This is a genomic window from Bifidobacterium bifidum ATCC 29521 = JCM 1255 = DSM 20456, assembly GCF_001025135.1.
Classification (GTDB): domain Bacteria; phylum Actinomycetota; class Actinomycetes; order Actinomycetales; family Bifidobacteriaceae; genus Bifidobacterium; species Bifidobacterium bifidum.
Window position 1 is genome coordinate 1 of the sequence record NZ_AP012323.1, and the last position, 57,671, is coordinate 57,671.

The window sequence follows — 57,671 nt, forward strand, 5'->3', positions numbered from 1 at the left end:
ATGTCGGATGACCTTCTCGGTCCAGCCGGGCAAGCCACGCGGATATGGTCGGACACGCTGCGTCTGCTCAAGCAGAATCCCACGCTGTCGCCGCGCGACAAGAGCTGGCTTGAAGGAGTCGTACCGGAAGCGGTATATGGCACGACCATCGTATTGTGCGTAAGCAACATGGCCACGCAGCAAGCGTTGCAGAATGAACTCAATGCGCCGCTGCTCAACGCTTTGAAAATCATATCCGGAAACGACATGTTCCCGGCGTTCAAAATCGTGGCTCCTCAGGTGTCCCAACCGGAACCGCAGCCGCCGGAATACCGGCATCCCGATACTGCGGCGAAACCGAGCGAACCATTCCCTGCGAATCCGTCGCCGACCGTCGCCGATCTGGCTCAGGAATCCTACATGCCCAACAGCATGCAGTCAATCTCCTCCATCGATTCGATTTCCGCGGAAATGACGGAGGCGAATCAGCAACCAGGCGCCACGGCTCCTCGAATACCCGGCGAGCCGAGTTTTCCGGTACGGCAGCAGAAGGTGATGCGCGATCCGGAAACCCATCTGAACAAAAACTCGACGTTCGACACGTTCGTTCCCGGTGATTCCAACCGTTTCGCACGCACTGTCGCGCTTGCGGTCGCCGAGGGAACCGGGCAGGAATTCAACCCGTTGTGTATCTACGGCGGATCGGGACTGGGCAAGACCCACCTGCTCAACGCCATCGGCAACTATGCATTGGTCAAGGATCCCACGCTCAAGGTCCGATACGTCAACAGCGAGGAATTCACCAACGAATTCATCGAGGCACTGCAGACCCCGGCCCAGAGCCAGAACCGTATCGCCGAATTCAACCGCCGATACCGCGAGGTCGACGTGTTGCTCATCGACGACATCCAGTTCCTCGGCGGCAAGGAAGCGACCCTCGAACAGTTCTTCCACACGTTCAACGCGCTGCATCAGGCCAACAAGCGTATCGTCATCGCGTCCGATGTCGCGCCCAAGAACCTCAAGGGCTTCGAGGCACGACTCATCTCGCGTTTCGACTCCGGACTCACCGTCGATGTCAAGCCGCCTGATCTTGAGACCCGCATCGCTATTTTGCGCATGATGGCTTCGATGAACGGCACTTCGACACCGAATGACGTGCTGAATCTGATCGCGGAGCGCTTCACCGAGAACATCCGCGAGCTGGAAGGCGCCCTGATTCGCGTGAGCGCGGTGGCATCGTTGAGCAGTCAGCCGGTGACCCGTGCGCTTGCCGAGCAGACGCTGCAGGACTTCTTCACCACCGACGTGGAAATCAAGCCGACCGACATCATCGGGCAGACGGCGAAGTACTTCCATCTGACATTCGACGACATCGTCGGGCGCGCGCGAACGAAAAACATCGCGCTGGCCCGTCAGGTCGCCATGTATCTTGCCCGTGAGATGACCAGCATGAGCCTGGTCGATATCGGCGAAGTGTTCGGCGGCCGCGATCACACCACGGTCATGCACGCGTATACCCGCGTCAGCGATGATATGCAGGAAAAGCCTGAAATTTACAACTACGTGACCGAGCTGACCGCGCGCCTCAAGCAGCGCGGCAATGAGTGACGACAGTCGTTTTCTCTCGGCTGTGCAATGGTCCCGTCTGGCACGATCGCGCTGAGACACCAAAAAACGCCTTTTTTTCGTCGCTGTGCGTGATTCTGCTGGATGAAGGCCTGATTCGTCACCGTCGACAGGGCCTATCAGACTCAGATAATATAGACATACATATTTAATCTGTACAATAAAACAGGCGCAACACGCCGAACGATCTGCTGATTGAAGGAAAAGTTATCCACATGCTTATTCACAAATGTGGGTAGAGCCTGCGGATAACTTGTGGACTACTGCACATTTTTTGTGGATGAACAGTGGATTAATCCACAGGAAATGTGGACAATCAAAATAGTTCGCCGAAAATGTGGATAACTCGGTACTTATGCACATTTTGTCCGGAAAGTTATCCACATAATCTGTGGGTTACTCAGCCCATATAAACACAAGGATTCGCGCAGTTATCCACACTATCCACAGGGCTTATTACTACGACTATCTTATTTCTCTCTCGATAACCGTCGTGATGATAACTCACTTCGCGCATGAGAAAAAACAATCCGAACATGACCCGCTAGAATGTTGCCAAGCACATCGTGAAATGAGGGAACCCATGAAAGTAGAAATCGATTCCGCGGCTCTCGCCGACGCCGTAGCCTGGACGACCCGCGTCATCGACGCCCGACCGGCAAGCCCCATCCTTGCAGGTATCCAGCTCGAAGCCATCGACGGCACCCTTCAACTGTCCGCGTTCAATTACGAGATTTCCGCACGTCACCACATCGAAGCCGGTATCGACGAACCCGGAACCGCACTGGTACTCGGCAAACTCCTCGCCGACATCACCAAGTCACTGCCTGCCGAAAAGACCTACCTGTCGACCGACGGCTCCACCATGACCATCAACTCGGGCAAGTCCACGTTCACCATGCAGCTCATGCCCGATGCCGAATACCCGGATCTGCCGGTCGTGCCGGCAAAGCTCGGCCAGGTCGACGCACCCACGTTCATCCAGGCCGTAACCCAGGCCAGCGTCGCGGTCTCCCGCGAGGAGAACCGCCCGGTGCTGACCGGCGTGCGCATGCAGTTCGACGGCGACAAAGTCACCATGACCTCGACCGACCGTTTCCGCCTGTCCCGCGCCACGTTCACCTGGACGCCGCAGAACATCGACACCTCTACGACCACACTGGTGCGCGGATCCCTGCTGCGCGACGTCGCCCGCGCACTTGACGATCACCAGAACGTCGTCATCGATTTCGACGCCGACAACCCCACGCTGCTCGGTTTCGAGAACGCCGGACGCGTCTCGACATCCCAGCTGATCGACGGCGAATTCCCTGCGGTCGACCGCCTGTTCGCCGACGAATACCCGATTCAGGCCGTCATCGACAAGCAGCTGCTGATCGCCGCCATCAAGCGCGTCGCGCTGGTCGCCGAACGCAACGCCCCGATCCGCATGGTGTTCTCCGGCCAGGAAGTCACCCTGTCCGCCGGCGCCGTGGACGAAGCCCAGGCGCAGGAAATGCTGGACATCGACATGGACGGCGAGGACATCACCGTCGCGTTCAACCCGTCCTACCTGATCGAAGGCCTGAGCGCCATCACTGAGCCGTTCGTGCGCATGAAGATGACCACGGCCGTCAAGCCCGTCGAATTCAACGGCCAGCAGGAGGCGGACAGCGACGAATCGATGGATTACCGCTATCTGCTCGTCCCGATGCGTTTCAACAGCTGAGCCCGACGGCTGAACACTGGAATCCGAATCGAATCGCCGGCACCGACGAAACACACGGTGCCGGCGATGACATGACAGGAGCCCATCTTGTACATTTCGCGTCTTGCGCTTGACCATTACCGGTCATGGAACCATTGCGTGCTCGACCTCACGCCGGGCATCAACATCCTGCAGGGGGCGAACGGGCTTGGGAAAACCAACATCGTCGAAGCGATAGAAGTGCTGTCCACGGGCCTGAGCCATCGCACATCCAGCTCGGTTCCGCTGGTGCAGCGCGGCGAACATGCAGCGACGATCCGGGCCAATATCGAATCCGTGACGGATCCGGAGCCCGCTGATGATGGCGTCAATACCAGCGCTGATGCCGTGGATATCTCGGACATGAAACCGGTCCGGCAGACACAGACCACCACCCTTGAGGCCACGATTGCGGCACGCGGCGCCAACCGCGCCCGCATCAACGGCGGGCAGTCGCGGTATCTGCGGGAGATTCTCGGCACGCTGCCGACCGTGAGCTTCACTCCGGAGGATCAGCAGCTTGTGGCGGGCGACCCCGCCGTGCGCCGCTCGTTCATCAATCAGGTCGCCTCGCTGCTGATTCCCGGATATGCGAACCGGTTGCAATCATTCACGCACGTCGCCAAGCAACGGGCGGCACTGCTCAAACAGCTCGGTCAATGGCAGCGTGCAGGATCCCCGATTGACGCCGCGCTCAGCGGGCTGGAGATCTGGACCGGACAGTTCATCGAGGCGGGAGTCGCGCTCAGCCGCGACAGGCAGCGCATCATCGCGGAACTGAACAAGTCGTTCGGCCCGCTGTATGCCAGATTGGCCGGTGTGGCGGGCGACTTGCCTTCCAATGCGGAAATTCAGGATACCGCGCAGAATGGTGGTGAGCAGGCAGCGGTCGAATACGTGCCGTCATTCGACGAGATCCTTGGAACACAGGCGCCCGAACCGTTGATAAGCCAGCATTTCCAGCGCATCTATCCCGGCGAGGTGTCTCGCGGCGTCAATCTGATCGGCCCGCAACGAGATGACCTGTTGGTGACGCTCAATGGCATGCCGGCCAGGGAATTCGCCTCCAACGGCGAGATGTGGACGTTGGCCCTGGCATTGAAGATGGCACAATACCGGGCCCTCTGCGAGTATTTCGACACCAGGCCGGTGGTGATTCTCGACGATGTGTTCGCTCAGCTCGACGAATCGCGCCGCACCGAGATCCTGCATTTTGCCGCGGCTCAGGATCAGGTACTGATCACCGCGGCCGCGGAAAGCGATATTCCGATACTGCCGGCGAACGAGTCGGCAGAATCCGGCGAGATACCGGTGAACCGCATCGCAGTGGCCGATCTCAAACGGCGCGACGAAGCGGATGCCGAGAGGGCCGGCGAACAATGACCGAACCCCGCAAGCCGAATACGCCGAGTGGGCCGGGGGCACCGAGCAGGCCCGACAAGCCGGGCAGCGCGGTCAAGCCGGGCAATGTACACGATTCGCACGAGCCGATTTGCGCGACCCTGCATCTCGACCAGCGCAAACTGCCCGCCACGGTGTTCGAGCACATCGCCAAGATGGCGGGAAGAAGGCGTCAGCGGATGATTGACGCCGAGGCCGCATGGGAGAACTTCGGCAAGCCGGGCCGTGACCCGAGCACCTTGGGCAGCGTAACGGCGCTGATTGCGAATAACGGTCATTGGATACCGTATCTGAAAATCGCGCAGCTGCGCAATCACTGGGATCAGGTGGTCGGACCGGTCATCGCCCAGCATTCGCAGGTCATCGGGCTGCGCGACGGAGTCATGACCATCCGTGCCGATTCCGCGGCTTGGGCCACCCAGCTCACCTACCTGATTCCGCAGCTGGAACGTACCATCAAGGAGCGCCTGCAGGGGTTGGACGTCCACAAGATCCAGGTAACAGGCCCCCGTGCCGCGACATTTCGCGGCTCAAGGATGAAGAGGCGCTAAATTCGCTCAGAGAGCCAAAGTCCCCGTAGACGGGTAGGATTGGCGGATAATAGGTTCAGCGCTTAGAAACCCCCGTTATTCGCGTTTTAGAGCGTATCGCCCGCAGAACAACCTTTCATGACGAAAGAATATGCAGGAAGGAAACCGTTAGTGGCAGTTCTTGAATCGGATTCCGAACATGAATCCCGTGACGAGTCCGGCATGCCTGAGCAGGCTCCGGGCAGCGGTCTGACGGCGAGCAGCGCCGAGCAGCATGACCGCGAGGTCGATGAAGCCATCGCCCAGGACGAGCTCGATGATGCCCAGCTTGACGACACCTTATCGCCCGACCATTATGACGCCAGCGACCTGAAGGTGCTGGAAGGCCTTGAGGCGGTGCGCATCCGCCCGGGCATGTACATCGGCTCCACCGGCCCGCGCGGTCTGCACCACCTGGTCTACGAGATCGTCGACAACTCCGTCGACGAGGCACTGGCCGGCTACGCCACGCATATCGAAGTGACGATCCTGCCGGACAACGGCATCCGCGTCGTTGACGACGGTCGAGGCATCCCGGTCGACGAAGTTCCCGGCGAAGGCGTCTCCGGCGTCGAGACCGTGATGACCAAGCTGCACGCCGGCGGTAAATTCGGCGGCGGCGGATACGCGGTGTCCGGTGGCCTTCACGGTGTCGGCATCTCCGTGGTCAACGCGCTGTCGACGCGAGTCGATATCGAAGTGCGGCGCCAGGGATTCCACTGGACCCAGACATACGTCAACCAGCATCCGACGGCCCGCCTCGCCAAGGGCGCCCCGATGGCCGAGGATGAGTCGACCGGCACTTCCGTGACGTTCTGGCCCGATGCGGCGATCTTCGAAAGCACGGTATACGACTTCGAGACGCTGCGCTCCCGCTTCCAGCAGATGGCGTTCCTGAACAAGGGACTGAAGATTTCACTCACCGACCTGCGCGAGCCGGATCTGGCCGGCGACGAAGTGGCCGGCGATGACGATTCCACCGAGCCGAAGCACCAGAGCGTGACTTACCAGTACATGAACGGCATCAAGGATTATGTCTCGTACCTGGTCAAGTCCCGCAAGGCCACTCCCGTCGAGGAGGATGTCATCGATTTCGAGGCCGAAGACCTCAAGATCGGCATCTCGGCCGAGGTCGCGATGCAGTGGACCACCGCGTATTCCGAGGCTGTGCACACGTTCGCGAACACGATCTCCACCACAGAAGGCGGCACGCACGAAGAAGGCTTCCGTGCAGCGCTGACCTCGCTGGTGAACCGGTATGCGCGAGACAAGAACATCCTCAAGGAGAAGGATGACAACCTCTCCGGCGACGATGTGCGCGAAGGCCTGACCGCCGTCGTGTCCGTCAAGCTGACCACTCCTCAGTTCGAAGGGCAGACGAAGACCAAGCTCGGCAACTCCGAGGCGAAGACCTTCGTGCAACGCGTGATGACCGACAAGCTCGGCGACTGGTTCGACGCGCACCCCGCAGAGGCCAAGAACATCATCCAGAAGGCCATCGAAGCCTCCCGCGCCCGCATCGCGGCGAAGAAAGCCCGCGAGAACACCCGGCGCAAGTCGATTTTCGAGTCGGCCGGCATGCCCGACAAGCTCAAGGACTGCCAGTCCAGCAACCCCGAAGAGTGCGAGCTGTTCATCGTCGAGGGTGATTCGGCAGGCGGCTCCGCCATTCAAGGGCGAAACCCGGAAACGCAGGCCATCCTGCCGCTTCGAGGCAAGATTCTCAACACCGAACGCGCCTCCATCGACCGCATGATGAAGTCCGACACCATCGAGTCGCTGATCACCGCGGTCGGCGGCGGCTATGGCGAGGAATTCGACGTGAGCAAGGTGCGCTACCACAAGGTCATCATCATGGCCGATGCAGATGTGGACGGTGCCCATATCGCCACGCTGAACCTGACGCTGTTCTTCCGTTACATGCGACCGATGATCACCGCAGGATACGTGTATGTGGCCATGCCTCCGCTGTACCGTCTCAAGTGGACGCGCGGCGATCATGATTACGTGTACACCGACCGCGAACGCGACGAGAAACTCGCCCAAGGCAAGGCCGCAGGCCGGCAGCTGCCCAAGGGCGAAGGCATCCAGCGCTACAAGGGTCTGGGCGAGATGACCTACCAGGAGCTGTGGGAGACCACCATGGATCCTGAGCACCGCATCCTGAAGCAGATTCACATCGAGGATGCCGCGGCAGCGGACGAGACCTTCTCGATGCTGATGGGCGACGACGTGGAACCGCGCCGTCTTTTCATCCAACGCAATGCCAAGGATGTGCGCTTCATCGACGCTTAAGGTTCTAATCCAAGCCCGCCGGCGGGGGGGGGCTGTCAGCGCAGCTGGCTGGGGGTGGTTCCGATCCCCCCCCGATGACAGCGACAGAAACGACATCCAACATACGGTCGAACAGAATTTAACCAAAGGACAACCAAGTGGCAGACGAAAACAGCAACGGCACCGACCTGCCGGAGCAGAACGACGAGCGTGCCGAACACTCGATGGAGCCCATCAGCCCTCAGGCCAACGAACAGTTGGTCCTCGACGACAATCGCGTGGCCCACACCGACATCCAGAAGGAGATGCGTCAGTCGTACCTCGACTATGCCATCTCCGTCATCGTCGAACGAGCCCTTCCGGATGTGCGCGACGGCATGAAGCCGGTGCACCGCCGCATCGTGTACGCGATGTATGACGGCGGCTACCGTCCTGATCGCGGCTATTCCAAGTGCGCCCGACCCGTCGCCGACGTGATGGGCAACTACCACCCACACGGCGACGCCGCGATCTACGATTCGCTGGTGCGCATGGCCCAGCCGTGGTCGATGCGATACACGCTGGTCGACGGGCAGGGCAACTTCGGCTCGGCCGGTGACGACCCGCCCGCAGCCATGCGTTACACCGAGTGCCGCATGATGCCGCTTGCGATGGAAATGGTGCGAGACATCGACAAGGACACCGTCGACTTCGTGCCCAACTACGATGGCCGTACGCAGGAACCCACCGTGTTGCCCGCGCGCTTCCCGAACCTGCTGGCCAACGGCTCGTCCGGCATCGCCGTCGGCATGGCGACCAACATTCCGCCGCACAACATGCGCGAGCTGGCGGAAGGCGTGCATTGGACGCTCGATCATCCCGAAGCGAGCCGTGAAGAGCTGCTGAACGCACTCATCGGCATCATCAAGGGACCGGACTTCCCGACCGGTGCCACGATCCTCGGCCACAAGGGCATCGAGCAGGCGTACCGCACCGGCCGCGGCCTGATTACGATGCGCGCGGTGGTCAACACCGAGGAGATCAAGGGCCGTATGTGCCTGGTGGTCACCGAGCTGCCGTATCAGGTGAATCCCGACCGTCTGGCCGCTTCCATCCGAGAAGGCGTGCGCGACGGCAAGATCCAGGGCATCGCCGACATGCGCGACGAGACGTCGGGCCGTACCGGCCAGCGACTCGTGCTCGTGCTCAAGCGCGACGCCGTGCCGAAGGTCGTGCTCAACAACCTGTACAAGCACTCCCAGCTGCAGCAGACGTTCGGCGCGAACATGCTCGCGCTGGTCGACGGCGTGCCGCGCACGCTGAGCCTCGACGCCTTCATCCGCCATTGGGTGAACCACCAGCTCGAAGTCATCGAACGCCGTACCCGTTACCTCAAGCGCGAGGCCGAGGAACGCGACCACATCCTGCAGGGCCTGCTCAAGGCCATGGACGCCATCGACGAGGTCATCCGCCTCATCCGCTCCAGCCAGGGCCGCGAGGACGCCCGGCCGAAGCTGATGGAGTTCCTTGACATCGATCAGGTGCAGGCCGACGCCATCCTTTCCATGCAGCTGGTTCGACTGGCCAACATGGAACGCCAGAAGATCATCGACGAGCATGAGGAACTCATGCGCAAGATTGCCGACTACAACGACATCCTCGCCAAGCCGGAACGCCAGCGTACGATCGTCGGCGACGAGCTCGACGAGATCGTCGCGAAATACGGTGACGAACGTCGCACGAAGATCCTCCCCTACTCGGGCGAGATGAACGTCGAAGACCTGATCGCCGAGGAGAACGTGGTGGTCACCGTCACGCACTCCGGCTTCATCAAGCGCACCAAGGCCAACGAATACCGCGCACAGCATCGCGGCGGCAAGGGCATCAAGGGCGCCAAGCTGCGTGAGGATGACGTGGTGGATCACTTCTTCCTCACGTCCACGCATAACTGGCTGCTGTTCTTCACCAACAAGGGCCGCGTCTACCGCATCAAGGCGTACGAGCTGCCCGAAGGCTCGCGCGATTCCAAGGGCCAGCACGTGGCGAACCTGCTGCAGTTCGGTCCCGACGAGACGATTCAGACCGTGCTGTCGATTCCGAACTACGAGGTCGCCAAGTATCTGGTGCTTGCCACCCGCACCGGCAAGGTCAAGAAGACCGCGCTGGCCGAGTACGATTCGCCGCGTCAGGGCGGACTCATCGCGGTTCGTCTCGCGGCCGACGAGGAGACCGGCGAGCCCACGGACGAGCTGATCGGCGCCGCGCTGTGCAACGCCGCAGACGACATCATCCTCGTCTCCAAGCAGGGCATGAGCCTCAAGTTCGCGGCGGACAACGACCAGCTGCGTCCGATGGGACGCCAGACCGCCGGCGTGCAGGGCATGAAGTTCCGCGGGGATGACGAACTGCTCGCCATGGACGTGGTTCCGGAGGACTCCAAGCAGGACCTGCTCGTGGTCACCAATGAGGGCTTCGCCAAGCGCACCGCGATCAGCGAATACCGACTGCAGGGGCGTAACGGTTTCGGCGTCAAGGCGGTACAGCTCGCCGAAGGTCGCGGATCGCTGGTCGGTGCCCTGATCGTAAGCGAAGACGATCAGGTCATGGCGATCATGAAGTCCGGCAAAGTGATCCGTTCCAACGTCACCGAAGTCAAGCGCACCGGCCGCACCACGCAGGGCGTGACGCTCGCTAAGCCCGACAAGGGCGACGAGATTATCTCCATCGCCCGCAACGAGGAAACCGGCGAAGACGAAGTCGAGACGACGGATGATACGGCTGCGGCCGCATCCGCGACCACGTCTCCCGATACGGCCGAAAACACTCCGGATACCGCGGATAGCGTCGCATCCGGCAGTGATTCGGGCGCGGCATCTGACGAGAATGTGAACAACACTGATGACGAGGCATAATCGTCTCAGAAAACTGGTAGCCTCGGCTAAGAGTCATCGGGGAACGACAAGGAGCAACGATGAGTGACAACCTCGAACCCGGACGGACCGACATGTTCGTGCCCGGTCCGCATGACAATGCAGAACCGCACGAAGGTGTCCGCGAAAGCGCCCCTCGGGTCGCGCGCTCTATTTCCAACCAGCCGCAGTCGGAGAGCGAGCCGCGCGCCAACAAAACGCGTGCGTCCCTGCGTTCACCGCGCCGTTCGACGCCGCGCGCCCGCCGCATGAACCTGTCGCTGACCCATGTGAACGCATGGTCCGTGGCGAAGGTGACGTTCATGCTGTCAATCGCCGGCGCGATCATCGAAGTGCTTGCCGCCGCCCTGGTCTGGCTGCTGCTTGACGCGGTCGGCGTGTTCGACCAGCTGAACAATATCGTCTCGTCCACCGGTCTGGCCGCCGACAGCCTGAACCTGTCCAGCGTGTTCAGCCTGTCCACGGTACTGTCGGTGGTCACCATTCTGGCGATCGTCGGCGTCGTGCTGGTGACGCTCCTTGCCACCATCATCGCGCTGCTGTACAACGTGATCAGCGCGCTTGTCGGCGGCGTACATATCACTCTGGGCGACGACTGATCCAATCGAATCCCTGATACATCCCGTTACGAACCCCGCGGAGGCAACGCCCGCGGGGTTTGTATATCTCATCATCGCCGGCGCAGGAAAAGACTACACCGCCGCTTCGTGGAAGCCGTCCGCTCAGGCCTTCAGGAGGCCAAGGTTCGTGGCGTTGCCGCTGATTGGCGACAGCGCCACATGACCGCGTTGCCGGCGCGGGTTGTCAGCACATGACGACGAATAATGGGAGTTCCCGATGATCGGGAGCCCCCATTATGTTGTTGATAGGAAAATCACGCTCTCAAAACTCGCAGATACAGACCATTTCTGTTGAATTCGGCCCTGTATCTGCGAGTTTTGAGAGCGTGAGCTCGCGATAATCAGGCCGTGAACCTCACCGAAGCCCATGTGACCGGTGGCAACGAAACAGTCATCCGACCCTCATCAAGCGCGGCGGATAGCGGCTGCAAGGTGACGCCGTCCGGCTCGTCGGCCGTATTGGTGCGGTAGATATCGTCGCTGTGCAGCATCTGCGAGCTGGTGACGGACGGCCACTCCCCCAGCCTAGGCAACGATGTCAGGCCGATTGTCACATCATGGGCGTTGTGCTCGTCACGGTTGACGAGCAGAATCATGCCTTCGCGAGTCTTTTGATCCCAAGTGGCCACCGCGACCGTGAAGAGCCGTAAGGCCGGCAGCGGCACCGGTTCCGCATGGGCACAGTACACGGACGAGCTCGCCACCGCATCGACCACCGCCGACATGAAGGCTGGTGAGCCGCAGTACGTGACCACCACGTTCACCGTGCCCGCCGACGCCGCGCCTGAAGGCGCTCTGTGGCTGAGCTTCTCCGACATGGGTCTCGCCGATGACGCCAACGGCTACATCGACGATGTGGTGCTCGTCCGCTCCGACTCCAAGCCGACGCTGAAGACCACCGCGTTCACGCCGACCGTCGCCGAGGGTGAAACCGCCTCCGCATACGTGGAGCTCGACGGTCAGCCCGCCGCCAAGGAGGTCTCCGCCAACAAGAACGCAACCGTCGACGAAGTGGCCACCGCACTGAAAACCTCACCGCCGCACAGAACGCCCTGGCCGAGAAGCCGAAGCCGGCGACCGTCGAATCGATCAAGGTGGCCGCGAAGCCCGCCAAGACCGAGTACACGGTCGGCGACACGTTCTCCGCCGATGGTCTGAAGGTCGTCAAGGTCATGTCCGACAAGACCGAACCGGGCAAGAAGCCTGGCGCGCAGAAGCCTGCCGGTCAGCAGAACGTCTGTCCAAGACCGGTGCCTCGGTGGCTGGCGTGGCCGGTTTGCGTGCCTAAGTGCGCGCCGAAACGACGATCGTGCGCACTTAAGAACGCAAACAGAGCCATCTGCGTTCTTATGTTCGCGCACTTGTCGTTTCGACGCGCACTTAGGAACGCAAACCGGCCGTACCTGCTGCTGTTGCGTTGCTGCGCCGTCACGCCGTTGTGCCGTCACGATGTCGCTGCCGTCCGGGGAATGTCGAAGGACGCGAAACGGGCCTGCGGCAAATCATGCCACAGGCCCGTTTCTCAATGCCGGACCACGTCGGCTAAATCCGTGATCCGCGAAAACCCGCGAAAATCAGCGGTGGGTGGTGCCCTCGTAGGTGTCGCTCCACGTCAGCGACGCCACGCCGTCGGCGATGGAAATCGGCATCTGTACGATCGGCGAGTTGCCGAGGTCATGCTCCTGCCAGCGGTCGCCGATGAACAGGAAGTGCTCGCTGTTGTACGGGTCGTCGTCCAGCGGCACCACGATATCGACCTGCGAATCGTAGGTCTTTGCACCCTTCGGCGCGAACAGCTTCCACTCGCTCCACGGGCCGTGCAGGTCGGTGGCGGTGGAGTACTTGTTGTCGTTGGTGTCCCAGCTGGTCAGTTGCGAGCCGAACCAGTAGTACAGGCCGTCCTTCTTGATGATGGTCGGCGATTCCAGGCCGTATGGGTAGTCGGTGGCACGCTCGCAGGCGACGTCCTCGACGATGGTGAGGTAGTCGTCGGCGAGACGGTAAATGTGCGTGCCATGGTCGCGGTCCTCGCTCATGATGTAGCCGCTGCCGTCCTCGTCCTGGAAGACGCCGATGTCACGGCTCAGGTAGCCGCGCCACGTGATGGTGGTCTGGAATGCGAACGGGCCGGTCGGGGCGTCGGCCACGGCGACGCCGATGTGCGCGTATCCGTAGTCGGGCGTTTCGGCATGAATATACATGACATATTTGCCGGTGGCGGGGCAATGCAGCACCTTCGGCCGCTCGCCGATACGGTCGGAGGCGAGGGCGGAGCCGTCTTCTTGCACATCAAGTACGATGCCGTGGCTGCGCCATGCGATGAAATCGGTGGTTGTATAACAGCACACGCCCTGGAACAAATTGCCGTTTACCTTGTTCTCGCCATATGCATACCAGGTGTCGCCGAATTTTTGCAGACCGATGCCGTGCAGCTGGGCAACGTCGCCCGAGGTGTCGTGAGGCAGAAAAGCTCCGAATCTATCAGCCATGATTTCCTCTTTCGTGATGATCTGCTGTTGATTATCTGTCGTGTCCGCAACTGCTTGTGACCGGTTACAGACTGAACCATTGTATCGTGAAAACCTTGCCGACATACGGAAGAATCGGAGTGCGCCCGGCGGTGGCGCTCCGGCAACGGCCGCGTGGGGTCGTGCGTTGCAATATGAGGCTCTCAAAATTCGCAGGTACAAGGGACTATTCGTTATTTTCGCCCTGTATCTGCGAGTTTTGAGAGCGTGGTTCTTCCTAGATCACGCCGATTGGCGTTCCGCGATGGTCGTCGGCAGCAGCTGCACGTAATGCGGCTCCACGATGTCGCCTTGCAGCATGGACAGCAACAGCCTCGACATCGTCTCGCCGTGCAGCTGCGAATCCTGCCGCACGGTGGTCAGCTTCGGGTTCGCCAGCAGGGCGATTGGCGAATCGTCGAATCCCGTGACCGCGATGTCGTCCGGCACCCGATACCCGAACCGGTTCAACTGGTTGATGACGCCCAGCGCGATGCTGTCGTTGGCGCACACGAATCCGTCCAGCTCGTCAAGCATGGGTTGGAACTCGACCACGGCCATTTCGCCGCTGGTGCCCTCCCAGTCGTCCGCGTAGTAGACGTGGCGCTCGTTGAACCGGTCACCCATCGCCGCCTTGAAGCCGTCGAAGCGGTTGTTCGACGATGGTGAGTATCCGGGGCCGCACACGTACACCAGCTTGGTCCTCCCCTGGTCGAGCAGGTAGCGCGTGATGTCGCGCTGCCCCTCGGTGTTGGTGAAGTCCACGGCCGGGAACGGCAGGTTCTCGCGTTCTCTGACTTCCGAGAGGACCACCGGCCGCTTGACCGATGCGAACGTGTTGGCGAGCATGCTGTCCTCGCTCAGTGAGAACAGCAGGTACCCGTCCGAAAAGTCGCTTTGCACCAGCTGCGCGATGCGGCGCGTGGAGTCCTCGCTGTTGGCGATCAGCGTGACCATCTGGTAGCCCGCGTCGCCGAGGACCTGGTTGGCGCCGGCCATCGCCCTTGACATACTGGCCTGCGCGATGGTCTCGTTCGATTCGACCTGGATGATCAGCGCGACGGTGAGTGTGCGGCGTTGCGCGAGTGAGCGTGCGGCGTTGTTCGGCGTGTACTGTGATTTGGTGATGGCTGCTGCGATGCGTTCGGCTGCGTCCTGCGAGACGTGGGTGTTGCCGTTCAGATACCGGGAGACCGTTCCGTACGATACTCCCGCGAGACGGGCGACGTCGCGGATGGTCGGCTTTTTCTGTGCATCGTCCATGGAATCCATGGCATCGGTGTTTGCTTCGTGTTGCTGGATATTCGCCGGTTGCTTATCGCTGTTCTGGTCTACCGGTGTTTCGTTGGAACGTGCAGACGACTTCGTCCGAGTGCGGTTCGCCAGACGCCGGGTCGGTTTGCCGCTCGTTGATGCTACCTTGTTCGGCGCGTGAATAGTTGTTGACATCATTGTTCCTTTACGCGTGCGGCCGTCGTCGGACGACCGCGTACAGGTTCGAGTATACGCAGATGATGTAAACGGTCACAAGGGGTGTCTGTCGTTGTGCCGGCCGTGGCATGCGGAGCCTTTCCTCAGTCGCGGTCCGCCGCCCGACCGCCGTGTGGCTCGCCATCCGTGGCTCGCCTGTGTCGACGCATTCCGACATGGCTGCGCAATCTGTTGTATTTCGCGTTCGCGTTCAGATAATGCGGGGCATAGTCGTCCTGTCGGTTCCCGCGACGCGAGTACATTGAAATCATGACCGATCCGCTGCATATCCAACTCACCGCGCGCCCCACCGTGGACGACTGGCAGCCCGACTGCGTAATGGACGGCTACCAGCAGGCGACGATCCATCTCGGCCATGATGACGAAGGCGATATCGTCGCCACATTCGTGCGCCGGGACCCCTCGAAGCTGCCCATGAGAGCGCGATGGAGGCGTCAGCGGTTCGCGCTGCGCGGGCACCGGCTCGCGGTGATGTACGTGCACGGGTGGAACGACTATTTCTACCGCCGTCACGAATCCGAGTTCTGGGAATCGCTTGGCATTCCCTTCTACGCCGTCGACCTGCGCAAGTTCGGGCGGTCGTTGCGGGATGGACAGACCCCTGGATATATCGAGGATCTGCACGATTATGCGGCGGAATTCAACGCCCTACGCGACCTGGTCGTCGCCGAGCAGGGCGAGCAGGTGCGCATCCTGCTGGTCGCCCATTCGCAGGGCGGGCTGAGCTCGGTGTTGTGGCTGAATTCGCAGCGGCCGCATCACGTCGAGGCGGTCGCGCTGGACTCGCCTTGGCTGGAATTGCAAGGCAACCGCATGTTCCGCATACTGTCGACGCCCGTGGTTCAGGCGTTCCAGCTGGGCGGCGGCAAAACGGTGATGCCGATGCGCGATCCGGGGTTCTACGGCCGCTGCATCGATTGCGAGACCGGCGGCGACTGGGATTATCTGCGCCATCCGCTGGTGGACCCGCAGCGTTTCTTTCCCCGCGCCGGGTGGATGCGGGCGATCTACAATGCGCAGGCCGAGGTGTCGCGCCGGCTCGACATCCGCATTCCCGTGCTGGTGTGCACGTCCGACCGGACCATGCTGCAGCCCACATGGGATGAGGCGATGCGCGAGGCGGATTCCGTGCTGGACATCACGGCGATTCGCCAGGCGGCGCTCAACCTCGGCGATGTGGTGACGCTGGCGACGATTCGCGGCGGCCTGCATGATCTGAGCCTGTCGCGGCCGGCCGCGCGGCGTAGGTATTTCAGGATCGTGGCCGACTGGGCCTCTCTGATGGCGTGGCGGAGGGTGATTCCGCCTGCGCATCTGCGCACCGCGTTGGACGCAGTCGTGGCGGCCGGCAGCCATGTCGGTGGCGTGAATCCCGATGTCGGCCCCGACGCAAAATCCTGAGGTCCCGCAACGGCTCGCGGCCGGCATCCAGCTGCGAGCCTGCGCAGGTCACGCCGACTGCCGCACCACCAGCTCGGTCGGCAACATCACCGTACGCGGCGAGTCGATGCCGTGAATCTTTTTGATGACGATGTCGGCCATCACCTTGCCGCGCATCTCCATGTGCTGATCGACAGTGGTGATCTGCGGGTTCGACTCCCTCAGCATCCGCGCGCCGTGGCTGGCGGTAAAAGCCATCTTTGCCATTGGATTTCCTTATGGCGGTTTGGGTTAGATGACGGGCAACCCCTTGCTACAATGAGAGGGCTTATAAATCCGTTTGTTTTAAGCAAAACCCCGAGCTTACTTCCACCGTAATCGCCACGCTCGGCGGCTTCGCCCCAACGGTCAAACTCGGCATCACTAATCACAGCACATCTCCTACTTTCATTTCACAACGTCGATAATATCGGCTGAACATTGATACTTCGTGGACTAGCCACGCCATAAAGACGCGCCTAGCCGGTAAGCCTGTTGATCCAGCGAAGCCGTTCGCTGCGGCCGGCAAGGTCACGGTGACGGTGGCGCTCAAGGGCACGGACTTCGCGAAGTCCTTCGAGATGACTGTCAGGTCCGCCGACAAGACAGCTCTGAACGAGGTGATCGCGGAGGCCGGCTCGGACGAGTTCGAGGCCGCCTTCGACGCTGCGAAGAAGGTCGCCGCCGACGAGGACGCGACTCCCGCCCAGGTGGCTGACGCGCTTGCCGCGCCGCAGAAGCCGGCGGTCAAGCCGAGCCCGAACGGCAAGGTGGATGCCACCGAGCCGAGCGGCCTGAGCAAGACGGGTGCCTCGACGATGGCGTTCGCCGTGGCCGCGGTCCTGCTGCTGGCCGCCGGTGCCGGCGTGGTGCTGCTGCGCCGCCGCGCCGAGTAAGGGGCGAGCCGCCATCCCAAGATTCTGGCATGTCGGGATGGCCGCCGCTGAGAAATCGGTGGCGGCCATCATTCCCCGACGGCATGTCGTGACGACTGATTGCATGGGGGGGGGGCGCTTGATGCGGACGGGATGTTCCCGAGAGCCGCCTTCCCGGCCGCATTTTTCGTTGTTGCGGGAATCGCGCTCTCAAAACTCGCAGATACGGGCCGTTTTTGTTGGATTTAGCCTTGTATCTGCGAGTTTTGAGAGCGCGGGGTTGGTGGCAGCCCGTGCCTCATCCCGTAAAGGTCCCGTTTCTGGCCTGCGGGATGTGACTTTCTCCGGATGCGGGGGCAATCGACATGATGGCGACCCGGTGATCGCGCGCCGCCCCCGTTGGCGGGGAGCTGTCGCGAAGCGACTGGGGTGGCCAAACCTGCTGCAGGACACGAAAGGCCCGACGAAACCAATGCGAATACTGGTTTCGGCGGGCCTTCGCGTTATCCGCGAATGCGCGCCAAACGTTACGCGCCTACGCGATCACAGGATGCCCTGCGCGACCATGGCGTTGGCGACCTTGACGAAGCCGGCGGCGTTGGCGCCGAGCATCAGGTCACCCTCGTGGCCGTACTCCTTGGCGGCGGCCAGGGAGTCGGCGACGATGGTCTCCATGATGTTCTTGAGCTTGGCGTCGACCTCTTCGAAGGACCACGACAGACGGTAGCTGTTCTGGCTCATCTCCAGGCCGGAAACGGCGACGCCACCGGCGTTCGCCGCCTTGGCTGGGCCGTACAGCAGACCGTTCTTCTGGTAGACCTCGATGGCCTCCGGGGTGGACGGCATGTTCGCGCCTTCGACGACGACCTTGCAGCCGTTCTTCACCAGAGCTTCGGCGGACTCGCCGTTGACTTCGTTCTGGGTGGCGCACGGCAACGCGATGTCACACGGCACGGTCCACACGCCGGAGCAACCCTCGTGGTACTCGGCGGACGGCACGCGCTCGGCGTACTCCTTGATGCGGCCGCGCTCGACTTCCTTGATCTGTTTGACCACGGCCACGTCGATGCCGTTCGGATCGTAGACATAGCCGTTGGAGTCGGAGACGGTGACGACCTTGGCGCCCAGCTCCTCGGCCTTCTGCACGGCGTAGATCGCCACGTTGCCGGAGCCGGAGACCACGACGGTCTTGCCCTCGAAGGAGTCGTTCTTCAGCACGCGCAGGGCTTCCTGGGTGTAGTAGCACACGCCGTAGCCGGTGGCCTCGGTGCGGGCGAGCGAGCCGCCGAACTCCAGACCCTTGCCGGTCAGGACGCCGGAGTACTCGTCGCGGATGCGCTTGTACTGGCCGAACAGGTAGCCGATCTCGCGGCCACCCACGTTGATGTCGCCGGCGGGAACGTCGGTGAACTGGCCGATGTGGCGGCACAGCTCGGTCATGAACGCCTGGCAGAAACGCATCACTTCAGCGTCGGAACGGCCCTTCGGGTTGAAGTCGGAGCCGCCCTTGCCGCCGCCCATGGGCAGCGTGGTCAGAGAGTTCTTGAGGATCTGTTCGAAGCCGAGGAACTTGATGACGCCCTCGTTGACGGTCGGGTGGAAGCGCAGGCCGCCCTTGTATGGTCCGATGGCGGAGTTGAACTGCACGCGGTAACCACGGTTCACCTGCACCTTGCCCTCATCATCGGTCCAGGCCACGCGAAACTTCACCACGCGCTCCGGCTCGACGATGCGCTCCAGCACGCCTGCCTTCTCGTACTCCGGGTGCTTCTCGACCACCGGCTGGATGGTCTCGAACACCTCGCGTACAGCCTGAAGGAACTCCGGCTGGTCGCCGTCGCGCTGTTCGACCTGAGCGTAGACGCGCTTCACATACTCGTCAGTGAGCATAATTCTCCCCTTAATGGTTGGGTTATCAATAAGACGGTTTTATTGTAGGTGCGGTGTCAAGGGGCGACAAGAAATTGCTCAGGATGTGGCGCGGATGTGTGCGTCAGCTGAGCTGCAGCGTTTCGGCGACTTCGTCGACGATGCGGTGCATGGCCTGGCGCGCGTTGTCCGGACTGCTCTGCCAGATCGCTTGGGCGACGGCGTCGTGTGCGTCGAGGGCTTCCGGCTTGGGCTTTTGCGGGTACATGTGCAGTTCGACGCGTCCGGAGAGCACGGTGGCGATGATGGTGGATAGGGAAGCGAACATTTCGTTGCCGCTGTTGCGCAAGATCAGCGAGTGGAATTCGATGTCGAGCTTGTGGAATTCGTCGAGCCTGCCGTTCTCGCCGGTGTGCCGGAGCTCCGCTGCGAGCAGGGGGAGCCGCGATTTCACGTCGATCGGCGCGTATCGGGCGGCCGAGGTCGCTGCGGCCGGCTCGATGGCGAGGCGCAGTTCGGTGAGGGTGCGCAGCTGCTCCTCACGGTGTGTGGAGTGCAGCTTCCAATGGATGACCTGAGTGCTGAGCGCGTCCCACTCCTCGACCGGTTGGGAGACGAGCCCGATGCGTCGACGGACGGTGACGACTTTGGCTGTTTCGAGGCTTTTCGCGACTTCGCGTGCCACGGTTCGCGAGACGTCGAACCGGCGCTGGAACTCGGCGTCCCCACGACGGCCACCGCGGCGGCGCTTTACTCCCGGCAGGCTTCGCGCGGCGGCGCCGACGACATCCTGCGTGTGGTCTCCACGATGCGCGCCCAATTCGGCGGCCACGTGACCCGTGCCTGAAGCGGGGCGGCCGCGGAATGCCACGAGAATGATGCGATAGTCTGGGAGGTGACGATGCGCGGGTTGCAATCCGCGCATCCGGGCGCGGACACGAGCCTGCGCCTGCGAATCCTCTAACCATAGGAGGCGTCATGATTGATGGTTTCAAGAAGTTCATTTCCCGCGGCAATATGATTGACATGGCGGTCGGCGTCGTCATGGGCGGTGCGGTCACCGCCGTCGTCAATGCGATCGTCAACCATCTCATCAATCCGCTGATCGCCATGATCTTCGGCAAGCCGAACATGGACGGTCTGCTTGCGTTCACGTTCAACGGGGCGACCGTGTCGGTCGGTGCGATTCTGGGCGCATTGCTCAATTTCCTCATCATCGCCGTCGCCGTCTACTTCTTCATCCTGGTGCCGATCAACAAGTTCCGTGACATGTCCGATGCGCTGCTGGCGAAGGCGAAGCTCAAGGAAAGTGAGGCCGAGGACGCCGACGAAGGCAAGGAACCCGAGCCCACCGCCGAGCAGCAGACAATCGCGCTGCTCACCGAAATCCGCGACCAACTGGCCAAAGCCTAACCAGAACTCGCACCACCGCTGGCGGGGCTATCGGCGAGCCGACTGGGCGCCGGCAATCGCATGCTCCTATTCGGCGAACTCGCTGTTTTCCGGGGATAATGCGTCACGCTGCGCGGGTACCGTCACCGTGTGCGGGGGCGCACAGCGTGACGGCATTCCGGAACCATTGCAATCACTGGGTTCTTGAAGAATGCGTCACGCTGTGCGGGCGCGCACGGTGACGGTACCCGCACAGCGTGACGCTCTGATGTCGCGAATCGCACCTGATTCCGTTCTCATAGGCGGCGTGCACTTAGGGACGCAACAACGGGTTATGCGCCCCGCGGCCAGGGGTGGCCGACCATGCGACCTTCGACCGCGGGGCACGCGCTCCGTCAGCTCCGCTTACGACGGAATGTGGCGATGAGACCGCCTCCGATGGCGAGCATTGCGGTACAGGTCAGCGCGACCAGGACGCTGGCACCAGTATGCGACAACTTTGTTTTGCCGTTGTCTGCCTGTTGCCCATTTGTCTTGTCATCCGGCTTCTGGTGGGCTGCTTGATCCGTCTTCTCGTCTGGTGCCGGCTTGGGGGCAGGTTCCGGCGTGGGCTCGGGGCCCGGCGAGGGATCAGGCTCAGGCTCCGGAGTCTCCCCACCTTCCTTCGCCTGCACGACGACCGTAAAGGTCTTGGAGGTAGTGGCTCCCTGACTGTCGGTGATGGTGATAGTGACGTGATAGGTTCCCGGAGTATCGGGATCCACATCATCGGCGGTCACATTCGCCGCAGCGAGCGGCATGTCGCCATCCTCCGCGTCGTGCGCGGTCACGCCGTCAAGCGGATCAAAAGCGTCACCGACCGTAATGGTCCGGTCACTGGCGGTGATGACGGGTGCCGCGTTGATCGTTCCGGCAGCACGCGGCCGAATCTTCAGCGTCGTCAACGAATGCGGCGTGACGGTGACCGTCGGCGTCGCCGCATCGAACGTGACGCTGCTGTCAACGGGAGTCACATTATCTTGGTTTTCCAACGTGTTCTCTGCGTTGATTGCTGCGTCCATGGTCTGCACATCCGCGACTCGGCCAGACAGATCCTGCCCGAAATTCAACTTCAGCGTGCGGCCGAGCGCGCGATCCAGATTGACGATGATCACGCGCAGATTGCCATCATCATCCTTGGAAACCAAAGCAGACAGAGCCGTTGCGCCATTGCCCAACGTGGGCGTCGAGCCGAGCGTCGAAGTCAGCACGCTGTCGCCGATGCCGTTGCCGAGCATCTGCAGGGCATACGCGCTCGGCGTCAGGAAGAACCCAAACCGCCCCTCGCCTGTCACCGTGCTTGCGCCGTCTTCCGGCACGGCCTGAATAACCGCCTGCTGGGTCGGGCCGAGCGAGTCGGCGCCGCTGCTGTACCAGTCGATCAGGCAGTGCTTCTGAATATAGGGGCTGCCAAGCCGAACATATTCCAGCGCGACCTTGGCGATGTACAGCGCGTGCGATTGCGACCGGACCAGCGCGCTGGTATCGCGGAAAATGCCGTATTCGCTGATGACCGGCACCTTGCCTGCCGGCATGAGTCTCACATACTCCTTGACGCGGTTGACGCCCGCCGTCTCGGCCTTCTTCATCGCGTCGTCGTACCATGCGCCCGCGGTGGCTCCCGTGGGGGTGCCGGAATAAGGGTGGATGGTCATGCCGTCGTACCACTGGTTCGCGTTCAGGTTCGCCATGCGGGTGATGAACCCTGTGGACTCGTAGCTGGTGTACACGTTCGCCGTGTGCCGTGTGCCGTCCGTGCGCTGTTCGGCCGTGTTGATCTGGTCGGTGGTGTTCTTGATGGCCTTCGATATCTTGACGAACCCGTCGCGGTCAACGGTGTAGCTGACATAAACCTGCTGTCCTTTGGCCGGAATCGCACCATGCACGCCGTCTCCGAACCTCAGCGCGCCCGTGCTGTAATCGACCTGCACGACTTTGTCGCCGGCACCGGCGGTCTCCAAGTCGTCCACGATGCGCCACTGTTCGTTCGACTGGTCGTTGCCGACCCATACGCTGACGCTGCCCTTGTTGACGGCCACGAACGACGGGTCGTCGACGATCGCGCCATCGTCGCCGTTCATTTTCGGGTTGACGTTGGCGTAGCGCATGTAACGGGTCAGACCGGCCTTGCCGTCGCTGACCGACGCTGCCTTGTTCCAATCCTCCAGGCTCACGGCGTACTGCTTGGTGAAGCTCGCTGTGCCGCCCTCCGTGTACGCCTGCTCGCTGCCGCCGCTCACCGCGGTGGTCCAGTAGCCCTGCGAGGCGGTGCCGTCGGAGTTGGCCCATGCTTGGTTCATTTCGTTGCCGATTTCGAAATAGCGCACGTTGTACGGCTGCGGGTGTCCGTTGTCTGCGCGCACCTTCGCCCAGTCGATGCCGCCGTTGGGATTGGTGCCGACCTGCGCGTTCAGATATTCGATCAGATCCGCCGCGTCCTGTGCGTTGCCGCGGCCGAGGCTGTACACATAGACGATTTCTGAATCGACCTCGTCCGCGAACGTCGCGATTTCACCGATGCCGAAATTCGGTTCGATGCCGCCCTGACCGGGGTTGTTGTAGAAGCCGTGCACCTGCTTGAGCCGTTGGGCGCGCGGACCGATGGTGGTCTTCCAGTTGAACAGGTTGGAAATCGTGCCTCCGGGGTAGCGAATCGAGCCGAATCCGACCTGCTTGTACAGTGCGGTGAAGTCGTCTTTCACACGCATCGTATCGGGGTCGAAACTGCCGTACCCGTTGAAGGCGTACCGATGATTGACGCCGAAGATGGAAGCGCTGTCGACCGTGCGCTCCACGGTGCTGGGGTCGGCCGTGAGCGTGATCGGTACATGCGCCTGATACGCGGTGATGGCCGTCTGGAGCGCCGTGCCCGCGGCATTCATCGCCGTCATCCGCGCGGCGGCGCTGCCGGAGGTGTTGTCCATGGCGTTGACCGCGTTGCGTTTTGCCGTGGCGAGTGCTTGCGCCTGCGCCGACGCGGCGTCGACCTCTCCCGCGGCCAGCAGCGCGTCGGCCTGCGAGACCAGTGTGCCGAGTTGTTTTCTGGCAAGGGCCGTGCCCTGCTCGGCGTAAATCGCAGCTGCTTGGTCGTCGGTAAGCGTGGCATCATATACGCGGATGTCGTCCACGTCGCCCTTCATCGAATGCGGGTCCATGGTGCCGATGTTCTTGTGCGAGCCGACCAGCAGCGCGGTGACGGCGTTGACGGCCGAGGTTCCCATGTTCTTTTCGCTGTCGAGCGCGCCGTTGACATAGAACTTGACCTTGCGGCTCGTCTGGTCGAAGGAAACGGCGATATGCTGCCATCCGCCGCGTGCCACCGTATTGTTGCTGAGAACGTCGGTCGCGTTGACATACGTGTGGTACTGGTTGGACGGGCGCAGCGTAAGCAGGGAGCGGCCGGCGCCATCCTGCTGCAACAGCACCGCAGGCTTGTCGCCTGTCGGGTCGAGCGTCGTATCGTACCGGTACCACATCGCGAATGACGCGTTGCCGGCTCCGGTGTTGACGTACTGGTTGATTTTCATGTAGCTGGACGCGCCCGCGCCGAAGTGCAGTACGTTGCCGAATACGCCGGCGGGGTCGGCGATGATGGAGATGTCGTCGCCGATGAGTTGGGCCGTTGCGCTGCTGGAGCCGCCGTTGTTGGCCGCTTCGCGGTCGCCGGCCGCGGTGTTCTCGAAGTTCCATGCGCCTCGAAGGTTTGCGGACGCGGTGGTTGCTGGTGCGGTGGCGTCGGCGTCGGCCGCATAGGCTGCGGCTCCCGGCGACAGCGCCATCGCTGCTGTGGCGATGGCCGCCATGATTGAGCGCCAGGGCTTGCCGCTCCGACGGTGTGATGTGATATGCGTCATTACATGCTCTCTGCTTCTGTTTCGGGGATCACTGCCATGTGATCGTTGGGGTGAGCCTTGCCTCTGTGTGAAGGTCTGCTCAATTCTATCATGCGATTCCGTGATGCAAGTAACGGCGGGGCGCTGAACCGGTGAGAGCCGGCTCTGTGCCATCCGCGTGCCATTAGCCCTGACGATTTTGGCTGATTCGAGATGGAAACGAGCAGAAAATGCAAATAGAAAAACCCTCAGAATCAGCTTGATTCTAAGGGTTCTGAGAGTGGAGCTAGCCGGGTTCGAACCGGCGACCCTCTGCTTGCAAAGCAGATGCGCTACCAGCTGCGCTATAGCCCCGTGATTCCGCCGTTGCGGCGTTGTCAGTGAGAAAAAAAGAGCGGCTGAAGTAGCCGCTGCAATTTTCCTGTGGGCCCGGGAGGACTTGAACCTCCGACCTCATCCTTATCAGGGATGCGCTCTAACCACCTGAGCTACGGGCCCGATCCATACACTTCAAAAGCGCACGATGAACTAGAATACCAGAATTGCCGTATGTGTCAAATCCAGTCGGTTTTTTGTGGCTTTCGGCGTGTCGTTCTCGTCGTTGTGTGTCTTCACATGGCTTCCTGCGCCGACAATCGCGGGTGCGCCGATAAGGGACATGGGTTACTGTAGGTGATGGCTATGGTGATGTCTGGCGCATCGGCGGCCAGACCGACTTCCTGCGACGAAAGGGTGTACAGTGCAGTATCGATACTGTTGTGGCGATGAAGACATGTCATTCGATCTCATTCCGGAACCGCAATCCGTGACATTGAACGGGGAGGCTGCCGATTCGGATGATGCCGGAGCTCCGGTACCCGTCGCGTTGCCGCTCGTAGGCCGCATCTCGGAAGATCGCGACATCGATGACATCGCCGGCGTTTTCCCGACCCAGCTTGCCGATGATATCGAAGCGGCGACGGGCCTGCGCTGGGACATCGCCAGCGATGTCATGGTGGCCGGACTGCCCGCGCCAAATGCCGCGACTGCGCACCCGGTTCCGCCCCACGCTTCATGCTGGAAGTCGTTTATCACATTGAGACTCGACCCCTCATCCCTGGAGCCGCAGGAATACCGCCTGACCATCGCACGCTCCGGCATAGACGTCGTCGGCGGCGATACGGAAGGCGTGCGCAACGGCGTGCAGACCCTTCGCCAGATCATCCGTCAGTGCGCACCGGCGCTGCCTCGACTCGTCATCGCGGACAAACCGGCGTACAAGGTCCGCGGCTACTATCTCGACGCCACGCGCGGCCGCGTCCCCACGCTCGACTGGCTGAAAACATGGGCCGACCGGCTGTGCCTGTACAAGTACAACCAGCTTCAGCTATACATCGAGCACACGTTCATGTTCGACGATCTGAGCGAGACTTGGCGCGGCACCAGCCCGCTCAAGCCCGCCGACATCATCGCGTTCGACGAATACTGCGCGCGGCTCGGCATCGAGCTGGTGCCGTCGGTCTCGACTTTCGGACACCAGTACATGGCGATGCGCACGCGCGAGCTGCGCCATCTCGGCGAGTTTCCCGAGGACGCCGACCGTCAGTACGGTTTCGTGGAGCGGCAGCGTCACCACACGCTCAACATCACCGAACCGGAGTCCCTCGCGTTCTCGTTCAAGCTGATCGATGCTTACATGCAGCTGTTCCGCACACGCAAGTTCAACATCTGCGGCGATGAGACGTTCGATTTGGGTCGCGGCCGTTCCAAGCCCGAAGCCGAACGCCGCGGCGTGGCCGCGATGTACGCCGACTTCGTATCGCAGCTGTGCCGTCACTTGTCTGAGCGTGGCCGCGAGCCGATGTGCTGGGGTGACATCGCTGTGGAGATGCCGCAGATCCTCGGCCTGTTGCCGGATAACGTCACGCTGCTCAACTGGTTGTACGCGCCGGGCATCGGCGAAGACAAGGTACGCCTCGTCGCGCAGGCCGGGGCCCCGCAGTACGTGTGCTCGGCGGTATGGTGCTGGAATGCGCTGCTGCCGCGCCTCGACGACTCGTGGAACAACATCTCCCGACTCGCGCGCTACGGCGTGAAGTACGGTGCGGTCGGGTACCTGGTGACCGACTGGGGTGATTACGGGCATGTCAACGATCCGCGCATGGCGGTTTCCGGCATGATATTCGGCGCGCAGTGCGCGTGGAATCCGATGGCTCATATCCAGGGTGAGGCCGGGTGCGGCGACGGCGAAGAAGGCTCTGCTGCCGGTTATGCCGATGCCGCCGCCGATGCCGTCCGTGAGAACAAGGCCGCCGCGGACGGGGATTCCCCGGCACCGCTCCCGTCGAGCTCGGAAAGCGACGATTACACCGGTGGCGCGGCCGACGCGATTGCGGGCGCGCCGGCCGGCGGCGATGGGTCGTGTGCCGAGATGTGCCGTCGCGTGGCCGAGGTCGAATACGGCGACCGTTCGGGCGGCATAGTCGAGGCACTGCGAGATGCCGCCTGTCGTGTGGCGTTCAGCTGGGATGACATGGTCTGGTACTGCGAGCTGGATGAAGGCGACGGACGGATGAATCGCGATGCCGCATCGGCGATGCATCTCGGCGTGCATGGGTTCAGCGGGGAATACGGGCGGGAGTGGGAGGCCCGACTGCTGGGCAGTACCGATCTTGATGAGGCTCGGCGCACGATGCTGCAAGGGCTGTCGCCGCATATCGTCCGCGCGGCCGAGGCGAACGAGGCGCTGCTGTGCGACGCCATGCGACTCGGCGCCGCCGCCGGTCGCGCATCGCGTTTGGGTGCGGCTCGGCGTGATGTGCCGGCGATGCTGGCCGCCATCGAGGGGCAGCGCTGGTTCAACTTGGTCGGCTTGTGCCTTGCGCGGCGGCATGACGTCATCACGGTCGATGCCGGCGATATCGCCCGCGCGTCGGCCGGGTTGATCGAACCGGACGCAGGCTCTTCCGCAGGGCCGGAAGCCGTGCAGTATGTCTCGATTCGAGTGGCACGTGGTCTGGAGCGCTGGTTCGAGACCTACTGCGACTTGTGGCGTTCTGTCAGCGCGGAATCGGAATTGGCCCGCATCGCCTCCATCGTGTGGCGCTGTGCCGACGCCCTGCGTTCATAAGCTCAAGCGCACATCAGAGGCGGGGCGTCGCGCGGTAGCGGCATGAGCCGGTCGTTGTTGCCGTGCCGGCGCTCGCTGGCTGAGACGGCGCGAACATGCGATCCATGCCGGGTCTCATATGTGAGATCCGGCATTTCGTTGTGCCGCAAGGCGTCGCCGCCTCGTGCAGTGGCGTTTTTCAGGCTCTGACAGACGAGCTTGCCGGGTATTTGCGCTTCAAGGGGGTGATTTTCGGTCTCCGGAACATCTATCTGCATTCCAAGGGGTTGCGGCACAGAGGCATCCGAGGTATATGAGCCATTCACTTATTGGAATGACGCGGTTCTAGCAGTGTTCCTACTTGGTCACCAACCCCTTGAAACGTAGATAGATGTTCGGGAAGTCGAAATCACCCCCTCGAAATGCAGATAGCCGTGTAATCCACGCCTTTCGCGCAATATTCGTGCCGCTCAGGGCACCGACATCGAGTTTTCAGCTCTCGTCGTCGGGCAGCGCCATGTCGCTGGAGCCGAATCGCGGCCCGCTGGTCGATTCGCGCTGCACTAGCTGCGGCGGATACGCGGTGTGCGCCGGAAGCCAGTGTTTGCTGCTGGCACTGACGCTGATGAGTCGCAGCGCTTCATGGGCGATGAGCCGGCACGGCGGGAGAATCGACGAGAGCGGCGGGTCGGCGATGGCCGCCGCGGGGGAGTCGCCCGACCCAATGACCTTGACCTCGTCCGGCACACGGATTCCCAGTTGGTTCAGCGCCATCAGCGCTCCGATCGCCACATCGTCGGTGGCGCAGATGAGCGCGTTCGGGCGGTTGCCCTTGTCCCCGAACAGTCTCATAACGTCGTGATACCCGCGCTTCGCGGAATTGTCGCCGAACGTGGTCCAACCCGGTTCGGTCATCAGGTTCATGACCCTCGTTGACGTCTGCAACGTGGCGAACAGCTCGGCGGCGCTGGCGGAGTTGACGTTGCCGCTGAGGAATGCGATGGAGTCGGCGTTGTACTCGGCAAGGTGCGAAAGCATCAGCTTCATGGAGGCGCTTTCGTCGACGCCAACCCAGTTCACGTGGAAGGACGTGGAGTGGCCGAACGCCTGAACCAGCGAGGTCATGCCGACGTAGTCATCCAGGAACGCTGCGGTGTTGGCGTCTTGCGGCGGCATGACCACCAGCCCGTCGACCCGGCGGGCGAGCATGGCTTCGATGCGTTCCGCCTGGGTTCGCTGGTCGTCGCCGAGGCCCAGCAGCAGCTGGCGTCCCGAGCGGTTGACTTCGGGCTCCAACTCCGCGAGCAGTCGGGCTGCCAGAGGGTCGGTCGGGCCGGGCATGATGAGGCCGATGGTATTGGTCGTGTCGCTGCGCAGTGCGCTGGCGGCGGAGTTGGCCTGATAGTTGAGCTGTTCCGCCACGTCCCGCACGCGTTTCGCGATGTTGTCGTCTTTGGTGCGGCGCCCTGAAAGAACGCGGGAGACAGTGGCTTTGGATACGCGCGCCAATGCGGCGACGTCGGTGATGGAACTCGTTGAGCTCATCGTTCATCACCTCGGATTGTCTGCTTCGATTACTTCTGCCGGGCACCGCGTCGCTGCCCGTTGTATATAGGATACATGAACGCACATTGCGCTTATTGGTCGCCGCGATGCCGTATGGACGTGATTGTTGCCAATGTTTCCAGTGGACAGACGTAATGGTTTCTGTATAGATCATACCATTTCATTACAAAATTGAGAAATCGGTTTCCGGGTTTACCAAGCGGATTTTAGGGTGTATAGTGACGGATGAAAGAAACGATTTGCTCGCGATGGTGTCAGCAAATCACCAACCCATCCAGCGGTGGATGGCTCAGCACGGAGGAGATGCTATGGTCGCCGATATTGACGGGTTCCTGCCGGACAGCGCGTTTCTGCTCGACGTTCCCGCCACCGATTGGAAAGATGCCATCCGGCTTGCCGGCAAAGGACTGGTGGCGGCTGGTTTCACCACCGACGCGTATACGGATCAGATGATCGAGACGGTCGAGAAAATGGGCCCGTACATCGTCATCGCCCCGGGTCTCGCGCTCGCGCACTCCCGTCCGTCCGAGGCCGTGCTGAAGACCGGCTTGAGCTGGGTGCGCCTGTCCACGCCGGTGAAGTTCGGCAACAAGGCCAACGACCCGGTATCGCTGGTCATCGGTCTGGCCGGTCATGACGAGAACGAGCACATCACCGTGATGTCCGCCATCGCCTCGGCCCTGATCAATCCCAAGAAGACCGCGGCGCTCGCCGCGGCCCCCACGCCGGAAGCCATCCGCGACATCCTGCATCAATAGCAGGGCGGCGCAACCTGGGCCGGGCCGCCGGCGAGCGGCACACCCACACTTCCATGACTGAATCCAATAACTGAAACCCAATGGCTGCGCGGCAGTCATTCCAACGAAAGAAACGAGGGAATCATGAACATCCTCTGCGTATGCGGCAACGGCATCGGCACATCGGTGCTGTTGAAGGTCAATGTCGAATCGGTCGCGGCCGACCTTGGCGTCGATGTCAATGTCACCACCTCCGATGCGGGCAGCGCCAAGGGCATCGCCAACATGAACGATCTGGTGCTCACCTCCGCCGAGCTCGCGCCCGAGCTGGAAGGCACCACCACGCCCGTCGAAGTCATCACGAACTTCATGGACACCGACGAGATTAAGTCGGTGCTGGAGAAGTACGCCGACTGAGCCGCTCCCCGTTACGGCCTGCGTGAGATGCCGGCCAGAAACCATAACAAGAAAAGAAGGAATCCATGAACGTTGTCGTTCAAGTGCTGAATTTCATCAGCCAGGAAATACTGAATGTGCCGGCGTATCTGATTGGCATCATCGCGGCCATCGGTCTGATCGCACTGAAGCGCAGCGCCGGGCAGGTCGTGTCGGGCGCCCTGAAGGCGGCCATGGGCTACCTGATCTTGGGTGCCGGCGCTACCGTCGTCACCTCGGCTTTGGCCCCGTTCGGCGACCTGGTGCTCAAGTCCACCGGCGCGCACGGCGTCGTGCCCACCAATGAGGTCATCACCGCGCAGGCGTCCAGCCAGTACGGCGCCTCCTCGGCGTACATCATCGTGCTCAGCTTCATCGTGATGCTGCTGCTCGCGCGGTTCACCCCGCTGAAATACATCTTCCTGACCGGCCACCACATGGTGTTCATGTCCACCATGCTGGCCGTGGTGCTGTCCGTGGGATTCGGCACGGACCACCAGCTGCTCATCGTGATCATCGGCGCCATCCTCATGGGCGTGATCATGGTGGTCATGCCGGCGTTCGCGCAGCCGTTCATGAACAGGGTGACCGGTAGCGACAAGCTGTCGATCGGCCACTTCAACACCCTCGGCTACATTGTCTCCGGTGCTGTCGGCGCCGGCGTGGGCAAGAAGTCGAAGTCCACTGAAGACATCAACTTCCCGAAGGGCCTGAGCTTCCTGCGTGACTCCATGGTCTCCACCACGCTGCTCATGGTCGTGCTGTACCTGGTCTTCTCCGTGTGGGCCGCCATCGTGCTGCCGGCCAAGGAAGCGTTCAAGATCTTCTCCACCAACCCCGACAACTACGGTTCGTTCTTCATGGCCGCGTTCGCGCAGGCTCTGCAGTTCGGTATCGGCGTGAGCATCATCCTCTACGGTGTTCGTATCATCCTCGGTGAACTCGTCCCCGCCTTCCAGGGCATTGCGAACAAGGTCGTGCCCGGCGCCCGCCCGGCGCTGGACATCCCGATTGTGTTCCCGTACGGCGCCAATGCTTCGCTGATCGGCTTCCTCGGCTCCTTCGTCGGTGGCCTGGTGGCTCTGGCGATCATCGCCGTGTGGCTCGGCCCGGTCTGGGGCGTCGCGCTGATCCTGCCCGGCATGGTGCCTCACTTCTTCGATGGTGGTGGTGCTGGTGTGTTCGGCAACGCCACGGGTGGTCGTATCGGTGCCATTGTCGGCTCGTTCATCAACGGCCTGCTGATTACCTTCCTGCCGGCCGCGTTGATGACCGTGATGGGCAGCTTCGGTCTGGCCAACTCCACCTTCGGTGACGCCGACTTCTGCTGGTTCGGTACGATTACCGGCAACATGGCTCACCTCGGTCCTGTCGGTGGCGCCATCTGCCTGCTGATCTTTGCCGCGGTGCTCTTCGCCGCCGCGTGGATCTGGCAGGTCAAGGTCGTCAACACCGGCTGGACTCCGGGTGCCAAGCACGCCGAGTACATCGAGCAGGTGAAGGCCGAGGAGAAGGTCGCCAAGGCCGCTGCTCGCGCCGCCAAGAAGGCCGCTGCGGAAGCGTGATACTGTTCCGCCGCCGCTGAGCGATTATGCGGGAGCGTGAGGGTGCGAGTGCCCTCGCGCTCCCGTTTTTGTGTGTGGGAAGGCGTGAGATCGCGGGTGGTTTCGCGGAGTGCGCAGTGTTGTGCTCCCGCTAGCGGGAGCTGTTGAGCGCAGCGAGACTGAGGGTGGTTCTGTGCAGTGGCTGGTCAGACCACCCCCAGTCGCTGCGCGGCGGCCCCCGCCAGCGGGGGCGTTGTATTCCTTGCCTCATGCTGACTGGGGACAGCGTCTGCGACAATGGCTCGTATGCCATTGCCCAATCAGCGTCGTCATGCCCGAAAAGCACCCGCGTCCGCCTCAACCGCCGCCGCGTCGACCGTGCTTGAGGTGGACGGCCTGCAATTGCATGTGACGCGCAAGCGCATCAAGAACCTCTATCTGCGTATCAAGCCGCCTCTGGGAACCGTCGAGGTGTCGGCGCCGATGCGCATGAGCCAGCGTCAGATCATTGGTTTCGCTCATGAACGGCACTCGTGGATCGTGCAACAGCAGCGGCGTATGGCCGAGGCCCGACGGATGTCATTGCGGCAGGCCGAGACGTTGACGCCCCTCCCCAGCGCTCCCGCCGGTGATGGAGGGAATGCCGGTGTCGATGGCCGCCGGGGCGGCGATCAGCCGCAGCTCCCCATGTTCGACCGTTCGGCCATGTGGACCGATGAGCGCAAACATGCCGCCGCGGCTGCGATCGATGCCGCGCTTCCGGGGCTGTTGCGCAAGTGGGCGCCCATCGTCGGGCGTTCGCCGAGCCATGTCACCTTGCGGGTCATGACGTCGCGCTGGGGGTCATGCACGCCGAAAACCGGGCGTATCCGGCTGAATCTTCAGCTTGGTCTGATGGAGCCGCGATTTTTGGAGTACGTTCTCGTCCATGAAATGACCCATCTGTGGGCCAATGGTCACGGGGCTGATTTTCAGCGGCGGATGAGCGCTTATCTGCCGAGCTGGCGTGAGCTGCGCCGTGAACTCAACAAGCGCGTACTGCTGTGAAACATATCGTGAAACATGCTGGCCGACATGTCGCGGCAGCAAAACAAATGATGGCGGCAGCTCAACATTGCCACTGAACCGTCGCCATCATTGATGTGCATCTTTTGCGTCAGACCATGCCGGTGTGCATGGGAGCGGGCATTCCCCCGCCATGCACGCTGCCTGCTGTCTGCCGCGATCTATCGCGTCACGCCAGATGCGAACGCATGAACCACTGGAACTTCTCAAGCTCCTGCACGTGGTCCTGGATGATGTTGGAGCTGATCACGTCCAGCTCGTCCAGCTCGGCGATGGCCTTGCGGTCATCGGCGATGAACGCGTCGTAATACTCGATCAGGGCCTCAAGGTACTTCTCGGTGCCGGCGCGACCGTCGACGTCGAACGGCTTCCAGGTGCGGTTGCGGGTGATGGCATCGGCGCGGCCGTCAGGCGTGCCGCCCAGCGTGGCGATGCGTTCGGCGGTCTCATCGGCCTGCGCGAGCACTGCCTCGACCTCAGGGTCGAGCATCTCGTGCACGGCGATGAAGTTCGGCCCGGTCACGTTCCAGTGAGCGTGCTTCAGGACCAGCGCGGCCTCCTGCTCCTGGCTCAGTCGGTTCTGCAGAATGGCAATGGCCTTCTCGGAGGCGGCTTCGTCCAGTCCCGGCACAACGAATGCAAGTGTCATATTCGTTCCTTTCTTCTGGGATATCAGTCACCCTCCAGTTTATCGATGAAGCCTGCGCGATGTGTCAGCCGCCAGCATAGTTATCGCTCACAGTGAGCGACGTAACAGAAACGTAGGCTGATGTTCATCAGCGGTACAGGTCGGGTGGAATCAGTGTGCCACACCAGGCTGATTTCGGGCCGTTTTTACGCTGGTGTGGCACGGACTGGGCTGAGAGATGGGACATGTGGCGGTGCGACTGGGCAAGGCATGTGCAGCGGGGCAACACGAAACACGGCAGACGGCGTGACTGGACGTAGCTGCACATTCAGCAGGTACAATACGGCAGGTCAATTCGCGTCAGTCAACGCGGTCAGTCGCCACTCGCCGTCATCCGCGTCGGTGCCGGCGGACACACTGGAGTAAACAGCCGGACCCCGCGGCGAAAAGGAGCGTGCAGATATGGTCGATTCGCGTCGCGATGTGGCTGGCCAGGCCGGCCGGAGCCCCAGCCCATCCGTGCAGGCTACCATGATTGGTCTGATGGCGATTCTGCTGTGGAGTCTGATGACCGGGCTGGTTCGCGTGGTCGCCGATGCGTTCGGCGCGACGCTGGGATCGGCGTTGATATACACCTGTGGCGCGGTGCTGCTGCTGGTTTTTCGCCGGCCGGCACCGTTGCGCAAGTATCCGCGAACGTATCTGATCGTCGGCGGCCTGCTGTTCGTGTTCTATGAGTCGTCGATTTCCTTGTCGATCGGGCTGGCGTCTTCGGCGGCCTCGTCGGTGGAGGTCAGTCTGGTGAACTACCTGTGGCCTACAATGATGGTGTTGCTGGCGGCGGCATTCGTACCGAGCGGCGAGAAGCGTTCGGCGCGGAACGAGGGGATAGGACGGGAACCCGCAGCGCCCAGCGACGCGCAGGCTCAAGATGACTCGGTCCAGTGCGGCACAAACTGCAGCGCAGGCAAGCCGCCCCGCCATTCTCGTGGCCGCGCGGTGCTCCGCGTATTGCCTGGCGCTGTCGTCGCCACCGCCGGCGTGATACTGGCGGTCGGCGGCAACAGCGGCTTGGACTGGGCGCTCGCCGCAGGGCATGTCGCGGCGAATCCACTGCCGTATCTGCTGGCATTTGCGGGCGCGCTCGCATGGTCGGTGTATGCGGTGTTCACGCCCGCGCTGTCCAAGGGATTCGACGGTACGTCCGTATTCTTCCCCTTTGTGGCCGTGGCGCTGTGGATCATCCACTTCGCTTCCGGCCAAGGTTGGCCGTCTGCCGCGCCGTCGGTTTGGGGCTACTTGGCTGTAGTGGCGGCCGCGGCGGTCATCGCTGGCGGATACGCCTGCTGGGGCTATGGAATCTTGCACGGCAGCATGAGCACGCTTGCGATGGCCTCTTACGCCACGCCCGTGCTGTCCACGGCAGCCAGCGCGGTATTGCTGGGGTTGTCTTTGACGTTGCCGTTCTGGTGCGGCGCTCTGCTGGTCGCAGCCGGTTCGATCATCAACTGGTGGATTTCCTCGCAGCGCCGATGATCGGCAATGGCCGGCGACCTCCCGCCCGCGCCGCGCTATTCGGCGGAAACCGGCGCGTGGTCAGGGGCGCCGGCCTTGCGCACCTCGATGGTTTCGATACGGCGGCCGTCGACCTTGGTGACGGTCATGTCGTACCCGTCGTCGGAGTGCAGCACATCGCCCTCGGCACCCATCTTGCCGGTGTGTGCGAGGAAATAGCCGGCGACGGTCTCGTACGGGCCGTCCTCCAGTTCGATGCCGGTCAGATCGGCGAAGTCCTCGATGGTCATGCTCGCGTCGATGGTGGCGACGCCGCTCACGAATGCGGGCTGCTCCTTGCGCTCGCCGCCCGGTTCGCTGGGCAGGTCGTATTCGTCGCGGATGTCGCCGACGAGCTCTTCGGTCATGTCCTCCAGCGTCACGATGCCGTCGGTGCCGCCGTACTCGTCGATGACCACGGCCAAGTGGATGCCGCGCTTGCGCAGCAGTTCGAGGCTCGGCAGCAGCTTGGACGTGCCGGGCAGCGAAATGCCTTCTCGCGTCACGTCGGCCACGGTCGTTGCGTTGGGGTCGCGCACGTCCAGCAGGTCGCGCACATGCACGAAGCCGATCACGTCATCGAAATCCCTGCCGGTCACCGGATAGCGGGAGTACGGCATCTCGCGCACGTACGCCGCCGCGTCCTTGATGCTCTGCGAACCGTCGAGGAACACGACATCGGTGCGCGGACGCATGACCTCAGCGACGATGGTCTCGGACGCGTCGAACACGTCGTCGAGGATCGTGCGCTCGTCTTTGCTCAGCGACGTGTTCGTGTTGACGAGCACGCGCAGCTCCTCGTCGGAGACCTCGCTTTCGGTCTCGTTCGGGTCGAAGCCGAGCAGACGCACGATACCGTTCGTGTTCTTGCCGATGAGCCAGATGATCGGCTTGCAGACCTTGGCGAACACGTCTATCGCGGGCACTACGGCGCGGGCGATCTGTTCGGTGCGCTGCATGGCGATGCGCTTCGGCACCATTTCGGAGATGACTATCGAGCAGTACGAGATGATCAGCGTCAGCACGATGGTGGTCAGCGGTGCGGCGATGTTCGCCGGCACGCCCCAGCTTTTCACGACGGGCACGATGAACGGCGAAATCGACGATTCGCCGAACGATGCGGACAGGAAGCCGGAGAGCGTCACGCCGATCTGCACGGTGGACAGGAACTTGTTGGGGTCGCGTGCGATTGCCGCCACACGTGCGCCACGGGCGTCCTCCTGTTCCATTTGATCGATCTGGGATCCGCGCAGGGAGACCAAGGCCAATTCGGTGCCGGAGAAGATGGATCCGAGCACTAGGAATATGAAGATCAGAAGGATGTTTAAACCAAGTGACATGGACTCTACTGTAGGGGGGTGGCACGTCAATTGTCGCAGCGAATCATTCTCAGTAAGAAAGGTGCGAGCCTGCCAACGCCCGAAACGAACATCAAAATCGACAAAGTCCCGAGATGCCGCCCTTTATGGTTTTGTGCGCTTGTGCGCAAATGTGAGAAATCCTCGCACCTTTCTTATTGAGAACCGTTCGCTGCGACTTGCCGGCCGGTCACTTGCATCCGCAGGACTGCCTGGTGACGAGTTCGGCGGCGATGAGCTGCACGTCGGGCGTGTGCGCGGGGTCGAGCGCCGCGTTGACCGCGCAGCGGGCGAGCTCGGCATCGGTCTGCGCGGAGGAGACGAACATCGCGTCGACGTTGCGCTCGACGAGTTCGTTGATGCGGCGGCGCTCGCCTTGCGGGTCGCCTCGCGACAGGTTGATGATCAGCGCCCGTTCGCGTTTGGATGCAGCGGCTTCGAGCTGGTCGGTGAATTCGGCGAAGTATGGGTTCGAGAAGTCGGGCACGATGATGCCGAGCGTGTGCGTGGTGCCGGTCTTGAGGGCTCGGGCGACGGAGTTGGGGTGGTAGTCGAGCCACTGCGCCGCGTCGAACACCCGCTGCGCGGTGTCCGGTGAGATTTTCTTGGGACTGCCGTTGAGCACGTAGCTGACGACGGCGGTGGAGACGCCTGCGGGACGCGCCACGTCGAAACGGGCGGCGCGTTGCCGTTGCGGATGCGGCGTCTCGAATGCGTCACGCTGTGCGGGGTGCGTCACTGTGTGCGCCCTTGCAGCGTGACGCATATTGTATAACCATTGGAAAATAAGGGTTTTACTGATGCGTCACTGTGTGCGGGGCCGCACAGCGTGACGCTACCCGCACACAGTGACGCGAAATGCGGCGATAAGTCACGCTCCCATCAGAAGCTCAGTACCTCGACCTTGCCGGTGGACAGCTGGTAGCGGGCGCCTACGATCATCAGTCGATCATGCGCCAGCGCGTCCTGAATGATTTCGCTGCGCGTGACCAGCTCTTCGATGGTACGCGCCACATGTACGCGTTCGAAGTCCTCGCTCGTATCCAACTCGGCCTCCCGCGCCTGCCATACCGACATGCCGACCGAGCGCAGCACAATCGAATCCGAGCTGGCGATGCGCTCATCCAATTCGGCCATCGCATCAGCGGACTCCAACGAGCTCTCCGGGTCGCTCGTGCTGTCGGCGATCAGCGCGTCAAGTTGTTCGGCGCCCAGCGCCACCGCCCCGCAGCCTTCATGACCCATGACCATGAGCAGGCTGACGTGCAGATGATCCACGGCATATTCCAGCGATGCCAATACCGCGTCGTCGATGATCTGCCCGGCCGTGCGGATCGTGAACAGGTCACCGAGCCCCGCGTCGAAGATGATTTCCGGCGGAACGCGCGAATCGGAGCATGACAATACCGCCGCGTCGGGGTTCTGCCGGTCGATCAGTGATTCGCGGGTCTGCATGTCCTGCCACGGGTGCTCGCTGTGCCCTTCGGCGAACCGCCGGTTTCCCGCCAGCATGCGGCTAAGCGTCGAGTTCGCGGTGGATTCCTGATCCGGGTCTTCCTCTGCCATGACATCTCCGTTCCGAGTCTCAGGTTCGCGTCGGGTCGGCGTGTATGTGCCTGTATGTGCGAGCATAGCGGAAACCTGTTTGATAAGTATGAAATATCCAAGGAACGTTCATCACCTCTGCTCATAGCGAAACCACGGATCGGGCGCGGCTGTTTTTACCGGTTTGTGAGCGCAAACTGTGATGATTGTCATGAAGAAACCCTCGTGCGTCCGTATCGGCGAAAGCCGCTTGACGTTACGATGGGGAGACGCAATGACCGGATTGCGTGGAAAGGAACGATGATGACACTGCTTCAGCATGAACTCACTGATTTTACGGTGCAGGCTTTTCAGAACAACGAATTCCATGAGGTGACCAAGGCGGACGTGCTCGGTCACTGGTCGGTGTTCTTCTTCTACCCGGCGGACTTCACGTTCGTGTGCCCGACCGAGCTGGAGGATCTCGCTGCCAAGTACGAGGACTTCAAGAAGATCGGCTGCGAGATCTACTCGGTCTCCTGCGACACCCACTTCGTGCACAAGGCTTGGCACGACGCCAACGAAAAGATCGCGAAGATCCAGTACCCGATGCTTGCCGACCCCACCGCACTGCTCGCGAAGGACCTCGACACCTACAACGAGGCCGACGGCGTGGCCGAGCGCGGTGACTTCATCGTGAACCCGGAGGGCAAGGTCGTGGCCTACGAGGTCATCTCCTCCAACGTCGGCCGTAACGCCGACGAGCTGCTGCGCCGCGTGCAGGCCTCGCAGTTCGTCTACGAGCACGGCGACCAGGTGTGCCCAGCCAAGTGGACCCCCGGCGAGGAGACCATCGAGCCGAGCCTCGACCTCGTCGGTCTCCTCTGATTTCCCGCCTCACTGACGGGCTGAGTTGTCAAGCAAACAGCAGAGCTGTTTGTAGGCGAAGGCGAGCCGACAGGCAAGCACAACAGGCTGCGGCTGGAGGCCGTCCCTGATTGCAGGGGCTGGAGGGCTGTCGGTAGCGGTCAGAGTTGGCTGGGGATCGCCAACTCTCTCGCCCCCGCTGGCGGGTAGCGATGTAAGGCGAGTGGCCTCTCCGCCCCCGCTGGCGGGGGGGCTGGCGGCGACAGCCGACTGGGGGTGGTCGCGGTGATAGGCGAACTACCCCACCCGCTTCGCGGGAGCCCCGCCGGCAGGGGCATATGCATATGTAAGGAGTTCCATATCATGACCCAGATCAACCGAAGCGATCTGTATGACGTTGTTGTCATCGGTGGCGGCCCTGCGGGACTCACCGCCGGCCTGTATCTCGCTCGCGCCCGCTATCGCGTGCTGATTCTCGAAAAGGATGATTTCGGCGGGCAGATCACCATCACCGACGAAGTCGTCAACTACCCGGGCGTCGGCCATACGTCCGGTCGTGCGCTCACGCAGACCATGCGCAACCAGGCCAAGGATTTCGGCGCGGAATTCCTCTCAGCCGAGGCTACCGGCCTTGACGTGAACGGTGACATCAAGACCGTGCACACGTCGCGCGGTGACCTGAAAACGTTCGGCATCCTGATTGCCACCGGAGCCAGCCCACGCAAGCTTGGTTTCGCCGGCGAGGGCGAGTACGCTGGCCGCGGCGTGGCCTACTGCGCCACATGCGACGGCGAATTCTTCACCGGCAGGGAGGTGCTGGTCGTCGGCGGCGGTTTCGCCGCGGCAGAGGAATCCGTGTTCCTGACCAAATACGCCTCCAAAGTCACGGTGCTCGTCCGCGAACCGGACTTCACCTGCGACGCGGCGGTGGCTGCCGAAGCCAAGAACAACCCGAAAATCGACGTGCGCTACAACGTCGAGCTCAAAGGCGTCACCGCCGGCCAGGGCGGGCTGCGCGAGGCGACGATCCTCGACCGCCGAACTGGTGAGACGGAATCGTGGAAGCCATCCGACGACGGCACGTTTGGTGTCTTCGTGTTCGCCGGATACGTGCCGGCCACCGAGCTCGTGCGCGGTGTCGTCGAACTGGACGACCACGGCTACGTGGTCACGCGCGGATACCTCGAGACCTCGGTGCCGGGCGTGTACGCGGCCGGTGACCTGCGCGTCAAGAACCTGCGTCAGGTCGTCACCGCCACCGCCGACGGTGCCATCGCCGCAGTGGAACTGGAGCGGTACGCCAAGCAGATGAGCGAGAAAACCGGTCTTGTGCCGCCTCGCCCGACCGCATCCGCATATGAGCAGGCCGAAGCGCAGACCGCGGCTGCCGCCAACAGTGCTGCCGCTGCCGGCACCACGCCCGCCCCGGCTCCTGCCAAGCGCAGCGCCGATACCGCCGCCGCGTCGGCCGCCGCCAAAAAGCCCGGCGAGCTCTTCTCCGCCGCCATCAAGCAGCAGCTCGGCGTGGTCTTTGGCCGTATGACCCGCCCGGTCACGCTCGTCCTCGAACTGGACGATACGCCATTGTCGACGGAGTTGCAGGGATTCATCGGCGAGATGGTGGCGCTGTCGAACGGCAAACTGAATTCGGTCGCGGTCGATGCGGCGGGCGTGATCACCGCTGAGGACGGTTCCAGCGCGCCAACGTCGTTGACGGTCGGCGAGCCGTTGGCCGTCACCTTGCCGGATGGCGCCGAACTGCCGGTATATGGTTCGCTGGATGATTCCGGTCGCGCGCAGTTCGACGTATCAGGGGTACTGCCGTCTGCGCGGCCGGTCGTGCGCATGTGCGTGCCGGCCGAGAATTCCGACGCCGGTACGTTGCTGTTCACCGGCTTGGCCTTCCACGGTGTACCGTCCGGTCACGAGTTCAATTCGTTCGTGCTCGGCCTGTACAACGCCGCGGGTCCGGGCCAGCCTCTGGACGATGACCTCAAGGCTCGCGCCGAGGCCATTGACACGCCGATCGACGTGATGATCCTCGTCTCGCTCACCTGCACGATGTGTCCGGAAACCGTACTGGCCGCGCAGCGCATCGCGTCGCTGAACCCGAACGTGCGTGCCGAAGCCTACGACGTCGCGCACTTCCCCGAGCTCAAGGACCAGTATGGCGCGATGAGCGTTCCCTGCATCGTCATCAACCATCCCGGCGGCGAGCAGAAGGTCGAATTCGGCAAGAAGAGTGTCCCGCAGATGTTGACATTGCTCGGCGCATAGTGGGCGCTGTGCCCGGCGCTGTCCTTTCATCCCCTTTCAATAATTCTTACATGTTAGAATTCTCCGTTAACATGTTAGAATTCTCCGTTAACATGTTAGAATTATTGAAAGCCGTGAAAGGAAGAGCCGATGCTGCCGACCAAGGAAAGCCTGACGGTGGAGTTCAAAAGCGAACGCCAACGCCCGCAAACCGATGACGAAATCGTCGACAATGTGGTGGCGATGGCCAATACCGAAGGCGGTACGCTGTACCTTGGTGTCGAAGACGATGGCATGGTGACTGGGGTCTGTGACCGGCATCGCAATGTCAATGGTCTGGCGGCATTCATTTTCAACAAAACGGTTCCTCAGCTTTCCGTGCGGGTGACGTTGCTGAGCGAGAGCGGCAAACCGGTCGTCGGCATTGAGGTTGACAGCAGTCAGCAGATCGTGTCCACCAGTCAGGGGAAGACGCTGCAGCGCCGGCTGAAAGCCGATGGCGCGCCAGAAGTCGTTCCGATGTTCCCTGCGCAATTCATCAGTCGTTTGTCGCAGCAGCGTAGTTACGACTACAGCGCGCAGCCTGCTCCGGGGTCGACGCTGTCCGATCTTGATCCGTCTGCGCGCGACCGTCTCAGGGAGAGCATACGCACGGCCAATGCCGGCAGCTCATTGTTGGCGTTTGATGATGAGGACTTCGATCGGGCCCTAGAACTGGTAGTCGACGGCCCTGGCGGCCCGCAGCCTTCCGTGGCCGGTCTGCTGGTCATCGGTACGGAGCGGGCACTGAAGCGTTCCGTACCGTCGGCCTCCGCCGTATTCCAGGTCATGAAAGGCACGTCTCCCAAGGTAAACACAGATCCGTTCTTCCTGCCGCTGATCGATATGCTCCCTCGTATCGGCGCACTGATGGAACCATGGAATCCAGATCATGAGGTCATGAGCGGTCTGGTCCATGTCAATCTGCCGGACTTCGATCATCAGGCGTTCCGCGAGGCGGCAGTCAACGCGTTCTGCCACAGGGATTATGCGAGGATGGGATCGGTGCGGTTCCTCGTGGACGACGATGGCCTGACCATATCCAACCCGGGAGGTTTCATCGAGGGATTGAGCGAAAACAACCTGTTGACCGCGCAGCCGCGTTCCCGCAACCCTCAGCTCGCCTCCATCCTCAAGACGGCGGGATATGCGGAACGCACCGGTCGTGGTGTCGATAAGATATATGCCGGCTCCTTGGCTTCCGGCGGGGCATTTCCCGATTATTCGCAGTCCACGGCGTCGGAGGTGGTGCTGTTCCTGCGTCGCGTGGTGCCGGATGAGGCATTCGTTGTGATGATTGCCAATGAAGAGGCTCGCCGTGGCGCTCCGTTGTCGGTGTGGTCTCTAATCGTGCTGTCGTTGCTGCGGGAGCATCGCAGACTCAGCGTGGCGCAAATGCGCGAATTCTCGCGAGTGGAGTCTCGGCGATTGGTCGGCGCGGTCGAAAGCCTAGTGGAGAGCGGGCTGGTGGAAGCCTGCGGCAGCGGTGTCGCACGAGATTATATGCTGAGCGCGCGTGTATATAAGAGGGATGATAAGTTGCCGGCTTATGCGAGGCAAAAGGGCCTCGACGGTCGGCGGGAGAACCTGGTGACGGAATTCGCGCTGAACAATGGGGGCGCGGCGACCACGTCTGACGTGATGAAGCTGCTGGATTTGTCTTATATCAGCGCGTACAGGCTCATGAAGAGACTTGAGGGGGAGGGCGTATTCCGGCATGAGGGGAGTGGTCCCTCATCCCGCTACGCGTTGGTGTAAGGTGACTGGCGCTGTCCTTTCATCCCCTTTCAATAATTCTTACATGTTAGAATACCCCGTTGACATGTTAGAACTTCGTTGACCGTGGCCGGCGGACATGGTGCTTTCGACGCGCCACACGGCATCAATAAGGGGGCCCGCTAGGCGCAGGCCCCCGAATCAGTCAACTATGAGAGTCTATTGTCGCGGATGTGGGCAGTTACCTCGTTCTTGGACGAATACTGTCCGGGGCGATTCAGGAAGTGATTTACTTTCAGTATCTGAAGCCCTCCGCCTTGCGTTACGGTTCAGGCCCCGATGGATCTCTTGCCCTCGCCGTTCCTGCCACCGAGATACTTGACCAGGCTGATGCTGATCAGAGCCAGGGCGAACAGGCCGGTGAGCACCGGAATCAGCGCGGCGTAGCGATGGGCCTGATCGGGCGTGTGCGTGACCACGAACGAGGCCAGCTGGTTGCCGGACAGGCCGGCGAACGCCCAGGCGCTCAGCGCGAGACCGTGCGTGGTGGAGACGGTCTTGGTGCCGAAGTGCTGGTCGAGCAGCACCGGCAGCGTCGAGAAACCGCCGCCGTAGCCAGCGTTGATGAGGAACAGCATGGCCAGCACGGCCCACAACAGCGCATTGTTGATGCTGTTGGTGAAGATCTGCAGCAGGCATACCGCGATCGACATGATGAAGATCACCTGATAAACGGTCTCGCGGCGCTTCAGGTGGTCGGAGAGCGTGGAGAAGCCCACGCGGCCGGCCGTGTTGAACACGGAGTCCACGGCGAGCACCAGGCCGATGATGCCGGCGATGGCGGCGGCGAACTTGGCGGGGCTCAGGCCGGCATACTGCGGGAAGGCCTTGAGCACATCGTGCAGGATGTCCTTCTCCTGGCTGATAAGCGCCAGGCCGCAGGTGATATTGATGTAGAAGGCGATCCAGATGCCCCAAAACACGGGCTTCCTGAGAATCTCCGCGCGGCTTACATGCGAGGTCACGGGATCGTAGACCCAGTCGGCCGGACGCTTGATGAGCAGGAAACCGAAGAACATCATCACCGCATAAATCACGGCGAGGATGAAGAACATGTTGACCAGCCCCACCGTGCCGATCAGGTACTCCATCAACGGGCTGGCGATGGCCTTGGCCAGGCCGAAGCCGGCGACGGCGATGCCGGTGGCGAGGCCCTTGTTATCGGAGAACCAGAGCATCAGGTTCTTGACCGGGGTCAGGTAGCCGACGCCCAGGCCGATGCCCATGATCGCGCCGTAGCAGATGAACACACCCGGCAGGAAGTTCAGAGCGATGCTCACGCCCGTGCCGGCGAAGCCGACCACGAAGCAGACCATGGAGACGAGTGCGGATTTCTTGATGTTCTTCTCCACCATGGGGCCGGCGAATGCGGCTGACATGCCGAGGAAGAAGATGGCGAGCGAGAAGCCCCATTCCACGGAGGCCGGGCTGGCGTTGAGCCTGTCGGCGATGAGCTGCTTGAACACGCTCCAGCAGTAGACGGTACCGATTGGGATATGAATCAGCAATGCGGGGATGATTGCGCTGGTCCAACGATTCTCGGTAAACCTTGCCATTCGGTAGGATCCTTTCGTAACTGGCTGTACGATGACCTGCCGGCCTGAACAAGAACCGCATCGCTCACTCAAGGCACATCATGCAGGACTGTTCGTGAACATGTGAACAATTCACTGAACATCATTGGTGTGCATTCTATCAGCGTTCCAGCTCTTGTCGACGCCGACAGCGCTACTATAACGCCACTTCGCTGGTGGGATTGCCGATGATTGCGGTCTTGATCCGTGAACTTATTCACATCGGAAATGATTATGAAATCGTATCAATGTGATTGATAGGGGGGGGACGCGAAAGCCCCACCCGTGTAGGGCAGGGCTTTCGCGATATGTGCTGATATAAAACGGAGCCTCCGCTCGTCGCGGAGGCGCTGTGCTGCGGTGAACTTTGCGCGCGCAAAGCCCACCGCTACGTTTTGGCCTTGGAAAGCCCACCGGGCTTTCCAAGCGGTGTTGGCCGCGCATGCGGCCCAACACCGGCCAAAACGTCAGCCCGTGTTCTGCAGGCCGGCGGCGACACCGGAGACGGTGCACAGGATCAGATAGATGAATCCCGCCTGCTGGCTCTTGCTGAGCTCTTCCTTGTCCACCTTCTTGCGCAGCGAACGCAACGCAAGCACCTGAGTGACGGACAGCGCGTCCACGTAAGGGGAGCGGATGCGGATGGCCTGACCGAGCACGTGACGGTGCTGCAGCGGCCATTCGTCGTTGACGATCTTGAGCACCCACTTGGTGGTGAGCTTCATCTCGTCGAGCACCTTCTTCGACAGGTTCTCGTCATCGCCGAGCGCCAAGTACATCTTGGCGATGCGCTCATCGGTCTTGGCCAGCGACATCTCGATGTTGTCGATGAACGTGGAGAACAGTGGCCACTCCTCGTACGCCTCGCGCAGCGTGTCAAGGTCGCCGAACTTCTCGCAGGCCGAACCAAGGCCATACCATGCGGCGAGGTTGATGCGCGCCTGAGCCCAAGAGAACACCCACGGAATCGTGCGCAGGTCGTCGAGCGACTTCGCGCCCAAACCACGCTTGGCCGGGCGGGAGCCGATTGGCAGCAGGCCGACCTCGGTAAGCGGCGTGACGATCGAGAACCACGGGGCGAAGTCCGGCGTGTTCAGCAGGTCGAGGAAGCGCTCGTGCGAGGCGTTGTCCAGAACCTCGGTCATCTGGGCGTACTTCTCGGTCATCTCCGTGTTCGTCTTCTCGACGCTCGGAGCGGACTGCAGCAGCGTCGCGGCGGCGACGGATTCCAGATGGCGGATGGCCAGCACCGGGTTGCCGTAGCGGGCGAAAATGACCTCGCCCTGCTCGGTGAGTTTGAAGCGGCAGTTGACGGAGCCCTTCGGCTGGGCGAGCACCGCGCGGTTGGCGGGGCCACCGCCTCGACCGACGGCTCCACCACGGCCGTGGAACAGCGTCAGGTCGATGTCATGCTTCGCGGCCCAAGCGACGATGCGCGATTCGGCGGAATGCAGCGCCAGCGTAGCGGTGGTCGGGCCGGCGTCCTTGGACGAATCCGAGTAGCCGAGCATGACCTCCATCTTGTTGCCGGTGGCCTTCAGACGAGCCTGCACCTCGGGGATCTTGACGATCTCTTCCAGCACGTTCACGCAGTTCTGCAAGTCCTCAAGCTGCTCGAACAGCGGGATGACGTCGATGACCGGCACATCCTCCGGGTGCGAAAACGCCAGACGGTTCAGCTCGTACACGTCGCGCACGTTCTGGGCGCTCTTCGTGAACGAGATGATGTAGCGGCGGGCGGCCTTGATGCCGTTGCGCTTCTGGATGGCACCGAGGGCGCGGAAGGTGTCGAGCACCTCGTGCGTCATCGGTTGCAGTTCGCCACGCTCGCCGTGCAGGCCGTGCTCGCGGATGTCCTCCAGCGCGCGGGCGTGCACCACGGAGTGCTGACGGAACTCCATCTCGACCATGTGGAAGCCGAAGGTCTGCGCCTGCCAGATCAGATCCTGCAGCGGGCCATACGCCGAACGCTTGGCGCCGGCTTCGGCCAGGGAACGCTGCACGACCTGCAGGTCGGCGATGAAATCGTCGCAGCTGTGGTACATGAGGTCGGCGTCGCGCTCGATGGTGTAGCGCAGGCGATCGGCCATCACCAGCATGACGGCGCGGTGCAGCTCTTTGGTGGAGATCAGTGCGGCCTTGTCGGTCAGGCGCTCGCTCATCTCCTTCTGGTGGCTCCACAGGCTCTTCAGCTCGGCGCTGGCCGGGGTCGTCTCGGACTCCATGGTCAGGTTGCGGCCGACCGTGCGGGTGGCCTCCTCAAGGGCGCTGATCACATGGTCGCTGAACTTGCGGGCGACCTGACGGCTGACCTTGGCGGTGACGTTCGGGTTGCCGTCGCGGTCGGAGCCGATCCAGCTTCCCGGATGGAAGAACGCCGGGCACTGCGGCTGTTCGAGACCGGCCTTGTCGCCCAGCAGCCAGTCGTTGAAACGGTGGTAGACCTTGGGAATCGTGGTGAACAGCGTGTTGTCGAAGATGTCGAGGATGGTATCGGCCTCCTCGACCGGCGTCGGCTTCTTCAGCGCGATCGGGGACGTGCGGAACAGCGCGTCGATCTCGTTGTAGAGGCGGCGGACGTTCTCCTTCTTGTCGGAGCCGCCGAGGCGCTTGTTCTCTTCCAGCAGCTCCGCGATGCGGCGGATCTTGCCTTCGACTGCCTTGCGGCGCGCTTCGGTCGGATGCGCCGTGAACACCGGGTGGAATTCGAGCTTCTCCAGCAACGCCTTGGCTTTGGCCGGCCCCATTTCGGTCAGCAGCTGATGGTAGGCGGTGGTCAGTTCGTTCACCGGGTCAACGGCTTCGTCGTCTTCCACCTGGTTCTCGCGCTGGTGCAGCACGGAAACGCGGTAGTTCTCCTCACTCAGGTTGGCGAGGTGGAAATATGTGGCGAATGCGCGGGCGAGCAGCTGGGCGTCGTGCAGATTCATCGCATCGATGGTGGCGACGGCCTTTGCCAGACCATCCTCATCGGGGTGCGGATCCGCCGTCGCTCCGGCGAAATGCTCGGCGCTTGCCTTCACCGCGTAGTTGCGCACGGTGTCGAACGTCGCCAGCAGCTGCGGGTCATATTCGCCCAGTACGTCGCGCAGAATGCGCAGGCACAGGCTCATGTCGTTGCTGAGCGACTCAGGCAGCTCCCGCTCTTCGGGGCCCTTGGTCCCGGTGCCGGTCGACACGATGGTCGCGTCGGCGGGCGTGATCTGTTGATCGGTATCGGTCATTCATAACCTCCTTTGTCTTTTGGGTCCGGTTGCTCGGTCAGTCGGTCCTCCGCGGCTCCTCCGCGGTTGTGTTGGCCGTCAGTTGCGAGCCCACAGCCGGTTGCGCCAAAAGCTGTGTGCCCATTCTATTGCCCTGAAATCGCAAGTTGTATTACGAAGTCCAATTTTTCTCTGAAGGATTACTGGTAAATATGTAATCTTCACCATATCTTCACGCTGTCGGATGGCCCGAGAATGTCGTCCTGAATATCCTCGTCGACGTATCGTCCATAATCTTGTCGAAGGTAGTCCATCATGCGAACGCCGGTTTCGGTCATACCCCATGAGTTCACGGCGCGGAGTAAGAATGACTACTGTAACCATCTTGAAAACACGCCCGAGCACACCCATAGGGCGGCAAAAACAACGGCATGATACGGATAGAGAAGAACATGCAGCAGCACATGAACGGCGACGCGCCCCATCAGGACGCGGCGACGGCGGTGAGTCATTTCCACACCCACTCCGTTCCCCTTGACATGGAAGACATTCGACGCGACTGGGACAAGCCGATCTCCGAGGCCGGCCTCGCCGCCAAGACCAGCGTCGTCGTGCGCGTCGGCGCACTGGACCTGGGTGCTGGAACCGGAAGCTTCCGCGTGCGCGAGATGATGCACCGCATCGCGTACCCCCTGGGCGTGCACGTGCGCGCCGACGTGAACCTGACGGACATCGAGGCCACCTGCACCGATGACGCCAACCGCATCACCGAGGTCATCGACCTGCCCACCACCGGCGTCAACACCGAGCGCATCTGGCTGCTGGAGCATTACACCGACTGGTTCAGCGTGAACCTCGGGCTCGATTCCATGTACCATCGCGCGGGCGACGTGTCCGAAGGTGTGGTGCAGAACCTTGAGCAAAGCGACATGTCCGAGGTCTCCGCGCAGCTGGCCAAGAAACTGCGCGCCGAGAAGAAGGCACAGAAGGAGCTCAGCGGCGAGGCCTCCGACGACCCGGTGCTCGACGCCCTGGAGGCGGCCGAGGTCACCGTGCCCGTCTCCATGGTCCGCGCGGCCGCGGCCGACATCGCCGCGGAAGGTTCGACGGACGACGAGCTGCGCTCCGAATCCGAGGCCGTCCTGGAAGAGGATCGCGAGGCCAAGCTGCTGCATGACCGGTTGATGCAGCAGCGCTCCGGAAAGCATGATTTCGTGGAGACGCCGGATCTCGACGCGGCCGCCGCGGCGGCGGGTGGCACAGGCGCGGACGCAGGCGCAAGCGCCAGCAGTGCGGAAGACCAGAATCTGAACGAATTCGGGACATCGATGTCGGCGGAGGCGCTGCTGGGCGCGAAACGCCGGAAAACCCGCGCCCACAAGCCGCTGACCGGCGAGTACGCCGAGCATTTCGACCACGTGGGCCGTTGCGCGGGCGAAGGGCGCAAGCCCATCACTGTGCGGCAGGCGCATGAGCGGCTCGACCTGATCGAGAGCCGTAAGCCGCTCTATTCCCCGGCGTTCGCCGGCTTCGCCTCCGCAGTCGCCTGCGCATCCTTCGTGTTCCTGCTCGGCGGCGGCCCCTACGACATGATCGGCGCGTTCGTCGGCGCCGGACTGGGCCACTGGCTGCGCCGCAAACTGTTCGCCCGCCATCTCAACCAGTTCTTCGTGACGTTCGTGTGCGTGGCCCTGGCTGCGCTCGCCTGCACGGGCACTCTGCGCCTGATCGGCCTGCTCGACCCGATCGCGCTGACGCATGACACCGCGTACATCGGCGCGATGCTGTTCGTCATCCCTGGCTTCCCGCTGATAACGGGCGGCCTCGATATGGCGAAGATCGACTTCCCGTCCGGCATCCAACGAGTGGCATACGTGCTGTGCATCATCCTGATGGCCACGCTGGCAGGCTGGGGAGTGGCCATGATCGTGCATCTGAACCCGACCGGGTTCGAGCCGCTGGGGCTCAATCCGTGGGTGAACACGGGGCTGCGGGCCGTCACTGCCTTCCTCGGCGTGTGGGGCTTCTCGATCATGTTCAATTCGCCGCAGCGCATGTGCCTGGTCGCCGCCACCATCGGCATGATCACCGACACGCTGCGACTGACGCTGGTCGATTTCGGGGTGCCGGCCGAGGCCGGGGCGTTCATCGGCGCGCTGCTGGCCGGTCTGCTCGCTGCCGGATGGCGCACCGCCGTGCACAACGGCCTGCTGCCGCCGCATCTGGGCTATCCGCGCATATGCCTGACTGTGCCGTCCATCGTCATCATGGTGCCCGGTCTGTATATGTACCGGGCGATGTTCTACCTCGGACAGTTCGATACGCTGCACGCGCTGGACTGGGCGTTCCGAGCGTTCATGGTGATTATCTGCCTGCCGATAGGTTTGGCGATGGCCCGCGTGATCACCGATAAGTCATGGCGGTATGACGTCTGACGCCTTGCCTGCGCGGCGGACGGTTCCCGATGGGATTCGTGTGAGGAATCCTCATGCGTTCCTTGTCGGGAATCATTCGCCGTGCAAAGAGGAGTACGTCCAACGGCCTGCGAGCATGGTCGCCGCCACCGGCATCGCCCGCATCTCCTCCGGCGTGGAGACAGCATACGGGTCGCGGTCCAAGAGCACCAGGTCGGCTGGATCTCCGGGCTCAGGGCGGTCGCGGCCGACGGCTGTGGAAGCCGCCAGCGCGGTGCGCGCATCCAGGCATTGCTCCGGCTGGAACGGTTCGCGGTCTGAGCTTTCCGTGCCGAACACAGCGGCCGATATCGCCATCCACGGGTCGAGCGGCGCAACCGGCGCATCCGACCCCATGCGCAGCCTGACGCCGGCATCGTGCAGTGCCTTGAATGCGTAAGGGGTTCCACCCGGATTCGCCCAGAACCGCGTGATGACATCGCGATCGTCCATGGCGTGCTGTGGCTGGATGCTGGCGGTCAGCCCGAGCTTCGCGAATCGGGGAATATCCGCCGGCTTCAGCATCTGGGCGTGCTCGATGGAACCGTGGGCGTGTGTGCTCGCCGCCGCGTTGAGCACGATGGTGTTCGCCTCATCGCCGATGGCATGGCACGCGATGGCGAACCTATGGCATGTCGCCCCGTGGAAATACGTCTCGATCTGGTCGGGTGCGTAACTGAGCGTGCCGTAAAAGTCGGGGAATATATCGGAATACGGCATCGAGCAGAACGCCGAACGGGTGTTCAGCGAGCCGTCCGAGATCATCTTCATCGCGCCGACATGGCCCAGTCCATCGCTGCCGGGCAGCTCGACGCCCGTCTTCCAGCCGGCTTCAATCGCATCCTCCAGCCGTTCGGGATACACGCCCGCCTCCACGCGCAATCCTCGGATGCCGTGGGTGAATGAGCCATCCCAATCGATGCCTGTCCAAGCGGAATCGTTAGCGTCGCGCGGGCGGGGAGACGCCGCGGAGAACCGGCGGGTCCACGTGTCGACGTTTTCCGCCATCTCATAGTCGCGGATGCCGACCACGCCTTTGCGGGTGGCATCCGCCTCGGCCTTGCGAATCAGTTCGAGCGTCTCCTCCGCCGCTCCGGGCGCATTGTCGAGCTTGCAGTAGGCGTCGAACCATTCGAGCTCGCCCACAAGACTGGACTCCCTCACGGTCAGGCCCAGTCGCCGCGCCGCCGGTTGCCGTCGCCGAGATCCGGGAGCCGGCGGGCGTGATTGCCGCAATCGCGCCGCCCTTGATCGCGATGTCTACGCGGCGGGCGCTGCCCGGGAACCGCGCGTTGGTGATTATCGTCATAATTGCCTGTACCTGCCATCCTGCATCAGATCAGAAGGTCATGGGCGCATGTGGCAGAAACATCGTACATATCCGTTCGCGCCTCGGTTGCTTGGCCAGTTACACCAATCCCCTTCACCGTACCCCCCTAATTGTGTGGTGTCACCTTCGGCGTCACGTTCAAATCGTCTTTCCAGTGTACATGCAAGTCTTCTGTGAACAGAACCCGCCGGTGTGTACAGTCGTGCGAAAGAAGGCGGCCGGCGATTTCCTCATGCGCGGTCTCCGCCGAGCCGAGGTGAGTTATCCACCGCGTTGCGCACATTTATCCACATTTGTCCACATTTTTTGAGGCGCGGTAGACGGGGAACTGCCCGGTTCCCTACACTCGGCTCCACGGCAATATTCGAGTCACAAAGGAGCGGCCGACCATGGGCGGATCAATCGCACTGGTGCAATTGACGGAGTTGAAGCACCAGCGTATGAAGCAGTGCGCTGAATTCCAGCAGCGCAGCAGGTGGCAGCCGCCATACGCCTTGACCACGGCCCTGGAGCTTCAGGCGATTGAAATACCGCGCCTGCCAAAAGGACGCGCCATGTTGAACGGTATTACAGTTGTCGTCCCGAGTGCCAATGAAAGGCGCAATCTCGTCGGCATAAACGAAGTGACATGGTCCTTCCCTGTTGATGTCGTCATGGTCGAGCAATGCTTGTGCGTGTCTCCGGCCTGCACATGGGCGATGTTCGCCGGATGGCTGAATCTTGAAGAGCTGATCGTACTGGCGGAGTCAATGATGCGCCGGGATGGGCGTCTGCGCAGGACGACCATTGAGGAGTTGACGGCATATCTGGATTCGGCGCGGGAATTCACGGAAGCGGTCTTTGAAGAGACGGGCCGCCGGCCGAATATGTTTCGCGGATATGCCAATTGCCGGCGTGCGTTGCGTGTGATTCAGGAGGGGACGGATTCGTCGATGGAAACGCGCACCCGACTCGTTCCCCTCAAATACGGGATAGACGCGCCCTGCGTCAATTACAAGATTGGAGTGAAGCGTCTGAACCGGGCCGTATATCTTGACCTCGCTTACCCGGAATACAAGATCTGCATTGAGTTCGACGGAGGGCATCACGCCGGTCAATGGCTGGAAGATGCACGCCGGCGGCAGGCAATCGAAGACGAGAAGTGGCGGTATATCCAAGTCACCAAGCTTGACCTCGGTGATGAATGGAGTGAGGAAGCTTTAGCCAGACGGATCGCGGATAAGATCCAGGAGGTCACTGGAATTCCCGTGCCCGTCACTGCGCGGAAGACCATCCAACAGGTGTGCGATGCCAGAGCGATGAGACGCAAGCCACTGTACGAGCGGATAGGGTTTGAACCATTGCTGCCGCGAGTCCCGAACGCCAATGCCGATTTTCCTGACGCGGATGACCTTGACGGTATCGCGTGATCGAAGGCAGGGGTGCGGAATCGCACGATTGCGCTGATGCGATTGCGTTGGAGAGAGAAGCGGAGGGCTGTAGCTGGCTGCGCCTTGACCGGATGGCGTCTTCTGTGACGCTATCTGTGTCTCAAGGGGTTGATTGGGCGTCCTCTGGGCATCTATCTGCGTTTCAGGGGGTTGCCGAAACGCGATACCCGGAGTATTGCCGGTGAAATGCCATTGGGGTCATGCGGTTTGAGGTGCGTTTATACTTTGGCACCAACCCCTCGAAACGTAGATAGATATTCGGCGCGGTCCAAATCAACCCCTCGAAACGCAGATAGCCTTATCTCGGCGAGTTCGACGGGTCGGGGCAGGGGCGTGCAGACGGCTTTCTGTCCCGAAGGGCGACACCGTTATGGGAAGGCCCCTTCGTCGCGTGCCTCGGGGCGGAGTGACGAAGGGGGCCTGATGCAATCGTTGCGTTCGACTGCCGGAAAATCAGTACTTCATGCCCATGGCCTCGCGCACCTGGTCAAGGGTCTCCTCGGCGATGGCGTTGGCGCGGGCGTTGCCATCGTGCAGGATGTCGCGGATGGAGTCCATGTCCTTGGCGAGCTCTGCGCGGCGCTCGCGATGCGGGGCGAGGAACTCGTTCACGGACTCAATCACGTACGCCTTGAGCGCGCCGGCGCCCGCATCGCCGATTTCGGCGGCAATGTCCTTCGGGTCGCGGCCGGTCACCAGTCCGGCGGTGGTCAGCAGCGCGGACACCTGCGGGCGGGCGATGGGGTCGAAGGTGATCTTGCGCTCGGAATCGGTCGGGCTCTTCTTGATGAGCTTGGCGGTCTCCGCGGCGGTGGCGCCCAGCATGATGGAGTTGCCGTACGACTTGCTCATCTTGCGACCGTCGAGGCCCGGTATCTCCGGTGCGTCGGAAAGGATCGCGGCGGGCTCGGGGAACACCGGGTTCTTCTTGGCGTAGCGCTCGTTGAAGCGGCGGGCGATGGTGCGGGTGATCTCCACGTGCGGCAGGTTGTCCTTGCCGATCGGCACGACATTGGCCTTGCAGAAGAGGATGTCGCACGCCTGATGCACGGGGTAGGTGAGCAGCAAGCCGGTCAGCGCGTGGCCGGAGGCCTCCATCTCGGACTTCACGGTGGGGTTGCGGTGCAGCTCGGCCTCGGTGACGAGGGAGAGGAACGGCAGCAGCAGCTGGTTCTCGGCCGGCACGGCGGAGTGGGTGAACATCATGGTCTTGGTCGGGTCGATGCCGGCGGCCATGTAGTCGAGCACGAGGTTCAGCACGTTGTCCTGGATGTGCTCAGTGGTGTCGCGGTCGGTGATGACCTGGTAGTCGGCGATGATGATGTTGGTGTTCACGCCGCGGTTCTGCATGGCCACGCGCTCCTTGATGGAGCCGAAGTAGTGGCCGAGGTGCAGGCGGCCGGTCGGGCGGTCACCGGTGAGCATCGTGAACTTGCCCGGCTCGGCCTCAAGTTTGGCGAGCGTGGCGTCCGAACGCTTCTTCGCGGCCAGGAAGCTGGCGCTCATTTCGTTGCCCGCTGCGGTCAGTTGCTGCTGTTCTTGGTCCGTCATAAGTCGCCCTTTGCTTGCTTCAAAACGCCGAAAATATCGCTTTTATCGTAAAAGTCCAAGCAGACAACCATTTCTCTCATAACAAGTGGTACTCTCTTATGTGATGAATTGATAGTTACATTTACATGCCAGGGGGTCACATGGGCCGCGGACGTCAGAAAGCAAAACAGCAGAAAATAGCCCGGAAGCTCAAGTACCTGACCACCGATACCGATTACGATGAGCTCGCCAAGGAGCTGAGCACGCAGGAGCCGGGCGAGGGGTCGCCCGATCCGTTTGCCGATATCGAGGCTTCGTATTCTCATGATGCGAACGCCGCCGTGGACAATACGCAGGGATCCGTCGCTGAGGATGACCTTGACGAGTACGCCAAGTGGGCTGCCGAGGCTGCGGCGAAGGCGACCAGTGGCGAAATGCCGGCCGTGAAGGCACCTGAATCTCAGGCTCCGAAGCCCAAGCCGATGCCGCGCAAGCCGATTCCCATGCCCATGCCGGCCGCGCTCAAGCCCAAGAAGGCATGATTTTCGGATTTCGTCGCTGCTGGCCCGGTGGTAGGGCCGCATTGACGCGATTTCGTATGTCATGATGACGATTCCGTTGCGATATGCGATGACAGCGATGTCGACGCCCAGTACGTGCGCTCGCTGACCGCATCATGGGCGGCCGCTCGGCAGCTGGAGCCAGATAGACGTATTCCCGTCGGCAGAGCGGTTTCTGACGCGCTATGAGCGGCGGCGTGACGTCGATATTCTGCTGCTGGACGTCGAAATGGGCTCGATGGACGGCGTGGCGTTGGCGAAGGCCGTGCGCAAGGCGGGCGGCACGATGCAGATCGTGTTCGTCACTGGGTATTCGGATTACATCGCCGAAGGATACGACGTCGAAGCGCTCAATTATCTGATGAAACCGGTGGATGCGGCCAAGCTGTTCGACGTGCTCGACAAGGCGGTCGCGCGCATGCGCCGCGATTCCAGGTGCCTTGATCTGCAATGCGCGGAAGGGCTGATGCGTATTCCGCTGGCCGACATCCGCTATCTTGACGTGCGCCGTAATTATGTGACGGTGCACGCCGACCGGGATTATACGGTGAAACGCCCGCTGGGCGAGTTCGAGGCCGAGCTCGGCGACGGATTCTGCCAGGTGGGACGCGCGATGATCGTGAACCTGCGGCGAATCCGCTGCGTGGGCAGGTCGTCCGTGCAATTGACCGACGGGACGACGCCGCCACTGCCTCGTAGGGCGTACGAGCCGTTGAATCGGACAATCATAGACCAGACAAGACTACGCATGGCCGGCTCACGGCCGGCAGGGTGCCGGAAAGCCGTCCCCGGCTGGACGGGGCAGAACGCAAAGGAGGGGCACGATGTGGTTCCGTGGGCGAGGCAAGGCCGACAGGGCCATCGCGGCATATCAGCGCGAGCTGGTCGACACGCATTACCGCGAGGTCGAGAACATGTACCGTCAGATGCGCATGTGGCGGCATGACTACCGTAATCACCTTCAGACGATGAAGGCGTTGGATACCCCGATCAAGTCCGGCAATGCGATGGCTGACGCGATTCTGAGCAGCAAGATGTCGCTTGCGCAGGCGCCTGGCATCGACGTGCGCGTGGACGCCCATACCCATATTCCGATCAAGCAGCGCATTTCGGAACTCGATTTGTGCTGCGTCCTCGGCAACCTGTTCGACAACGCGATCGAGGCCAACGACGGGTTACCTGAAGCCGATCGCATGATTCGCGTGTATATGGACATGAAGGACACGCAGCTGTACATCTCGTTCACCAACGCTTCCTCGGGCGGCAAGCAGCGCAAGGTCGGTGGGCGCTTCCGCACCATCAAATCCGACGAGGGGCACGGTTTCGGGTTGGTCCACATCGACCAGATCATCGAGGCTGCGGGCGGCTACCTGAGTCGCAACTCCGAGGACGGCGCCTCCACCACGGAGATTCTGCTGCCGCAGTCCTGATGACGGCGGTGCGGGCTCATGAGAGCGGATTGTCGATGTGCGTGCTGCCCGCCGGCGAGGGAGGAAGCTGGGGCCAAAGCCCTCTCCTTGGACTCATTACCGGTGAATCCGTGCAAGATAGCGTCCGCGCCCGGACCCGAACGCCGCAGCCGTTGGCATGCGACGGTATGCTGGAATGGTGAACAGCATGGCGTGCAGCGGCGTATTCGAGCCGCGTAATATTCTAGTGACCGGCGGATGCGGCTTCATTGGCGCGAACTTCGTGCGATACGTGGCGCGGAACCATCCACACGCGCACATCACCGTGCTCGACAAGCTGACGTACGCCGGCAATCCGGAGAACATCGCCGGCCTGCCGCCGTCGCAGGTCGATCTTGTCGTAGGGGACATCTGCGACGTCGCGCTATTGGAGCGTATCGTGCCCGGTCACGACGCCATCGTCCACTTCGCCGCGGAATCGCACAACGACAATTCCATCGCCAATCCCGAACCGTTCATCCGCACGAACGTGGAAGGCACGATGCGGCTGTTGGAGGCCGCCCGGCAACACGACGTGCGCTTCCACCACATCAGCACTGACGAGGTATACGGCGATCTGGCGCTGGACGATCCGGCGCGTTTCACGGAAGACACGCCGTACTGTCCCTCAAGCCCGTACAGCGCCTCGAAGGCGTCGTCCGACCATCTGGTGCGCGCATGGGTGCGCACATACGGTCTGCGCGCCACCATCTCCAACTGCTCCAACAACTACGGCCCGTACCAGCATGTGGAAAAGTTCATTCCACGGCAGATCACCTCCATCATGGAGGGCGCGCGGCCGAAACTGTACGGCACCGGCGAGAACGTGCGCGACTGGATACATACGGAAGACCACTCCCGCGCAGTGTGGGCGATCCTCACCCGCGGGCGCATCGGCGAAACGTATCTGATCGGAGCGGACGGCGAGATGAGCAACATCACCGTGCTGCGCATGATCCTGCAGCTGATGGGCCAGCCGGAAGATGCGTTCGACTGGGTGCGCGACAGGCCCGGGCACGACAGACGATACGCGATCGACGCATCCAAACTGCGCGCCGAACTGGGCTGGTCGCCGATGCACACCGACTTCGCTAGCGGATTGCGCAACGTCATCGACTGGTATGCGGAACACCGCGACTGGTGGGCGCCGGCCAAGGAAGCCACCGAGGCCCGC

General features: G+C 62.1%; 41 protein-coding genes, 2 tRNA genes and 1 pseudogene (1 of these 44 running past the window's edge). 26 read left to right on the forward strand and 18 right to left on the reverse strand.

All coding sequences use genetic code 11. From position 1 onward, the window contains the following. From dnaA to BBBF_RS00035, 7 genes are all read left to right on the forward strand, one after another. The gene (gene dnaA / locus BBBF_RS00005; protein WP_003815030.1) at positions 1–1,590 is read left to right on the forward strand and encodes a chromosomal replication initiator protein DnaA; all 1,590 of its coding nucleotides are present in this window, start codon (positions 1–3) and stop codon (positions 1,588–1,590) included. Positions 1,591–2,191: 601 nt separating this feature from the next. Continuing rightward, positions 2,192–3,316 (forward strand): DNA polymerase III subunit beta, encoded by a 1,125-nt coding sequence (dnaN, locus tag BBBF_RS00010; protein ID WP_003815931.1) that lies wholly within the window; start codon positions 2,192–2,194, stop codon positions 3,314–3,316. A gap of 87 nt (positions 3,317–3,403) precedes the next feature. After that, the gene (recF, locus tag BBBF_RS00015) at positions 3,404–4,717 is read left to right on the forward strand and encodes a DNA replication/repair protein RecF (RefSeq protein WP_033509571.1); all 1,314 of its coding nucleotides are present in this window, start codon (positions 3,404–3,406) and stop codon (positions 4,715–4,717) included. Further along, positions 4,714–5,286, forward strand: a complete 573-nt coding sequence (locus BBBF_RS00020) for a DciA family protein (RefSeq protein WP_021647540.1) — start codon at positions 4,714–4,716, stop codon at positions 5,284–5,286. Before recF ends, BBBF_RS00020 begins: the two co-directional genes overlap by 4 nt. A gap of 150 nt (positions 5,287–5,436) precedes the next feature. Then, positions 5,437–7,599 (forward strand): DNA topoisomerase (ATP-hydrolyzing) subunit B, encoded by a 2,163-nt coding sequence (gene gyrB, locus BBBF_RS00025; RefSeq protein ID WP_003815936.1) that lies wholly within the window; start codon positions 5,437–5,439, stop codon positions 7,597–7,599. 137 nt (positions 7,600–7,736) lie between these two features. Further along, positions 7,737–10,469 carry a DNA gyrase subunit A gene (gyrA, locus tag BBBF_RS00030; protein WP_003819394.1) on the forward strand — a complete coding sequence of 911 codons (2,733 nt, stop codon included), beginning with the start codon at positions 7,737–7,739 and terminating at the stop codon, positions 10,467–10,469. Positions 10,470–10,528: 59 nt separating this feature from the next. Then, the gene (locus tag BBBF_RS00035; RefSeq protein WP_014759650.1) at positions 10,529–11,086 is read left to right on the forward strand and encodes a DUF3566 domain-containing protein; all 558 of its coding nucleotides are present in this window, start codon (positions 10,529–10,531) and stop codon (positions 11,084–11,086) included. Positions 11,087–11,448: 362 nt separating this feature from the next. On the opposite strand, the gene BBBF_RS00040 is transcribed toward BBBF_RS00035, so the two are convergent. After that, positions 11,449–11,703, reverse strand: a complete 255-nt coding sequence (locus BBBF_RS00040) for an arabinofuranosidase (RefSeq protein WP_033509574.1) — start codon at positions 11,701–11,703, stop codon at positions 11,449–11,451. 25 nt (positions 11,704–11,728) lie between these two features. On the opposite strand from BBBF_RS00040, the gene BBBF_RS00045 reads away from it, so the two are divergent. Further along, entirely contained in the window at positions 11,729–12,265 is a 537-nt protein-coding gene (locus BBBF_RS00045) for a hypothetical protein (protein ID WP_033509576.1), read from the forward strand. A 416-nt stretch (positions 12,266–12,681) separates the two neighbouring features. Here the strand turns inward: BBBF_RS00045 and BBBF_RS00050 are convergent, their stop codons facing one another. Together BBBF_RS00050 and BBBF_RS00055 are read right to left on the reverse strand one after the other, a co-directional pair. Continuing rightward, on the reverse strand, positions 12,682–13,596 hold the full coding sequence (locus tag BBBF_RS00050) for a family 43 glycosylhydrolase (protein WP_021647536.1): 915 nt from the start codon (positions 13,594–13,596) through the stop codon (positions 12,682–12,684). A gap of 261 nt (positions 13,597–13,857) precedes the next feature. Further along, positions 13,858–14,886, reverse strand: coding sequence for a LacI family DNA-binding transcriptional regulator (locus BBBF_RS00055; protein WP_021647535.1), 1,029 nt, complete (start codon positions 14,884–14,886; stop codon positions 13,858–13,860). A gap of 468 nt (positions 14,887–15,354) precedes the next feature. Between BBBF_RS00055 and BBBF_RS00060 the strand changes: the two genes are divergently transcribed. Beyond that, positions 15,355–16,506 (forward strand): alpha/beta hydrolase, encoded by a 1,152-nt coding sequence (locus BBBF_RS00060; protein ID WP_021647533.1) that lies wholly within the window; start codon positions 15,355–15,357, stop codon positions 16,504–16,506. A 48-nt stretch (positions 16,507–16,554) separates the two neighbouring features. Here the strand turns inward: BBBF_RS00060 and BBBF_RS00065 are convergent, their stop codons facing one another. Next, the gene (locus BBBF_RS00065; RefSeq protein ID WP_021647532.1) at positions 16,555–16,752 is read right to left on the reverse strand and encodes a substrate-binding domain-containing protein; all 198 of its coding nucleotides are present in this window, start codon (positions 16,750–16,752) and stop codon (positions 16,555–16,557) included. A 308-nt stretch (positions 16,753–17,060) separates the two neighbouring features. Between BBBF_RS00065 and BBBF_RS00070 the strand changes: the two genes are divergently transcribed. Then, entirely contained in the window at positions 17,061–17,420 is a 360-nt protein-coding gene (locus BBBF_RS00070; RefSeq protein WP_021647530.1) for an LPXTG cell wall anchor domain-containing protein, read from the forward strand. A 522-nt stretch (positions 17,421–17,942) separates the two neighbouring features. Here BBBF_RS00070 and gdhA read toward each other — a convergent pair. Continuing rightward, a complete protein-coding gene (gene gdhA, locus BBBF_RS00075) occupies positions 17,943–19,289 on the reverse strand; it encodes an NADP-specific glutamate dehydrogenase (protein ID WP_003815054.1) in 1,347 nt (448 codons plus the stop codon). A gap of 103 nt (positions 19,290–19,392) precedes the next feature. After that, the gene (locus BBBF_RS00080; protein WP_003815056.1) at positions 19,393–20,100 is read right to left on the reverse strand and encodes a FadR/GntR family transcriptional regulator; all 708 of its coding nucleotides are present in this window, start codon (positions 20,098–20,100) and stop codon (positions 19,393–19,395) included. A gap of 146 nt (positions 20,101–20,246) precedes the next feature. On the opposite strand from BBBF_RS00080, the gene mscL reads away from it, so the two are divergent. Beyond that, a complete protein-coding gene (mscL, locus tag BBBF_RS00085) occupies positions 20,247–20,681 on the forward strand; it encodes a large conductance mechanosensitive channel protein MscL (RefSeq protein WP_003815058.1) in 435 nt (144 codons plus the stop codon). A 374-nt stretch (positions 20,682–21,055) separates the two neighbouring features. Here mscL and BBBF_RS00090 read toward each other — a convergent pair whose 3' ends face one another. From BBBF_RS00090 to BBBF_RS00100, 3 genes are all read right to left on the reverse strand, one after another. Beyond that, positions 21,056–24,553, reverse strand: a complete 3,498-nt coding sequence (locus BBBF_RS00090; protein ID WP_033509580.1) for a LamG-like jellyroll fold domain-containing protein — start codon at positions 24,551–24,553, stop codon at positions 21,056–21,058. 260 nt (positions 24,554–24,813) lie between these two features. Then, positions 24,814–24,886: transfer RNA gene (locus tag BBBF_RS00095), tRNA-Ala, on the reverse strand. Between the two features lie 70 nt (positions 24,887–24,956). Then, positions 24,957–25,030, reverse strand: a tRNA-Ile gene (locus tag BBBF_RS00100). Between the two features lie 274 nt (positions 25,031–25,304). Between BBBF_RS00100 and BBBF_RS00105 the strand changes: the two genes are divergently transcribed. Then, on the forward strand, positions 25,305–27,641 hold the full coding sequence (locus BBBF_RS00105) for a beta-N-acetylhexosaminidase (protein WP_021647527.1): 2,337 nt from the start codon (positions 25,305–25,307) through the stop codon (positions 27,639–27,641). Between the two features lie 471 nt (positions 27,642–28,112). Here BBBF_RS00105 and BBBF_RS00115 read toward each other — a convergent pair whose 3' ends face one another. Next, positions 28,113–29,165: a LacI family DNA-binding transcriptional regulator gene (locus BBBF_RS00115; protein ID WP_021647525.1), complete on the reverse strand. Its 1,053-nt coding sequence runs from the start codon at positions 29,163–29,165 to the stop codon at positions 28,113–28,115. A 329-nt stretch (positions 29,166–29,494) separates the two neighbouring features. Between BBBF_RS00115 and BBBF_RS00120 the strand changes: the two genes are divergently transcribed. The 4 genes from BBBF_RS00120 to BBBF_RS00135 all read left to right on the forward strand — a co-directional run bounded on the left by BBBF_RS00120 (position 29,495) and on the right by BBBF_RS00135 (position 32,949). Next, positions 29,495–29,944, forward strand: coding sequence for a PTS sugar transporter subunit IIA (locus BBBF_RS00120; RefSeq protein WP_033509582.1), 450 nt, complete (start codon positions 29,495–29,497; stop codon positions 29,942–29,944). Between the two features lie 123 nt (positions 29,945–30,067). Then, positions 30,068–30,340, forward strand: coding sequence for a PTS sugar transporter subunit IIB (locus tag BBBF_RS00125; RefSeq protein WP_021647523.1), 273 nt, complete (start codon positions 30,068–30,070; stop codon positions 30,338–30,340). Between the two features lie 65 nt (positions 30,341–30,405). Then, the gene (locus BBBF_RS00130) at positions 30,406–31,923 is read left to right on the forward strand and encodes a PTS ascorbate transporter subunit IIC (protein WP_021647522.1); all 1,518 of its coding nucleotides are present in this window, start codon (positions 30,406–30,408) and stop codon (positions 31,921–31,923) included. Between the two features lie 285 nt (positions 31,924–32,208). Next, the gene (locus BBBF_RS00135; protein ID WP_033509584.1) at positions 32,209–32,949 is read left to right on the forward strand and encodes a YgjP family zinc-dependent metalloprotease; all 741 of its coding nucleotides are present in this window, start codon (positions 32,209–32,211) and stop codon (positions 32,947–32,949) included. 187 nt (positions 32,950–33,136) lie between these two features. Here the strand turns inward: BBBF_RS00135 and BBBF_RS00140 are convergent, their stop codons facing one another. Further along, positions 33,137–33,616, reverse strand: a complete 480-nt coding sequence (locus BBBF_RS00140) for a Dps family protein (protein WP_003815072.1) — start codon at positions 33,614–33,616, stop codon at positions 33,137–33,139. Positions 33,617–34,057: 441 nt separating this feature from the next. On the opposite strand from BBBF_RS00140, the gene BBBF_RS00145 reads away from it, so the two are divergent. Continuing rightward, on the forward strand, positions 34,058–35,131 hold the full coding sequence (locus tag BBBF_RS00145; protein ID WP_013362852.1) for a drug/metabolite transporter permease: 1,074 nt from the start codon (positions 34,058–34,060) through the stop codon (positions 35,129–35,131). Between the two features lie 35 nt (positions 35,132–35,166). Here the strand turns inward: BBBF_RS00145 and BBBF_RS00150 are convergent, their stop codons facing one another. The 3 genes from BBBF_RS00150 to BBBF_RS00160 all read right to left on the reverse strand — a co-directional run bounded on the left by BBBF_RS00150 (position 35,167) and on the right by BBBF_RS00160 (position 38,073). After that, entirely contained in the window at positions 35,167–36,489 is a 1,323-nt protein-coding gene (locus BBBF_RS00150; RefSeq protein ID WP_003819363.1) for a hemolysin family protein, read from the reverse strand. A gap of 208 nt (positions 36,490–36,697) precedes the next feature. Then, positions 36,698–37,246 (reverse strand): LacI family DNA-binding transcriptional regulator, encoded by a 549-nt coding sequence (locus BBBF_RS00155; protein WP_003819365.1) that lies wholly within the window; start codon positions 37,244–37,246, stop codon positions 36,698–36,700. A 143-nt stretch (positions 37,247–37,389) separates the two neighbouring features. After that, on the reverse strand, positions 37,390–38,073 hold the full coding sequence (locus BBBF_RS00160; protein ID WP_003815080.1) for a carbonic anhydrase: 684 nt from the start codon (positions 38,071–38,073) through the stop codon (positions 37,390–37,392). 282 nt (positions 38,074–38,355) lie between these two features. Between BBBF_RS00160 and ahpC the strand changes: the two genes are divergently transcribed. The 3 genes from ahpC to BBBF_RS00175 all read left to right on the forward strand — a co-directional run bounded on the left by ahpC (position 38,356) and on the right by BBBF_RS00175 (position 42,951). Then, positions 38,356–38,919, forward strand: coding sequence for an alkyl hydroperoxide reductase subunit C (gene ahpC, locus BBBF_RS00165; RefSeq protein ID WP_003817384.1), 564 nt, complete (start codon positions 38,356–38,358; stop codon positions 38,917–38,919). 342 nt (positions 38,920–39,261) lie between these two features. Then, complete coding sequence (locus BBBF_RS00170; protein ID WP_021647519.1) at positions 39,262–41,175, forward strand: FAD-dependent oxidoreductase; 1,914 nt, start codon at positions 39,262–39,264, stop codon at positions 41,173–41,175. A 129-nt stretch (positions 41,176–41,304) separates the two neighbouring features. Next, positions 41,305–42,951 (forward strand): RNA-binding domain-containing protein, encoded by a 1,647-nt coding sequence (locus BBBF_RS00175; RefSeq protein ID WP_021647518.1) that lies wholly within the window; start codon positions 41,305–41,307, stop codon positions 42,949–42,951. Positions 42,952–43,238: 287 nt separating this feature from the next. Here the strand turns inward: BBBF_RS00175 and BBBF_RS00180 are convergent, their stop codons facing one another. Together BBBF_RS00180 and BBBF_RS00185 are read right to left on the reverse strand one after the other, a co-directional pair. Then, positions 43,239–44,525 (reverse strand): OFA family MFS transporter, encoded by a 1,287-nt coding sequence (locus BBBF_RS00180; RefSeq protein ID WP_003815087.1) that lies wholly within the window; start codon positions 44,523–44,525, stop codon positions 43,239–43,241. A gap of 485 nt (positions 44,526–45,010) precedes the next feature. Further along, on the reverse strand, positions 45,011–47,767 hold the full coding sequence (locus BBBF_RS00185) for a phosphoenolpyruvate carboxylase (protein WP_003817379.1): 2,757 nt from the start codon (positions 47,765–47,767) through the stop codon (positions 45,011–45,013). Positions 47,768–48,198: 431 nt separating this feature from the next. On the opposite strand from BBBF_RS00185, the gene BBBF_RS00190 reads away from it, so the two are divergent. Beyond that, a complete protein-coding gene (locus tag BBBF_RS00190) occupies positions 48,199–50,181 on the forward strand; it encodes a threonine/serine exporter family protein (RefSeq protein WP_033509587.1) in 1,983 nt (660 codons plus the stop codon). A gap of 72 nt (positions 50,182–50,253) precedes the next feature. On the opposite strand, the pseudogene BBBF_RS00195 reads toward BBBF_RS00190, so the two are convergent. Then, positions 50,254–51,387 (reverse strand): annotated as a pseudogene (locus BBBF_RS00195) (amidohydrolase family protein); the annotation flags it as partial. Between the two features lie 531 nt (positions 51,388–51,918). On the opposite strand from BBBF_RS00195, the gene BBBF_RS00200 reads away from it, so the two are divergent. After that, entirely contained in the window at positions 51,919–52,938 is a 1,020-nt protein-coding gene (locus tag BBBF_RS00200) for a hypothetical protein (RefSeq protein ID WP_003819920.1), read from the forward strand. Positions 52,939–53,412: 474 nt separating this feature from the next. Here BBBF_RS00200 and trpS read toward each other — a convergent pair whose 3' ends face one another. Beyond that, positions 53,413–54,510 (reverse strand): tryptophan--tRNA ligase, encoded by a 1,098-nt coding sequence (gene trpS / locus BBBF_RS00205; protein WP_014759675.1) that lies wholly within the window; start codon positions 54,508–54,510, stop codon positions 53,413–53,415. A gap of 140 nt (positions 54,511–54,650) precedes the next feature. Between trpS and BBBF_RS00210 the strand changes: the two genes are divergently transcribed. The 4 genes from BBBF_RS00210 to rfbB form a co-directional block, all read left to right on the forward strand. After that, complete coding sequence (locus BBBF_RS00210) at positions 54,651–55,031, forward strand: DUF3073 domain-containing protein (protein WP_003815101.1); 381 nt, start codon at positions 54,651–54,653, stop codon at positions 55,029–55,031. Positions 55,032–55,224: 193 nt separating this feature from the next. Further along, complete coding sequence (locus BBBF_RS00215) at positions 55,225–55,995, forward strand: LytR/AlgR family response regulator transcription factor (RefSeq protein WP_231855252.1); 771 nt, start codon at positions 55,225–55,227, stop codon at positions 55,993–55,995. A 22-nt stretch (positions 55,996–56,017) separates the two neighbouring features. Next, a complete protein-coding gene (locus BBBF_RS00220; protein ID WP_231855221.1) occupies positions 56,018–56,479 on the forward strand; it encodes an ATP-binding protein in 462 nt (153 codons plus the stop codon). A gap of 187 nt (positions 56,480–56,666) precedes the next feature. Continuing rightward, a protein-coding gene (rfbB, locus tag BBBF_RS00225) for a dTDP-glucose 4,6-dehydratase (RefSeq protein ID WP_033509620.1) crosses the window boundary here: on the forward strand, positions 56,667–57,671 show its 5' portion. Its footprint extends 21 nt past the window's final position; 1,005 of the gene's 1,026 nt are visible here — the first part of the coding sequence; it begins with the start codon at positions 56,667–56,669; its stop codon lies off the right edge, out of view.

Coding starts and splice junctions, on each gene's coding strand:
- dnaA (WP_003815030.1), top strand. CDS start 1: ATGTCGGATGACCTTCTCGGTCCAGCCGGGCAAGCCACGCGGATATGG.
- dnaN (WP_003815931.1), top strand. CDS start 2,192: ATGAAAGTAGAAATCGATTCCGCGGCTCTCGCCGACGCCGTAGCCTGG.
- BBBF_RS00020 (WP_021647540.1), top strand. CDS start 4,714: ATGACCGAACCCCGCAAGCCGAATACGCCGAGTGGGCCGGGGGCACCG.
- BBBF_RS00035 (WP_014759650.1), top strand. CDS start 10,529: ATGAGTGACAACCTCGAACCCGGACGGACCGACATGTTCGTGCCCGGT.
- BBBF_RS00040 (WP_033509574.1), bottom strand. CDS start 11,703: ATGATTCTGCTCGTCAACCGTGACGAGCACAACGCCCATGATGTGACA.
- BBBF_RS00050 (WP_021647536.1), bottom strand. CDS start 13,596: ATGGCTGATAGATTCGGAGCTTTTCTGCCTCACGACACCTCGGGCGAC.
- BBBF_RS00055 (WP_021647535.1), bottom strand. CDS start 14,886: ATGGATTCCATGGACGATGCACAGAAAAAGCCGACCATCCGCGACGTC.
- BBBF_RS00060 (WP_021647533.1), top strand. CDS start 15,355: ATGACCGATCCGCTGCATATCCAACTCACCGCGCGCCCCACCGTGGAC.
- BBBF_RS00065 (WP_021647532.1), bottom strand. CDS start 16,752: ATGGCAAAGATGGCTTTTACCGCCAGCCACGGCGCGCGGATGCTGAGG.
- gdhA (WP_003815054.1), bottom strand. CDS start 19,289: ATGCTCACTGACGAGTATGTGAAGCGCGTCTACGCTCAGGTCGAACAG.
- mscL (WP_003815058.1), top strand. CDS start 20,247: ATGATTGATGGTTTCAAGAAGTTCATTTCCCGCGGCAATATGATTGAC.
- BBBF_RS00090 (WP_033509580.1), bottom strand. CDS start 24,553: ATGACGCATATCACATCACACCGTCGGAGCGGCAAGCCCTGGCGCTCA.
- BBBF_RS00105 (WP_021647527.1), top strand. CDS start 25,305: ATGTCATTCGATCTCATTCCGGAACCGCAATCCGTGACATTGAACGGG.
- BBBF_RS00115 (WP_021647525.1), bottom strand. CDS start 29,165: ATGAGCTCAACGAGTTCCATCACCGACGTCGCCGCATTGGCGCGCGTA.
- BBBF_RS00120 (WP_033509582.1), top strand. CDS start 29,495: ATGGTCGCCGATATTGACGGGTTCCTGCCGGACAGCGCGTTTCTGCTC.
- BBBF_RS00125 (WP_021647523.1), top strand. CDS start 30,068: ATGAACATCCTCTGCGTATGCGGCAACGGCATCGGCACATCGGTGCTG.
- BBBF_RS00130 (WP_021647522.1), top strand. CDS start 30,406: ATGAACGTTGTCGTTCAAGTGCTGAATTTCATCAGCCAGGAAATACTG.
- BBBF_RS00135 (WP_033509584.1), top strand. CDS start 32,209: ATGCCATTGCCCAATCAGCGTCGTCATGCCCGAAAAGCACCCGCGTCC.
- BBBF_RS00140 (WP_003815072.1), bottom strand. CDS start 33,616: ATGACACTTGCATTCGTTGTGCCGGGACTGGACGAAGCCGCCTCCGAG.
- BBBF_RS00145 (WP_013362852.1), top strand. CDS start 34,058: ATGGTCGATTCGCGTCGCGATGTGGCTGGCCAGGCCGGCCGGAGCCCC.
- BBBF_RS00150 (WP_003819363.1), bottom strand. CDS start 36,489: ATGTCACTTGGTTTAAACATCCTTCTGATCTTCATATTCCTAGTGCTC.
- BBBF_RS00160 (WP_003815080.1), bottom strand. CDS start 38,073: ATGGCAGAGGAAGACCCGGATCAGGAATCCACCGCGAACTCGACGCTT.
- ahpC (WP_003817384.1), top strand. CDS start 38,356: ATGACACTGCTTCAGCATGAACTCACTGATTTTACGGTGCAGGCTTTT.
- BBBF_RS00170 (WP_021647519.1), top strand. CDS start 39,262: ATGACCCAGATCAACCGAAGCGATCTGTATGACGTTGTTGTCATCGGT.
- BBBF_RS00175 (WP_021647518.1), top strand. CDS start 41,305: ATGCTGCCGACCAAGGAAAGCCTGACGGTGGAGTTCAAAAGCGAACGC.
- BBBF_RS00180 (WP_003815087.1), bottom strand. CDS start 44,525: ATGGCAAGGTTTACCGAGAATCGTTGGACCAGCGCAATCATCCCCGCA.
- BBBF_RS00185 (WP_003817379.1), bottom strand. CDS start 47,767: ATGACCGATACCGATCAACAGATCACGCCCGCCGACGCGACCATCGTG.
- BBBF_RS00190 (WP_033509587.1), top strand. CDS start 48,199: ATGCAGCAGCACATGAACGGCGACGCGCCCCATCAGGACGCGGCGACG.
- BBBF_RS00200 (WP_003819920.1), top strand. CDS start 51,919: ATGGGCGGATCAATCGCACTGGTGCAATTGACGGAGTTGAAGCACCAG.
- trpS (WP_014759675.1), bottom strand. CDS start 54,510: ATGACGGACCAAGAACAGCAGCAACTGACCGCAGCGGGCAACGAAATG.
- BBBF_RS00210 (WP_003815101.1), top strand. CDS start 54,651: ATGGGCCGCGGACGTCAGAAAGCAAAACAGCAGAAAATAGCCCGGAAG.
- BBBF_RS00220 (WP_231855221.1), top strand. CDS start 56,018: ATGAAGGCGTTGGATACCCCGATCAAGTCCGGCAATGCGATGGCTGAC.